This is a genomic window from Pleomorphomonas sp. T1.2MG-36 (assembly GCF_950100655.1).
In the GTDB taxonomy this organism is placed as follows: Bacteria; Pseudomonadota; Alphaproteobacteria; order Rhizobiales; family Pleomorphomonadaceae; genus Pleomorphomonas.
The window spans coordinates 1-57,439 of sequence record NZ_CATNLY010000054.1; the positions used below are offsets into that span (position 1 = coordinate 1).

General features: G+C 59.9%; 51 protein-coding genes and 2 pseudogenes (1 of these 53 cut by a window edge). 34 read left to right on the plus strand and 19 right to left on the minus strand.

Annotated features, from left to right (window positions below):
- Window positions 1-54: 54 nt before the first annotated feature.
- The 3 genes and pseudogenes from QQZ18_RS23235 to QQZ18_RS23245 form a co-directional block, all read left to right on the plus strand.
- Window positions 55-225: pseudogene (locus tag QQZ18_RS23235) on the plus strand (DUF736 domain-containing protein); the annotation flags it as partial.
- 177 nt (window positions 226-402) lie between these two features.
- Entirely contained in the window at window positions 403-675 is a 273-nt protein-coding gene (locus QQZ18_RS23240) for a type II toxin-antitoxin system prevent-host-death family antitoxin (RefSeq protein ID WP_284543496.1), read from the plus strand.
- Complete coding sequence (locus QQZ18_RS23245; protein ID WP_284543499.1) at window positions 672-1,085, plus strand: hypothetical protein; 414 nt, start codon at window positions 672-674, stop codon at window positions 1,083-1,085. Before QQZ18_RS23240 ends, QQZ18_RS23245 begins: the two co-directional genes overlap by 4 nt.
- Here the strand turns inward: QQZ18_RS23245 and QQZ18_RS23250 are convergent.
- The 4 genes from QQZ18_RS23250 to traC form a co-directional block, all read right to left on the minus strand.
- The gene (locus tag QQZ18_RS23250) at window positions 1,078-1,344 is read right to left on the minus strand and encodes a WGR domain-containing protein (protein ID WP_284543500.1); all 267 of its coding nucleotides are present in this window, start codon (window positions 1,342-1,344) and stop codon (window positions 1,078-1,080) included. The two genes, QQZ18_RS23245 and QQZ18_RS23250, sit on opposite strands and share 8 nt — an antisense overlap.
- A 131-nt stretch (window positions 1,345-1,475) precedes the next feature.
- On the minus strand, window positions 1,476-3,401 hold the full coding sequence (gene traG / locus QQZ18_RS23255; RefSeq protein WP_284543502.1) for a Ti-type conjugative transfer system protein TraG: 1,926 nt from the start codon (window positions 3,399-3,401) through the stop codon (window positions 1,476-1,478).
- Window positions 3,388-3,603 carry a type IV conjugative transfer system coupling protein TraD gene (traD, locus tag QQZ18_RS23260; protein WP_284543504.1) on the minus strand — a complete coding sequence of 72 codons (216 nt, stop codon included), beginning with the start codon at window positions 3,601-3,603 and terminating at the stop codon, window positions 3,388-3,390. The genes traG and traD overlap by 14 nt, the downstream gene beginning before the upstream one ends.
- The gene (gene traC / locus QQZ18_RS23265; RefSeq protein ID WP_284543505.1) at window positions 3,596-3,910 is read right to left on the minus strand and encodes a conjugal transfer protein TraC; all 315 of its coding nucleotides are present in this window, start codon (window positions 3,908-3,910) and stop codon (window positions 3,596-3,598) included. The genes traD and traC overlap by 8 nt, the downstream gene beginning before the upstream one ends.
- Before the next feature lie 280 nt (window positions 3,911-4,190).
- Between traC and traA the strand changes: the two genes are divergently transcribed.
- From traA to QQZ18_RS23285, 4 genes are read left to right on the plus strand one after another with little or no spacing between them, the layout of a single operon-like run.
- Window positions 4,191-7,505 carry a Ti-type conjugative transfer relaxase TraA gene (gene traA / locus QQZ18_RS23270; protein ID WP_284543639.1) on the plus strand — a complete coding sequence of 1,105 codons (3,315 nt, stop codon included), beginning with the start codon at window positions 4,191-4,193 and terminating at the stop codon, window positions 7,503-7,505.
- A 23-nt stretch (window positions 7,506-7,528) separates the two neighbouring features.
- Complete coding sequence (gene traF / locus QQZ18_RS23275) at window positions 7,529-8,167, plus strand: conjugative transfer signal peptidase TraF (RefSeq protein WP_342398943.1); 639 nt, start codon at window positions 7,529-7,531, stop codon at window positions 8,165-8,167.
- On the plus strand, window positions 8,076-9,347 hold the full coding sequence (locus tag QQZ18_RS23280) for a conjugal transfer protein TraB (protein ID WP_284543507.1): 1,272 nt from the start codon (window positions 8,076-8,078) through the stop codon (window positions 9,345-9,347). Before traF ends, QQZ18_RS23280 begins: the two co-directional genes overlap by 92 nt.
- 21 nt (window positions 9,348-9,368) lie before the next feature.
- Window positions 9,369-9,977 carry a TraH family protein gene (locus QQZ18_RS23285; protein WP_284543509.1) on the plus strand — a complete coding sequence of 203 codons (609 nt, stop codon included), beginning with the start codon at window positions 9,369-9,371 and terminating at the stop codon, window positions 9,975-9,977.
- Between the two features lie 202 nt (window positions 9,978-10,179).
- On the opposite strand, the gene QQZ18_RS23290 is transcribed toward QQZ18_RS23285, so the two are convergent.
- The 5 genes from QQZ18_RS23290 to QQZ18_RS23310 form a co-directional block, all read right to left on the minus strand.
- Window positions 10,180-11,313 carry an ABC transporter ATP-binding protein gene (locus QQZ18_RS23290; protein WP_284543510.1) on the minus strand — a complete coding sequence of 378 codons (1,134 nt, stop codon included), beginning with the start codon at window positions 11,311-11,313 and terminating at the stop codon, window positions 10,180-10,182.
- The gene (locus QQZ18_RS23295) at window positions 11,310-12,818 is read right to left on the minus strand and encodes an ABC transporter permease (RefSeq protein WP_284543642.1); all 1,509 of its coding nucleotides are present in this window, start codon (window positions 12,816-12,818) and stop codon (window positions 11,310-11,312) included. The genes QQZ18_RS23290 and QQZ18_RS23295 overlap by 4 nt, the downstream gene beginning before the upstream one ends.
- Window positions 12,819-13,141: 323 nt before the next feature.
- A complete protein-coding gene (locus tag QQZ18_RS23300) occupies window positions 13,142-14,158 on the minus strand; it encodes an iron ABC transporter substrate-binding protein (protein WP_284543511.1) in 1,017 nt (338 codons plus the stop codon).
- A gap of 222 nt (window positions 14,159-14,380) precedes the next feature.
- Complete coding sequence (locus tag QQZ18_RS23305) at window positions 14,381-15,748, minus strand: sensor histidine kinase (RefSeq protein WP_284543513.1); 1,368 nt, start codon at window positions 15,746-15,748, stop codon at window positions 14,381-14,383.
- Window positions 15,745-16,419: a response regulator transcription factor gene (locus QQZ18_RS23310; RefSeq protein ID WP_284543515.1), complete on the minus strand. Its 675-nt coding sequence runs from the start codon at window positions 16,417-16,419 to the stop codon at window positions 15,745-15,747. Before QQZ18_RS23310 ends, QQZ18_RS23305 begins: the two co-directional genes overlap by 4 nt.
- Window positions 16,420-16,703: 284 nt before the next feature.
- Between QQZ18_RS23310 and QQZ18_RS23315 the strand changes: the two genes are divergently transcribed.
- From QQZ18_RS23315 to QQZ18_RS23355, 9 genes are all read left to right on the plus strand, one after another.
- Window positions 16,704-17,321: a hypothetical protein gene (locus QQZ18_RS23315; protein ID WP_284543519.1), complete on the plus strand. Its 618-nt coding sequence runs from the start codon at window positions 16,704-16,706 to the stop codon at window positions 17,319-17,321.
- Between the two features lie 7 nt (window positions 17,322-17,328).
- Window positions 17,329-18,114 (plus strand): COG4705 family protein, encoded by a 786-nt coding sequence (locus QQZ18_RS23320; protein ID WP_284543520.1) that lies wholly within the window; start codon window positions 17,329-17,331, stop codon window positions 18,112-18,114.
- Between the two features lie 149 nt (window positions 18,115-18,263).
- A complete protein-coding gene (locus QQZ18_RS23325; protein ID WP_284543521.1) occupies window positions 18,264-19,010 on the plus strand; it encodes an ABC transporter ATP-binding protein in 747 nt (248 codons plus the stop codon).
- Window positions 19,007-19,939, plus strand: a complete 933-nt coding sequence (locus tag QQZ18_RS23330) for an ABC transporter permease (protein WP_284543522.1) — start codon at window positions 19,007-19,009, stop codon at window positions 19,937-19,939. Before QQZ18_RS23325 ends, QQZ18_RS23330 begins: the two co-directional genes overlap by 4 nt.
- Window positions 19,932-20,918 (plus strand): ABC transporter permease, encoded by a 987-nt coding sequence (locus QQZ18_RS23335; RefSeq protein ID WP_284543524.1) that lies wholly within the window; start codon window positions 19,932-19,934, stop codon window positions 20,916-20,918. The genes QQZ18_RS23330 and QQZ18_RS23335 overlap by 8 nt, the downstream gene beginning before the upstream one ends.
- A gap of 2 nt (window positions 20,919-20,920) precedes the next feature.
- Window positions 20,921-21,532: a hypothetical protein gene (locus QQZ18_RS23340; protein ID WP_284543526.1), complete on the plus strand. Its 612-nt coding sequence runs from the start codon at window positions 20,921-20,923 to the stop codon at window positions 21,530-21,532.
- A gap of 54 nt (window positions 21,533-21,586) precedes the next feature.
- Complete coding sequence (locus QQZ18_RS23345; protein WP_284543528.1) at window positions 21,587-22,138, plus strand: fused DSP-PTPase phosphatase/NAD kinase-like protein; 552 nt, start codon at window positions 21,587-21,589, stop codon at window positions 22,136-22,138.
- A 68-nt stretch (window positions 22,139-22,206) separates the two neighbouring features.
- A complete protein-coding gene (locus QQZ18_RS23350) occupies window positions 22,207-22,758 on the plus strand; it encodes a phosphatase PAP2 family protein (protein ID WP_284543530.1) in 552 nt (183 codons plus the stop codon).
- A 1,147-nt stretch (window positions 22,759-23,905) separates the two neighbouring features.
- Window positions 23,906-24,106, plus strand: coding sequence for a hypothetical protein (locus tag QQZ18_RS23355; RefSeq protein WP_284543531.1), 201 nt, complete (start codon window positions 23,906-23,908; stop codon window positions 24,104-24,106).
- A 249-nt stretch (window positions 24,107-24,355) separates the two neighbouring features.
- Here QQZ18_RS23355 and QQZ18_RS23360 read toward each other — a convergent pair whose 3' ends face one another.
- Window positions 24,356-25,276 carry a LysR family transcriptional regulator gene (locus tag QQZ18_RS23360; protein ID WP_284543534.1) on the minus strand — a complete coding sequence of 307 codons (921 nt, stop codon included), beginning with the start codon at window positions 25,274-25,276 and terminating at the stop codon, window positions 24,356-24,358.
- 158 nt (window positions 25,277-25,434) lie between these two features.
- On the opposite strand from QQZ18_RS23360, the gene QQZ18_RS23365 reads away from it, so the two are divergent.
- From QQZ18_RS23365 to QQZ18_RS23400, 8 genes are all read left to right on the plus strand, one after another.
- The gene (locus QQZ18_RS23365) at window positions 25,435-26,415 is read left to right on the plus strand and encodes an aldo/keto reductase (protein WP_284543535.1); all 981 of its coding nucleotides are present in this window, start codon (window positions 25,435-25,437) and stop codon (window positions 26,413-26,415) included.
- A 21-nt stretch (window positions 26,416-26,436) separates the two neighbouring features.
- Complete coding sequence (locus QQZ18_RS23370; protein ID WP_284543537.1) at window positions 26,437-27,333, plus strand: aldo/keto reductase; 897 nt, start codon at window positions 26,437-26,439, stop codon at window positions 27,331-27,333.
- Window positions 27,334-27,359: 26 nt separating this feature from the next.
- Window positions 27,360-28,511, plus strand: a complete 1,152-nt coding sequence (locus tag QQZ18_RS23375; protein WP_284543539.1) for an aldo/keto reductase — start codon at window positions 27,360-27,362, stop codon at window positions 28,509-28,511.
- 63 nt (window positions 28,512-28,574) lie between these two features.
- Window positions 28,575-29,312, plus strand: a complete 738-nt coding sequence (locus tag QQZ18_RS23380) for an SDR family oxidoreductase (protein ID WP_284543541.1) — start codon at window positions 28,575-28,577, stop codon at window positions 29,310-29,312.
- 9 nt (window positions 29,313-29,321) lie between these two features.
- Window positions 29,322-29,849 (plus strand): flavodoxin, encoded by a 528-nt coding sequence (locus tag QQZ18_RS23385; protein WP_284543543.1) that lies wholly within the window; start codon window positions 29,322-29,324, stop codon window positions 29,847-29,849.
- A gap of 670 nt (window positions 29,850-30,519) precedes the next feature.
- Window positions 30,520-31,092 (plus strand): PAS domain-containing protein, encoded by a 573-nt coding sequence (locus tag QQZ18_RS23390; RefSeq protein WP_284543643.1) that lies wholly within the window; start codon window positions 30,520-30,522, stop codon window positions 31,090-31,092.
- Entirely contained in the window at window positions 31,061-32,389 is a 1,329-nt protein-coding gene (locus tag QQZ18_RS23395; protein WP_284543546.1) for a methyl-accepting chemotaxis protein, read from the plus strand. Before QQZ18_RS23390 ends, QQZ18_RS23395 begins: the two co-directional genes overlap by 32 nt.
- A 183-nt stretch (window positions 32,390-32,572) precedes the next feature.
- Window positions 32,573-33,595 (plus strand): PAS domain S-box protein, encoded by a 1,023-nt coding sequence (locus tag QQZ18_RS23400; protein ID WP_284543547.1) that lies wholly within the window; start codon window positions 32,573-32,575, stop codon window positions 33,593-33,595.
- Window positions 33,596-34,075: 480 nt separating this feature from the next.
- On the opposite strand, the gene QQZ18_RS23405 is transcribed toward QQZ18_RS23400, so the two are convergent.
- Window positions 34,076-35,353 (minus strand): DUF892 family protein, encoded by a 1,278-nt coding sequence (locus tag QQZ18_RS23405; RefSeq protein ID WP_284543548.1) that lies wholly within the window; start codon window positions 35,351-35,353, stop codon window positions 34,076-34,078.
- 387 nt (window positions 35,354-35,740) lie between these two features.
- Here QQZ18_RS23405 and QQZ18_RS23410 point away from each other — a divergent pair, with 387 nt between their 5' ends.
- Together QQZ18_RS23410 and QQZ18_RS23415 are read left to right on the plus strand one after the other, a co-directional pair.
- Complete coding sequence (locus QQZ18_RS23410) at window positions 35,741-37,921, plus strand: bifunctional diguanylate cyclase/phosphodiesterase (protein ID WP_284543551.1); 2,181 nt, start codon at window positions 35,741-35,743, stop codon at window positions 37,919-37,921.
- Between the two features lie 416 nt (window positions 37,922-38,337).
- A complete protein-coding gene (locus QQZ18_RS23415; protein WP_284543552.1) occupies window positions 38,338-38,538 on the plus strand; it encodes a hypothetical protein in 201 nt (66 codons plus the stop codon).
- A 42-nt stretch (window positions 38,539-38,580) separates the two neighbouring features.
- Here QQZ18_RS23415 and QQZ18_RS23420 read toward each other — a convergent pair whose 3' ends face one another.
- From QQZ18_RS23420 to QQZ18_RS23430, 3 genes are all read right to left on the minus strand, one after another.
- Window positions 38,581-38,868: a hypothetical protein gene (locus QQZ18_RS23420; RefSeq protein WP_284543553.1), complete on the minus strand. Its 288-nt coding sequence runs from the start codon at window positions 38,866-38,868 to the stop codon at window positions 38,581-38,583.
- Between the two features lie 31 nt (window positions 38,869-38,899).
- On the minus strand, window positions 38,900-40,462 hold the full coding sequence (locus tag QQZ18_RS23425) for a diguanylate cyclase (RefSeq protein WP_284543555.1): 1,563 nt from the start codon (window positions 40,460-40,462) through the stop codon (window positions 38,900-38,902).
- 197 nt (window positions 40,463-40,659) lie between these two features.
- A complete protein-coding gene (locus tag QQZ18_RS23430; protein ID WP_284543557.1) occupies window positions 40,660-40,818 on the minus strand; it encodes a hypothetical protein in 159 nt (52 codons plus the stop codon).
- A 138-nt stretch (window positions 40,819-40,956) separates the two neighbouring features.
- Here QQZ18_RS23430 and QQZ18_RS23435 point away from each other — a divergent pair, with 138 nt between their 5' ends.
- From QQZ18_RS23435 to QQZ18_RS23455, 5 genes and pseudogenes are all read left to right on the plus strand, one after another.
- Entirely contained in the window at window positions 40,957-41,415 is a 459-nt protein-coding gene (locus QQZ18_RS23435) for a hypothetical protein (protein WP_284543560.1), read from the plus strand.
- 197 nt (window positions 41,416-41,612) lie between these two features.
- Window positions 41,613-43,286, plus strand: coding sequence for a methyl-accepting chemotaxis protein (locus tag QQZ18_RS23440; protein ID WP_284543561.1), 1,674 nt, complete (start codon window positions 41,613-41,615; stop codon window positions 43,284-43,286).
- 210 nt (window positions 43,287-43,496) lie between these two features.
- A complete protein-coding gene (locus QQZ18_RS23445) occupies window positions 43,497-43,943 on the plus strand; it encodes a hypothetical protein (protein ID WP_284543562.1) in 447 nt (148 codons plus the stop codon).
- A 154-nt stretch (window positions 43,944-44,097) separates the two neighbouring features.
- A pseudogene (locus QQZ18_RS23450) lies at window positions 44,098-44,421 on the plus strand (HD-GYP domain-containing protein); the annotation flags it as partial.
- 32 nt (window positions 44,422-44,453) lie between these two features.
- Window positions 44,454-45,533, plus strand: a complete 1,080-nt coding sequence (locus QQZ18_RS23455; protein WP_284543563.1) for an IS5 family transposase — start codon at window positions 44,454-44,456, stop codon at window positions 45,531-45,533.
- Between the two features lie 491 nt (window positions 45,534-46,024).
- On the opposite strand, the gene QQZ18_RS23460 is transcribed toward QQZ18_RS23455, so the two are convergent.
- Window positions 46,025-48,259 (minus strand): hypothetical protein, encoded by a 2,235-nt coding sequence (locus tag QQZ18_RS23460; RefSeq protein ID WP_284543564.1) that lies wholly within the window; start codon window positions 48,257-48,259, stop codon window positions 46,025-46,027.
- A 329-nt stretch (window positions 48,260-48,588) separates the two neighbouring features.
- Between QQZ18_RS23460 and QQZ18_RS23465 the strand changes: the two genes are divergently transcribed.
- Window positions 48,589-50,529, plus strand: coding sequence for a PAS domain-containing protein (locus QQZ18_RS23465; protein WP_284543565.1), 1,941 nt, complete (start codon window positions 48,589-48,591; stop codon window positions 50,527-50,529).
- Between the two features lie 111 nt (window positions 50,530-50,640).
- Here the strand turns inward: QQZ18_RS23465 and nirK are convergent, their stop codons facing one another.
- A complete protein-coding gene (gene nirK, locus QQZ18_RS23470) occupies window positions 50,641-51,771 on the minus strand; it encodes a copper-containing nitrite reductase (protein WP_284543567.1) in 1,131 nt (376 codons plus the stop codon).
- Between the two features lie 309 nt (window positions 51,772-52,080).
- Between nirK and mscL the strand changes: the two genes are divergently transcribed.
- Window positions 52,081-52,506 (plus strand): large conductance mechanosensitive channel protein MscL, encoded by a 426-nt coding sequence (gene mscL / locus QQZ18_RS23475; RefSeq protein WP_284543644.1) that lies wholly within the window; start codon window positions 52,081-52,083, stop codon window positions 52,504-52,506.
- Between the two features lie 139 nt (window positions 52,507-52,645).
- On the opposite strand, the gene QQZ18_RS23480 is transcribed toward mscL, so the two are convergent.
- Window positions 52,646-54,592 carry a methyl-accepting chemotaxis protein gene (locus QQZ18_RS23480; RefSeq protein WP_284543569.1) on the minus strand — a complete coding sequence of 649 codons (1,947 nt, stop codon included), beginning with the start codon at window positions 54,590-54,592 and terminating at the stop codon, window positions 52,646-52,648.
- Window positions 54,593-55,325: 733 nt separating this feature from the next.
- Between QQZ18_RS23480 and QQZ18_RS23485 the strand changes: the two genes are divergently transcribed.
- Window positions 55,326-55,655, plus strand: coding sequence for a transcriptional repressor TraM (locus QQZ18_RS23485; protein ID WP_284543571.1), 330 nt, complete (start codon window positions 55,326-55,328; stop codon window positions 55,653-55,655).
- Here QQZ18_RS23485 and QQZ18_RS23490 read toward each other — a convergent pair.
- Both QQZ18_RS23490 and trbI read right to left on the minus strand, forming a co-directional pair.
- Entirely contained in the window at window positions 55,648-56,493 is an 846-nt protein-coding gene (locus QQZ18_RS23490) for an autoinducer binding domain-containing protein (RefSeq protein ID WP_342398944.1), read from the minus strand. The genes QQZ18_RS23485 and QQZ18_RS23490 overlap by 8 nt on opposite strands.
- Window positions 56,494-56,681: 188 nt before the next feature.
- Window positions 56,682-57,439: the 3' portion of an IncP-type conjugal transfer protein TrbI gene (gene trbI, locus QQZ18_RS23495; RefSeq protein ID WP_284543575.1), read on the minus strand. It continues 574 nt past the right edge of the window; the window shows 758 of its 1,332 coding nt (coding positions 575-1,332); the start codon falls outside the window, past its right edge; it ends in the stop codon at window positions 56,682-56,684.

Here is a 57,439-nt window from a genome sequence, read left to right on the forward strand (position 1 = left end):
ACACTCCACATAATCCCGCTCTCCGCATAATCCACGTTATGTGGTGCACCACATAATGTTGAGCTGGGTGCTGCCTGGCAGAAGCGCTCGGACCAGACCGACCGCGACTACCTCTCGGTCAAGCTCGATGATCCGAGCTTCCCCGCTCCCATCTACGCGACGCTCTCCGAAGTCGACGGCGAGACCGGCTTCCAGCTCATCTGGTCCCGCCCCAACAGGGACTGACACCCCGGCATAAATGGCTCCGCCTTTGGTGGCGGAGCCGGCGCCCCTGGGCGAAGTCAGCTGTGTCGATCTACCCAATGGGCGCTTCCGGCAGTCGGCTTCGGTCATCTTGCTGAGGCGCTTCCAATAAATACAGAAATGCTGTATATGATGAAATACAAGATCGAGGATGCCGCCATGCAGCCCGCTGACACATCATCCTATACGACGAGCGACCTGTCGCGAAAATCCGGCGACATCATCGCCGAGGCCTTGCGCCGGCCAGTCACCATCACCCAGCGCAACAAGCCGCGCCTCGTGATCCTCAATATCGAGGATTACCAGAAGCTGCTGAAGCGCTCTGACACCCGGTCGGTCGGAACGATCGAGACCATGCCGGATGATCTCTTGAGCGAGTTCGAGACGGCGGTCGAAGCCTATGCGCGCGAAGACGAGCCCTCGCGGTCATGAGCTTCGAACAGCTCCAGACCGGTGTCGTCCTTCGCTATGCTTATCTCTGGGCGCGCCAAGCCAAGGCGGGTGAGACGGAGGGACGCAAAGACCGACCCGTCGCGGTCGGCGTTCGACTCGCCCGCAAGAGCGGTGATCTGATCCTGTTCTTTCCCATCACGTCCAAGGAGCCGGAAGCGTCCCGGTTCGCCGCCGAGATTCCGCCCATCGAAAAGCGCCGGGCAGGCCTCGATGCCGACATGCGCCTCTGGCTTATCCTCGACGAGTACAACACTGACATCATCGGCCAGTCCTTCTACCTGGAGCCGGCGCCGCCGCTCGGCAGCTTCAGCAAGGCATTCTTTCTGCCCTTGCTGCGTGCCTTCGTGGCGCGCCGCAAGATGACGACCGAGGTCAACAGGTTTAGGTGAGGCACTCGCGATAACCGCGGCTCGCCTTCTGGCGCTGGATCCTGGCAAACTGCGCCAGCGCCTCGTCCTCGTGCGAGAAGCTCATTGCCCTCATCTGGCCGCGCGTGCCGATGCGGCCCCAGCGCCGTGTCAGGCAGACATCGCCGAACAGCGTTGGCTCGATCGACAGCGCGTAGAAGCGCGCCATGTTGCGGGTGGAATCTCGGCGTTCGATGTAGAGATGGCGAGGAGCGGCGGTCATGGCGGCAAGGATCGCCAATCGACGCCATCGCGTCCAACGACAGTTTTGAATCGATGGGGTGACGTCGATTCATGGCCGTGATGGGTCGCGAGTTCCATCAGGCGGTGCTCGACCGGGAGGCATAAAAGGCTATTCCTTCGGGCTCACCGTCACTCTCTCTCGAACCTGTTCTCTCTCACGCAAGCCCGCATGTCATCGCGCCGGAACCACATGGCACGGCCGCAACGAAGCGGCGGATTGCCAGCGGTGAAGACAATCTGTTCGTCAGCTCTCATCCGCAGGACTTCGTGCGGCTGGATCAGCGGGCGGGAGCCGAGTTGTTTAGACCGCGTGCGTGACGAGCCGGAATTTTGCGACGAGCGGCTGACCTGCTCGATTTCGACGGTCGTGGTGCCACAGCGCCGCGAGATATAGTCGGCGGTCTCGGGATCGTTGACGGCGGCGAACGAGATCCAGCTGGCGCTTTCGAACCATTTGCTGGCGGCATCATGGCCGCCGTAGGTCTCGCGCATTTGCCCGATGGACTGGAAGAGCAGGGCGAGCGTGACGCCATATTTGCGGCCAGCGTCGCGGGCAGTCTCAAGAATGCGCATGAACCCGAGACGCGCCACCTCGTCGAGCAGGAACAGCGCGCGCCCCTCAATGGCGCCGTTGCGATTGTAGATCGCATTCATGAAGGCTCCGATGATGACCCGGGCGAGCCCCGCATGGGTCTCCAGCGTCTTGAGATCGAGATTGATGAAGACGTCGGTGCGTCCGCTCGCGAGATCGTCCGTACGAAAGCTCGATCCAGACACCAACGCGGCATAGTTGGGATAGGACAGCCAGTGGGTTTCCTTGACCGCGTTGGCATAGACACCGGAAAACGTCTCGGGCGTCATGTTGACGAAGGCGGCGACGTTTTCCTTGACGAAGGTGGAGCCGGAGAGATCGTAAATCTTCTGGAGCCGCTCCCGCAGTTTGGGTTCGGGCTCGGACAGATTGGCCCGCACTTGGCGCAGGGTCTGGTGCGCCGGATCGGTATGGCCGGACAGGCAGACGTCGGCGATGAGGGCCGTGAGCAACTGCAATGCCGAGGAGCGGAAGAAGTCGTCGCGAATGCCGGTCTGCCGTCCGCTGTCGCTCATGATCCAGGAGGCGACGGCGGCGATGTCTTCCTCGCGCGAGCCGCCGAACTGGCCAATCCAATCGAGCACGTTGAAGCCGGTATCTGGCGATTTTGGATCGAGAATATGGACGGCTCTTCCAGCCCGACGTCGGTGATCGACCACCATGGGCGCGACCTCGTTGGAGGGATCGAGCACGACGAGCGTGCCGCCCCATTTGAGCGCGGTCGGGATTGTCACCGAGGTCGTCTTGAAGCCGCCGGACCCGGCAAAGACGATGCCGTGCGACGAGCCAAAGGAGGCATCAAAGCAGAGGAGCGGCATGCGTCCGCCGGCTCCCCAGCTGGCGCGGTCCTTCGAGCGAAAGGGCAGGGCGGCAACGCTGTCCTTGTCGACACGGCAGCGCTCGCCGATGACGATGCCGCCGGTTTCGGGGAAGAGGCAGGCGGCCTGGTCAAGCTTCATCCAGTCGGCGTCGCCATGCAGGGCCCGCCGCCCACGAATGCGCTTCGGGGCCGATGAGGCAAAGGCGGCATTGCCCTTCACAATGACGCGCATGGAAAAGATCAACGCGATCATCAGAAGTACGATGCTGACTGCGATCGCGGGATCGACACTGGACAGCCACGCGTGTGCGGGGGGAACCGTCTGAAGCCGCAGAACTTCGCAGGTGATGGCCCATCCTGTGCCCACCAGACTGCCGGTACAAACGCTTGAGGCAACCGTTCTGATGTTCACCGATCCGGCGGCGGCAAAGAGGGTGATGATGCCGACGGCGACGACGACGCCATAGGGGAGGCCCGTCCCGATCCGCGAAAGGAGCAATTGCTGCGCTGTTGTTTTGCCCAATGCGGCCAAGATCTGGTCCAATCCAGGCGACATACCCGTCAAGCCGACGAGCGCGCCGATCATCACACCAAGTGGCAGGATGAACAGCACGAGCCTCGGGGCAACGTTATGAGGCGTCATGGCTGAAGGCCTCCGCCCCTAACACCGTCAGCCGTTCGCGCTCGACCTCGTTGCCGTTGAGACGCTTCCTTGCATCAATCAGCAGGCCGAGGAGGACGGCGCGGCTTTCATAGCGCAGGCCGGCTTTGACGATGAGGCCACCGAGCGCGATCTTCTCTCGGGTGTCCTTTTTGCGAGCCTCGGACGATTGTGCCTCAGCCATGCGCGTCAGTCTCGCCAGTTGCTGGTAGAGCCGTTTGAGATGCGAGCGCCGGGGACGACAGACTTCCCGGCGAGGGTTCATGTGCGGTCCTCTTCTTCCCGGTTGAACCTTCATTGCTCCCGCGCCGAAACGTCCCCGCCACATCCGTGAGGGCAGCGAGCAGCGCTTCCTCGTCGATTTCGACATCGCCAAGCCCGGCCTTGAGGGCGATGCGGCCGATGCGCTCGGCCTCACGGGTCTCCGCCGCTCTCAACTGCTCTTGAAGCCGGGCGATTTCCTCACGGATTTTCGATGAGGGCTTTTTCATTCCGGTTGAGCCTCCGCCTGTCGCCTGCCTGTCTGGCTGAAGCGGAGCATCTGGAAAACGGCCGCTTGCGGCCACTCATAAAAAAGCTAGTCGGCAGTGCCGACGCTTTGGACAATCATCCCGGCCGTTCCGAAGGAAAGGTCCAAGGGCGCAGTAATACGTCGCTGTCACGACGCCCTGCTTTTCCACCTTGGCCGAGGGCTCTCAGCCCGGCGGGGCCGCACCCGCCGCTTTCGAGGAACGTCTTGTGTTCCACAGTCCTCCGGAAGCCGTTGCCGCCTTGGCCATCACCCACTTCACTCCGCAACTGATCTCGCGCAGCCAGGGCCGCAGTGCCGTGCTGTCGGCCGCCTATCGCCATTGTGCTCGCATGGTGCACGAGGTGGAGGGTCGGGTGGTCGACTACTCGGCAAAGCGTGGTCTCGCCCATGAAGAATTCCTGCTGCCGCCAGACGCGCCGGAATGGTGTCGCGCGCTGATTGCCGACCGTTCCGTGGCGGAAGCGGCCGAAGCCTTCTGGAATGCGGTCGAGGCCTTCGAGAAGCGCTATGACGCGCAGCTCGCCAAGGAATTCATCATCGCCCTGCCGGTGGAGCTGACGCGCGATCAGAACATTGCCCTGATGCGAGAGTTCGTCGGAGCCCAGGTGTTGGTGCGAGGGCAGGTGGCTGATTGGGTCTATCACGACGAACCGGGCAATCCCCATGTCCATCTGATGACCACGTTGCGGCCCCTGACGGAGAATGACTTCGGATCGAAGAAAGTTCCTGTCCTCGGAGAGACAGGCGAGCCCCTGCGCAATGAAGCGGGCAAGATCGCCTATCGCCTGTGGTCGGGCGAAAAGGTGGAGTTCCTTGAACAGCGCGAGAGTTGGCTCGCTCTCCAGAACAAGCATTTGGCCCTTGCCGGTCTCGACATCCGCGTCGATGGCCGGTCCTATGCCGAGCGCGGTATCGACCTCGTGCCGACCGCCCATATTGGTGTCGGTGCCAAGGCGATCGACCGGAAAGAAAAGGCGGTCGGCTGGTCGCCCAAGCTCGAACGCGTGGCGCTGCATGAAGAAGGTCGCGCCAAGAACAAGGCCCGCATCCTGCGCCGCCCCGAGATCGTGCTGGATCTCGTCTCCCGCGAAATGAGCGTCTTCACGGTGCGCGATGTGGCGAAGGTGTTGCATCGCTATGTGGACGATGCCGGCACGTTCCAGCAACTGATGGTACGGATCCTCCAGAGCCCGGATGTCGTAAAGCTTGAGAACGAGCGGGTCGCCTTCGGTTCCGGCCAGCGCAAGCCTGCCAAGTACTCGACACGTGAGCTGATCCAGATCGAAGCGGGTATGGTGAGCCGCGCCCAATGGCTATCCGGTCGTTCGTCGCACGGCGTTCCGGACAAGATGCTCCGCTCCGTCTTCGAGCGCCATGACCGTCTGTCGGACGAGCAGCGAGCGGCGATTGCCCATGTCGCATCTGAGGGACGGCTTGCCGCCGTGGTTGGGCGCGCCGGTGCCGGCAAGACCACCATGATGAAAGCCGGCTGCGAGGCCTGGGAAGCGGCGGGCTATCGCGTGGTCGGTGCCGCCTTAGCCGGTAAGGCCGCCGAAGGCTTGGAGAAAGAGGCCGGCATTGCCTCACGCACCCTCGCCTCGTGGGAGCTGGCCTGGGGCAAGGGCCGCGACAGACTCGACGACAGGACGATCTTCGTGCTCGACGAAGCGGGCATGGTTTCATCCCGCCAGATGGCGCTCATCGTGGAAAGCGTCGTCACAACAGGTGCCAAGCTGGTGCTGGTCGGCGATCCCGATCAGCTCCAGCCGATCGAGGCGGGGGCGGCCTTCCGGGCCATTACCGAGCGCACCGGCTATGCCGAGCTTCAGACCATCTATCGCCAGCGCGAGCCGTGGATGCGGGAGGCTTCGTTCGATTTTGCAAGAGGGCGGATGGCCGAGGCGCTAAGGGCCTACGAAGCAAACAGCATGCTCTACCCGAGCCGGTTCAAGGCCGACGCTGTCGCCGCGCTGATCGAGGACTGGAATCGTGACTATGATCCCGCGAAGTCCACGCTGATCCTGGCGCATCTGCGACGTGATGTCCGCGCGCTCAACGACATGGCGCGCACCAGGCTGATCGAACGTGGATTGGTAGCAGAAGGCCAGGCCTTCCAGACCGACGACGGCGTTCGCAAGTTCGCCGCCGGCGACCAGATCGTCTTCCTGAGGAACGAGGGATCGCTCGGCGTCAAGAACGGCATGATCGGCCACGTGGTAGAAGCCCGTCCCGGCTGGTTTGCTGCCATGGTGGGGGAGAGCGAACACCGTCGCCGTGTCGAGGTTGACCAGCGTTTCTACGCCAACGTCGACCATGGCTATGCGACGACGATCCACAAGTCTCAAGGTGCGACTGTCGACCGGGTCAAGGTGCTGGCCACGCTCTCGCTAGATCGGCATCTGACCTATGTGGCGCTGACCCGCCATCGCGAGGATGTCGGCCTCTACTATGGCGCACTCTCCTTCCGGAAGGCCGGCGGGCTGACGAAGATCCTGTCGCAAGCGCGAGCGAAGGAAACGACCCTCGATTACGCGGGCTCGCGGTTCTATCGCGCTAGCCTCCGCTTTGCCGAGGTGCGCGGCCTCGACCTTCTTCGCGTCGCCCGCACTCTCGTTGCCGAGAAGCTCCGCTGGACCGTCCGGCAAACGGATCGGCTCGTCGATCTCGGCGCCCGACTCGTCGCCGCGGGCCAGCGCCTCGGTCTCGTTGTCCACCAAAAGCAAACCCCAACGGAGACGCCCAAGGAGGCAAGGCCTATGGTCGCCGGCACATCCGCGCATCCCAAATCGGTTCCCGAGGTGGTCGATGATCGGCTCATCGCCGATCCGGTCCTCTCGCGGCAATGGGAGCAGGTCTCTTCCCGTTTCCACTTCGTCTTCGCCGATCCGGAAAGTGCCTTCGCCAAGGTCGATGTCGACGCCATGATGGCGAACCGCGAGACGGCCGCGGCTACCCTGGCAAAGCTCCAGGACCAACCCAACAGCTTTGGAGCCTTGAAGGGGGGGACGGGGCTGTTTGCCGGACGGTCAGAGCGGGAGGCACGCGAGCACGCCGCGCTCAACGTCCCGGCGCTCACCCGTGACCTCGAGACCTGGTTGCGGCTTCGGGCCGAGGCGGAACATCGCTACGAGGCTGAAGAACGCGCCACCAGGCTGAAGGCCGCAGTCGATATCCCGGCACTCTCGATGGGAGCGCGCCAGACGCTCGAGCGCATTCGCGATGCCATCGACCGCAACGACCTTCCCGCCGCGCTCGGGTTCGCCCTTGAGGACAGGATGATCGCGGCCGAACTGGAGGGGTTCGCCAAGGCTGTTGACGAACGCTTCGGAGAACGGACCTTCCTGCCGCTCGCAGCAAGAGACAGCGATGGCGAGACAGCCAGGGAACTGTCGAACGGTCTGAGCCCGGATCAACGGCAAGACCTCAAAGGCGCTTGGGCCGACCTCAGAGCCATTCAACAGCTTGCCGGCGCGCAGCGGACAAAGGAGGCCGAGGGCCTCCGCGAGGCCCAGCGTCAGACCCTTTCGCAATCGAGAGGGATGAGGCTGCAATGACGGTCTTTCCAGGAAGCGGGGCAGTGGGAGTCTCCGACGACATGCCGGTGCGGCCATCTTGTCTGGCCGCCAAGCAACGCGGTGAAGCGGAGAGGCCGAACGGAGAGAAGCGTCGGCAGCAAACCCGGCGACGCGTCCTCACCATCTCTGGCGTTGGCCTGGCGCTCATGGCCGCGTTTGTCGGCGTGGGGATTTTGGCCGGTCTGCGCATCAATCTGACCCCGAGCGAGCCACTTGGCCTCTGGCAGGTTGTCACGCCTGATCGGCCTGTCGCTGTCGGCGATCTGGTCTTCATATGTCCGTCATCGGGCGCGTTGTCGGATTTCGGGCTGGCGCGGGGATATTTTTGGCAGGGGACGTGCCCCGGTGGCGCGGCCCCGCTCATCAAGGTCGTCGCGGCAATTGCCGGCGCGAACATAGCCGTTGGTGCCAACGTCAGGATCGACGGTGTTCCGCTGCCGCACTCGCGGCTCAGCTCAAGGGACGGCCAAGGTCGGACTCTCTCGCCTTGGGCCGGTGGCGTCGTCCCGCCCGGCCAGTTCTTCCTGCACTCGCAATTCAGAGGCTCCTATGACTCCCGCTATTTCGGGCCGGTTCCCGACACAGGTCTCCTCGGCTTTGCGCGGCCGATCCTCGCCTTTACCTCTATCGGCGCGCTATGATCTGAGGCCCTCCAGGCGCTGGATTCACATCCGGTCGGTCGTTCTGGTGTCTGCTGCCTGCATTGTCGGTGGAACAGCTTGGAGTGGCCAGGTGCTGGCATTGCCCGTCGCCGTTCTGTTTCCGGCGCTCTGGGCGGCGGCGCAATGCCGGATGGTCGCCGCGGCCGCTTCGGCTGGATATTTCCTGGCGGCGTCGCGAGGGCTTCCGCAGGGCGCGGCGGCGTTCTTCGGCTCATCGGTCTCGGTCGGCTTCCTGTTCTGGATCGCGGGCTCGGTCCCCTTTGTCATCATTCATGGGTTGGCTTGGACGGCGCGCAAAGGCTGGAGAAGGGCGGGGCACTATGGCGTAGCCATGGTGTTGACGGCCGTTCCGCCATTCGGCATCACCGGTTGGGCTCATCCGATCACGGCCGCCGGCATGCTACTTCCCCACTGGGGATGGTGGGGGCTATTGGCAACGGCGCTTGGCCTTTGCCTGATGGCCACGCGATTGGCCCTCGCGATTGCCCTGTCGGCCGGAGTTCTTACCGGCATAGCAGCCGAATCAGGGGATGGCTCTCCAGCGTCAGGAGAGTGGCGGGGTATCGATACCGCAGCCGGAGCGACTTTTGGGCGGGCCGACACACTCCACCAGCAGCAATCGTTGATCGCCCAAGTCCGGAACGAAGCCGAGGGCGGCTCGAAGGTCATCGTTCTTCCGGAAAGTGCCTTTGGCATCCTGACCCCGACCGCGGAGCATCTGTTGGGCGAGGCTCTGGCCAATCTCAACATCACGGTGATTGCCGGAGCCGCCGTCATCGACACTCAAGGCTACGATACCGTCATGGTCGCGCTCGACCGAGCGGGTGCAAAGGTCCTCTACCGTCAGCGGATGCCAGTGCCGGTTGCCATGTGGCAGCCTTGGCGACCGTGGCTCGGTCTCACTGGGGGTGCTCGGGCAACGCTTTTCGGCGCTCCCGTTGTGGAGGTTGCCGGTCAGCGGATCGCGCCGCTCATCTGCTACGAGCAGCTTCTCGTCTGGCCAGTTCTGCAATCGGCCTTCCATCGCCCCGACCGGATCGTTGCCATCGCCAATGGCTGGTGGGCGAAAGACACTTCCATTCCTGCGATCCAGCGGGCGAGTGTCGAGGCCTGGGCGCGGCTCTTTGATCTACCACTCGTCACCGCTTTCAACCGTTGAGGCTGAAGAGGAGTTCCTGCCATGCCCATCGATGCCGATCTCATCCACCGTTGCGCCGATCCCTCCCTCAGACCCGCCATTGTCGAGACCTTCGTCAAGACCGTCGGATCGACCGATCCACTCAGCATCACGGTCAGGAGTGGAAACCGCATCGTCTTGGTGCCCGCAGCGAAAACGCCGGATGAGGCACTGGCAACCATCCGGGCTCATGTCGGACAAGCTGTTGTCCGGGTTGGTATCACGCAGTACCCGGTCGGGATCGGTAGCAAGGATCCGTCGGGAATTTCACCCGACCTGCTCGATGCTTGTTCGAACTTACGGCTGGGAACGGCGCTCTTCGGCAAGGTCTGGCGGATCGTGCTCAAATGGTATGGCAATCCGGCCGATGAAAGCGTTCTGCCTCAGGTGTTCGACGATGCAATCGAAGCTTGGCAGACTGGGGTCTTCGAAGGGGTGGCTGTGTTCAATGCGACCGATCCAGGCCCGTCTATCGTCAGAGAGGTGAACAATAGTGGGGCGGCTGAGAGGGCGGAAGAACCTTCGGAGCGTTCTCCCGGGACGCCGCCTGCGCTGCCAAATGAAGCGGGAATTCGGGTAGATCTCTCAGCGGTTGGGGGACGAGCGCCATGAAGCGGATATTAGGAACTTATGGATCTCCCTTGCGCTCACTGCGATCGGCCGTTGAGGGCGACGTGCGAACTCGTCGATAGTGAAGGCGTTTTTTGTAGCTTGTTCGAGTTTGTTGTTTGGTGCGGCGCTGCTGAATCCATAACTTTAGGCTTGTGGCTGGCATTTGCCTGACGACATGGTGTCACGCGGACCACCGAGCGGATCACTTCGGCCCGATGCTTCGGTGCTCGCCAAGCTTTGGAGCATGCTCACAGGCAGGAGCCGGGTCGCAGAAGACGTGAGCCTGGCTAATGATCTCCGTGCGAATGGTCGAGCCGGGAGCCGGCAACTCTGCCCCTGAGCTCTTGATGCTCAAGAACTCCATGGTGCCGGGTGCAGCACCGACAAAGCCGACAGTCACCAGGGCGGTGGCGCCACCGAATTCGACGGCCGTTACGCGTCCGTGCCGGGACAGGAGGCCACCCGTCTCCACCGATCCTTCGTCGGCCGCGGCAACGAAGCGGATTTGCTCCGGACGGATCATAATCACGGCGTCTCCCCGCCGTTGGCCGGTTTCAGCCCTTACGCGTCCGAGGGCGCAATCGGCCCATCCGTTGCCCAGCCTTGCTGGCAGGATGATGGCATCGCCCATGAAGACTGCCGTTTCGGCGTCGCGTGGCGAGAGGTAGAGCTCCCGAGGCGATCCGACCTGGGCTAGGCGGCCGTTGCGCAATACCGCGACCTGATCGGCAAAGGACAGTGCTTCCGCCTGATCGTGAGTAACCAGTACCGTGGTTATATTGGCGTTGCGCAACACGTCAGTCACCATTTTGCGCGTGCTTTCCCGCAGGGCTGTGTCGAGGGCGGAAAAAGGTTCATCGAGAAGCATTAGCTTCGGTTGGCGTGCCAGTGCCCGGGCGAGCGCAACGCGCTGCTGTTGCCCGCCGGACAACTGATGTGGCCGCCTTTCCAGCATGCGAGTGTCTAGATCCACGGCGCGCATCAGGTCGAGAATGCGGCGATCACGCCCCGGCGTACCACGTTTGAGGCCGAATCCGATGTTGTCAGCTACGCTGAGATGCGGAAACAACGATCCGTCTTGCGTCACGAAACCGATCCCGCGCCGGTGGGCGGGAATTATGGTCGATCCGTTTGCCAACTCCCGGCCGTCAAGATCGATATCGCCGGTATCGGGTGCCTCAAAGCCGGCGATGATCCGTAGAAGTGTAGTCTTACCCGATCCTGAGGGGCCGACAATGGACGTGCGGCTGCCGGGCGACATGTCGAGGTTGATATCGTCGAGCACGACGACCCGTTCATATCGCTTCCCGACTCCCCGTAAGCTCAGACAGCTCATCGACGGACCTCGCGCTTGGACTGTGTGTGGACAATGACGGCGAGCGGCCACGACAGGACCACCATCATCACCGCGTAGGGCGCTGCGGCGACATAGTCGATCTCGCTCGTGAGAGACCAGAACTGGGTTGCAAGGGTACGCGTGCCATTTGGCGACAACAGCAAGGTGGCGGTCAGTTCCGTCGTGATACCGAGGCCGACAAGGGCCATGCTGGCCGCGGCGCCTGGCATCGCGAGCCGCATCGTAGTCTGCCAGATGGCTCGGAAAGGCGGTCGCCCGAGGGACATTGCCGCCTGTTCCAGTTCGGCCGGTGCCTGGGCGACGCTGGCGCGCAGACCAACCAGAGCGCGCGGCAGAAAGAGCAGGACATAAGCGAGCACGAGTGTTGCTGCGGTTTGGTAGAGTGGAAGCGCTACTCGGACGGTGACGGTAACAAGAGCAAGCGCGACGACTACGCCGGGCAGTGAACCAACATAGTAGTGGCAGGCTTCGGCAACGCGCTGTGCGCGGCTCGGGGCGCGAACTGATAGCCACGCCATGGGAACTGCGGCAAGCGTGGTGACCATCGCGCCGGTCGCGGCCAGGGCCGCTGTGGCTGCGAGCGCCGGTCCGATGCGGTCCATCTGCCAGACGTCCACACCGCCCAGCAACAGCCAGTGGCCCAAAGTGAAGAATGGCACCCCGAGCGATAAGACGGCTGTCGTGACCGGTACCAGCAGGCAGGGCGTCGTTGCCTTGCCGAGTTTGTATCGGGGCGGCACTAGCGCGGCGCCAGGGCCGAGCCGCGCGTAGCGCTCGTTGCCGCGTACGACGGATTCGGTGACCAACAGGCCTAGGCAACAGATGACCAATACGCCGGCGAGCATGTTGGCGGCCGGACCGTTATAGGTCGATTGAAACTGGTCAACGATGGCAGTGGTGAAGGTGTCGAAACGAATGAGAGCGAAAAGTCCGTATTCGGCGAGCAGATGCAGGCCGATCAGCAGCGATCCGCCGCAAATGGCGAGTCGCAATTGCGGCATTACGATGCGCAGAAAGACGCGGACGGGACCAAGGCCGAGCGAGGCGGCGACATCCTCCATCGCCGGATCGAGTCGGCGCAACTGGGCGGCAATCGGCAGATAGAGAAACGGGAAGTAGGCTAGGACGGAAATCAACGTCGCGGCGCCAAGACCATGCCAACCCGGGGCAAGGCTAACCCAGGCGTAACTGTTTACGAAGGCGGGAATCGTCAGTGGCGCGATGGCCAGCCACGCCCACATGCGGGCGCCCGGCAAGTCGCTGCGCTCCGTCATCCAGGCAAGCGCTACCGCCAGTAAAATGGACAGCGGAATGACGCAGACTTCGAGCAGCAGCGTATTGACCAGCAGTTCCGCAACGCGTGGACGGAAAATCATCGCTGAAGCAATCCGCCAACCGGTCTGGATGGCGACCCAGACGACAAAGCCGAGCGGCAGCAGAGAGAAGAGCGAGATGGCCAGCGCAGCAATGAACAGCAGGCCAATGGAACGCTTACCCCGTCGGCAGTTCGATGCTGTGGGATAAGCGCTCCACGACGAAGCAACGTCCGCTCGTTGGCTGGGGAGGGGGTGGGACGACTGCGTCACGGTGGGACTCACAAGCCTAGTGATAGAGCCGCGTCTTGCACGTCGGGCACGGCCGATCGGGCTACCCCGGCAATTGCTGACCGGAATGAGACGAGAGGCGACATGATAGCACTCACTGAACGAGAGTCTGGGGCGCCGATCCGGAAGATCGGATCGGCGCCCCAGAGTAGTTTCAGGCAAGGTGAGACCTCACCTTTACCGAAACCGAGGCGAACGACGAGCTAGAGCAGACCTGCTGCGGTCATCAGCTCGGTCACCTTCCAGCTATTGAGCTTGGAGGAGTCCACGGTCGGGATCTGCAGCTCGGCGATCGGCACCAGCTTGGAATTGGAGTCGGCTCCGGTCCCGACGGCGTACTCAAAGGAAGTGCCGTCGCGCAACACCGCCTGCCCGGCCGGTCCGGCTATCCACTTCAGGAAGGCTTGCGCCTGCTGCTGGTGCTTACTGGAAGCCAACACGCCACCGCCCGAGGTGCTGAGGAAAGCCCCGGGGTCCTGGCCCCGGAAATAGTGAAGCGCTATATTTTTACTGTTCTCACCCGTCTTGGCCTGGTCGCCAAAATAGTAATAGTGGTAGATGATCGCTCCATCTACTTCGCCGGCATTGACGCCCTTCATAGCTGCCCCGTTGCCGCGATAGGCGACGGCGCCGTCCTTCATCGCCTTCAACCAGGATGCAGTGACGTCCTCTCCCTTAAGTACCAGCATGGCACCGACGATGGCCTGGAAGTCCGCGCCTGACGGAGACGCTGCCCAACGCCCCTTCCAGTTCGCGCCTGCCAAATCCAAAATGGACTTGGGCAACTGCTCTTCCGTCAGCCTCTGCTTGTTGTAGGCGAACACGGTCGATCGCGCCGCGATACCGACCCAGTGGCCGGTAGCTGAACGAAAATTCTCCGGCACTTGGGCCAGAGTGTCCGGATTTACGGAAGCGAACAGGCCGACGCCATCCACCAGTGCCATTGCCGGGGAATTTTCCGTCAGGAATACGTCGGCCGGCGACGCCGCGCCTTCCTCGACTAGCTGGTTGCCAAGTTCCGTGTCGCCGCCGTTGCGCAGCGTCACTTTGATTCCCGTATCCTTGGTGAAACCATCGGCCCAAGCTTGGGTCAGGCTTTCATGTTGTGCGTTATAGACAACAATTTCGTCAGATTCCTGGGCTGAAGACGCGCCTGAGGTAGAAATGAAGGCTGCGCCAAGCGTCACGGCGCCGGCGAAAAGCCGAGAAATGATCTGCATAGAATCCTCGCACCAATGGTCCACGGTCAAACCGCCGATGGCCTGACGAGGCGACGCTATAATTCATGAGTTTAGAAATCAACTTTCAATGGGCCGTTCTGCCGCGTCATGCAGAGCTTTGGCTTTCCTTGGGCAGAGGACTTCGGCGGGTTGACCGGGCGGAAAGTTGATACCCGCTGGCACTCACTTTGATGACCGATCGAAGCTTCGTTCTGTCGATCCTCATTGTTCCGGTATCTCGAAGACGAGAGTGGCACGAAGTCCGGGGCTCGCATTTTCAAGTACAAAATCGGCACGATGCAGTTTCGAGATCGCTTCTACGAGAGCGAGTCCCAAACCGCTGCCGGGTGTATTGCGACTGCTGTCCAGCCGAACAAATCGCTCACGGACACGTGCCAACTCCGGTTCGGGAATGCCTGGCCCGTCGTCCAACACGGATAGTAGGATCTGCGCGCCCTGTTTCCGAACGGCAAGTGTAATTCTGATTGGTACGGGGCAATGCCGCATCGCATTGTCGGTCAAATTGACGACCGCTTGAGTCAGTAGTTCGCGGTCACCCGCTACTATCGCCTGCTCCGGCAAATCGAGCGTCAAGCTATGCCCCATATCCTCGGCGCTGGCAGTCATGACTTCATGGATATCTCGGCATAGTGAGGCGAGATCGACAGGTGCGTTGGCAATCTCGACCGTACCTGCCTGCATGCGTGACAGGCGCAGGATGGCGTCAAACGTCTCTGAGACTTGGTCCAGGTCCGCCAATGCGCTGCCGATTTCCCGCCTCGCTTCAGAAGGCAAACCTTGATTGAGTGCGATGGGCTCAAGCCGCAACCGCAGTCGGGCGAGAGGAGCCCGCAGGTCGTGCGCCACATCGGTCGACACCTGCCGGATCGCATCGATTCCCGCCTCAAGCTGGTCTAATGCCCGATCGACGCTTTGTGCCAAGCGAGCGACATCGTCCTCGCCGCCATCGTGGATACGCAACTCGTGCCGTCCGGTACCAACCGCCTCCAGCACACTCTCCATTCGGCGAATACGCACCTCGGTTCGGCGTGCGATGAAAACCGCAAAGCCGGTAGATAGGAGCAGTGCAAGACCAAGCCCCCAGCCAAAACTGTTCAGCAGGATTTCGGTCTGCTCGCGTTGCCAGGCATCGTCTCGTCCGGTCATGATCCAACCTTCCGGCAGATGCATCCCGTAGGCGACGTAACTATCGGGCAAATCATCGATGGGCGGAGTGACAAGGACGAAATCCTTGCCTGGCACGAGATGGCGCACTCCATCGAATGGGGCAGCAATTCGTGCGTTGCCTTGCGGTGTCGAACCATCTGCCGGGATGAAAGCGACAATCTGCGAGCCGTCGCGGATCACGGCGATGCGGGCGGTGATCTGGTCGATCAGATCCTGTATGTCGCCGTCCTTTACGCCCAGAGCCAAGCTTTCGGTATCGGCACGAACGTCAGCCTGTAGGCGACGCAGCATTTCCTCCGATTGCATCACGTAGGACAGACCGCCCGCGAACAAAGCGGCCAGTGCGAAAACGGCGGAAATCGCGATGGCAAAGCGCATCGACCACGTAAGAGGATTTTTCATGCCGATTCAAACACATAACCGATCCCATGAAGGGTCGTCAGATAGAGCTTCGCAAAGGGCTTATCGATCTTGGAGCGCAGCCGGCTGATGTGCGTCTCGACCACGCTGGTCTTGGGATCAAAATGCAGATCCCAGATAGCCTCAAGCAGGATAGTCTTTGTTTGCACTCGGCCGGGACGCTCCATGAAATGCTTCAGCAGCATGAATTCACGCGGTTGCAAATCAATGCGCTGTCCGTCTCGCCAAGCCTCCCGCGATAGAAGGTCGAGGCGCAGATCGCCATGGACCAGCTCAGTCACCTCCATGCGCAGTGCAGGGCGCCGAAAAATCGTGTCGATCCTTGCCAGCAATTCAACAAAGGCGAAGGGCTTGACCATGTAGTCGTCTGCTCCCGCACGGAGCCCGGTGACCCGGTCCTCGACGCTGCCCATTGCTGTCAACAGAATTGCCGGTGTGGCAATTTGAGCCGTTCTGAGCGCCTTGAGCAATACCAACCCGTCGAGCCCCGGCATCATTCGATCGAGAATGAGCAGGTCATAGGTCTGCGCGGTAGCCTGTGAAAGCGCTTCACGTCCATCGCCGATCAGATCAACGGAGTGCCCCTCTCTTATCAGGCCTTTGCATAGGTACTCGCCTGTCGCTGTATCGTCTTCGGCAATAAGAACTTTCATCGCGCCATCCCCTAGATCTCTTCAATAATGTCATGGCAGGACGATGCTTTCCTGTTTGGCTTCTGACTTTTTTGTAACGCCTGTCCAATTTAGGAAATCTCATCTCTGACGTGCATGACAGAAATTACAGTGAGCGTGACCAATAAATGCTCCGTTTCTGCTGATCACGCTCAATTGATCCAGCGGGTTCTTACGAATTTGTAAGTCCCCCGAGAGGAAAAAACGCTCCCGCTCGGTCATTCCTTCGAAGGACGCCCATCGCAGTTCATACGAAGGAACACCGCATGCGAAATCTACTCCTATCCGCCGCGCTGATCGCCATACCCGTCGCCGCCTTCACGCTGGTCGAGACGAGCCTGCTTGCCGCACCCCAGCAGGCACAAGGCGGTCCGGGTCTTGGCGATCTGTCGGCCTATAGTACCATTGTCGCCAGCACGCGAGCGATCGCCAAATCCGGCGATTTTACCGCGGCAGAACGCCGCATCACCGATCTGGAAACGCTGTGGGACGACAATGCGTCGCGTTTGCGTAAGGCTGATCCGGCCGCTTGGGGAATGGTGGACGGCGCGGCCGATCAAGCCTTCTCCGCGTTACGGGCCAGCAAGCCGGACCCGGAAAATATCAATGCGGCACTTGCCAATTTACAGCAGGTGCTGGCTGCGCCCGAACCGAAAGCCACAGGGCCGGTTCAGCAAGTCGCTGGAGTCGGCGTAACGGATGCCTCGGGGCATCCGCTGCCCTGCGAGGAGATGATCGGACAGGTTCGAGCCAAACTCGGGCAAAGCACCGCGTCACCGGCCATCGCTGATCTCCAATCGAAGGCGGTCGAGCGATGCAATGCCGACGACGATGCCCACGCCGATGCCTTTGCCGCTCAAGCTTTGGCTCAACTCAACAAGTGAGGCCCCGATGACCTATCAAGACATTCTCGAAGCTGATGCTCGCGAAATCGAGCCCAACCAGCCCAACCGCGTGCCTGAAGCGACGCCTGCATTCTGGCTTATCAAGCTGATGGCGGTAACCATGGGCGAGACGGCCGCCGATTACTTGGCGGTCAATCTCGGCCTCGGCCTGACGCTGACGACGCTGATCATGTGCATGATCCTCGTCATTGCACTGTGCTGGCAATTCGCACAGCGCCGCTATGTGCCCGGAGTCTACTGGGCAGCCGTGGTACTGATTTCGATTGTCGGCACGCTTGTGACCGACAATCTGACTGACAATCTTGGAGTGCCGCTGATCGATTCGACGGTTGTCTTCATGATGGCGTTGGCCGGCACGTTCGCGACATGGTTCGCTTCTGAGCGAACGCTTTCGATCCACGAGGTCTTCACGGCCCGGCGTGAAGGCTTTTACTGGCTGGCGATCCTGTTCACATTCGCCTTGGGCACGGCGGCCGGCGACTTGGTTTCTGAACAATTCGGGCTTGGCTATCTGGCGACGGGGACACTGTTCGGCCTGATCATAGCCTCGCTTGCCAGCGGCTATTTTACCCTGAAGCTCGACGGGCTCTGGGCCTTCTGGCTGTGCTACATCTTCACGAGGCCACTCGGTGCCTCTTTGGGCGACTTGCTGTCTCAACCGGCCGACTACGGTGGGATGGGCTTCGGCACGATTCCCACCAGCCTCGGCTTTCTGACGGTGATCGCCGTAACGGTCTGCGCGATGACGTTCTATCGCCGCCGCTCCTCGTAAATCCAACGCCTTATCCCAGGCCTTCGTCCTCTCGTACGCGGAGGGCGGAGGCCTTTGCGGTAATTCCAAATCTCACGGATTTGTATGATCCAGAAGAGGTGTTCCTCGGATGGATCTGCCAGTCTGCCTCCATTCCAACGGAGGGTTCGATGGCCGAAACGACACTGGCAATCTCCACACGCAAACTAAGTTGCCGTTATGGCGACTTCATTGCGCTGCATCCGCTCAATCTCGATATTCCCAAAGGCGAGGTCTTCGGCTTTCTGGGACATAATGGTGCGGGCAAGACCACAACGATCCAGCTCCTGACCACCCTGCTCGAACCAAGTTCAGGAGAGGCGAGCGTCGCCGGTTGTGACGCCAGGCGCAACGTTGTCCAGCTTCGCCGCCAGATCGGCTATTTGCCGGAGAATGTGCGCCTCTACGATACGCTGAGCACACGCGAAAACTTGCGCTTTTTCGCCTCGTTATCTCAGATCGAGGACGCGCATGAGCGGGTCGAGGAAGTCATGGATTTCCTGCATATCCGTGAGCTGGCCGACCGCCGATTGAGTACCTTTTCCAAAGGTATGCGACAGCGCGTAGGCCTGGCCCAGGCGATCGTACATCGCCCATCGGTGTTGTTCCTCGACGAGCCCACCTCCGGGCTCGATCCCATGGGCGTACGAATGCTGCGAGAGGTAATCGAGCGGCTCAATGCCGACGGCATGACCATTTTTATGAACACTCATGTGCTGAGCGAGGTGGCGCGCAGCTGTACCTCTATCGGAGTGCTGTCACACGGGCGATTGGTATTCCACGACCGGATCGAAGCGGTTAGCGCGCGTTACGGCGATGAAGCGGCGTTGGAAGAGCTTTATCTCAGCGTTGTGCCCGGACGGGAGGACGCGGCATGAGGCCCTCAACCATCATCGAAAGGCATGCTCTTGCCGCGCTTGCTCGCGAACGCACGATCATCATGATCGCCTTGTTGTTCGCGGCGCTTGTTCTAGCTTCGGCCTATCTCGGCTGGTCGGCTACAATCACCGTCGACGGCATCTATGCAAGCGCCAGGGGCTGGTTCGCAAGTAACGGTCAGCCAATCCCGCCCAACCCGGTTACGCAGGGTTCCGCCCTGGAGCTATTGCGAAATCTGACGATCTACATCAGCCTGATCGGGGTGTTTTCGGCCATCGTGTTCGGTTACCGCATGGTCGAGGCCGACCGCCGCGCAGGTGTTCTGCCATTGATAGGTACGCGGCCGCTCGACCGTCTCGACTATGCGCGCGGCAAAATTGGTGCCCTGGCCAAAGGCCTAGGCGGGCAGATCGGACTGGCCGCTCTTGTCGGGGCGCTGACGCTTCTGGTCCTGCCGTCGATCCATGTCAGCGTCGCCGAGTGGGTACGGTTCGCGGCCTTCTTCGGGCTCGGTTGGTTCTACATGATGACCTTCGGACTGGTCGCGATCGGTTCGAGCGCCCGGGCGCAAAGCGAAACCGCGGGACTTTTGGTCCCGGCCGTGCTGTGGCTGACGCTAACATTCGTAATGCCGGCACTGACCGGCAACATTCTGCCAACTGCTGCGATCAATCCGGTCTCTGCCCTTGCTCCAGCGCCGCAAACACTAGTTTTCGACTGGTGCGCGACACTGCTCGGGCCGATCTCGCTAGCCGAGGCCTACAAGTATTTAGGCGCCGAACTCCTCGGTTATCTGCCCGTCGGATTGCCCCCGCGGGGCGCTGTGCCGCCGCTCGTCGTTGTGATCCTTGCCGGGGCAGCAGCGTTTGCCTTTGCGCTGAACAGCTGCCTCAAGCTCGACATGACCAAGGGAGGTCCCAATGCTTAGCACCCTCTCCGCCGTCGCGATCATCTCGCTCAAGGACGCCCGCATCGCCCTGCGCGATCGTTTCCTTCTGGTGGCGACCCTGGCCCTTGGAACGGCGGCGCTGATCTCGCTGGTCACAGGGACGATCGCGATGCGCACCGACGTCGCGACATACATGATGGCAAAGGAGCAATTGCTCGCCCTTGGCAAGGAACTCGGCACAATCGCCGCGCCCGAGTTCTATCCGTTCAAGCTGATGCGCGGCACAATCGAGCAGATCGAGATCATGGGCGCCGTGATCGCCCTGATCGCCGGGTATCGTGCCGCCGTCGAGGAGCGCGGACGTCAGACGCTCGCTTTGATCCTGACCCGACCGTTGAGCAACTGGCAGTTTCTCGCCGCAAAGCTTCTGGGGGGTGCCGGATTGGTGGCCGTGGTCCTGATCGCGGTTTTTGGCGCTTCGGCCCTGGTGCTCGCAACCGGCTCAGGTGTCGGGCTCGGAATCGATGATTTGCTGCGGCTTGCGTTGATTTGGGGCGGATCCCTGCTTTACCTAACAGGCATCTTTGCCGTGGGATTTGCCCTCAGTCTCTGGCTAAAAAGCCCAGCAAGCGGCTTGCTTTACGCCTTCGCGCTCTGGCTTCTGGTCGTACTGATCGCGCCTCAGGTGGGCGATACGCTCGACCCTGACAATCAGGTCGTCGGCGGCGTCTTTGCCCAGCTCGCCATCCCGAAGGTCGAGCAGGATCGGATCAAGGGGGGCTTTGCCACCTACGAGACGGTACGCAACGGCATCGAGATCTCGTCCGTTACCAAGCATTACGAGCGGCTCACCTTCGCTGTGCTCGGGATCAAGGACACCTACACCGGCAAGACGCTGGAAGTAATCTGGGTCGACAAGCGTGGCGATGCGCTGTTCCTCCTCCTTTTCGCCTTGGGCCTGAGCGGGCTTGTCCTACTGCGGCCAATCCAACCCAATCGTCTCACCAAGGAAGACTGACAATGACCAGACACCTAACCGCGATTTCGCTCTTGATGATGTTGGCCGCGAGCACAGCCCATGCTGCCGGGAACGACAGCGACGGAGACGGCGTGCCCGACACGGCCGAGAAGCTGCTGCAAACCGATCCGCTGAACCCCGACACAGATGGCGACGGACAGAACGACCTCGCCGACAAGACGCCTGTCTTTGCGCCGAGCCCGATCCAACCGGGTGGATCCCCGGCGTCATTCCACATTGGCGAGCTTCTCGTGGAAAACAACGTTGACCAGGTCGGTCACAAGGACGCTCCTGATCATCTCGAGATTCAGGTGATCAATGACGCCGCCAAGCCACTGTCAGGTTTTACGCTTTACTATACGCTGACTGATGTCGATACAGGTGCCCAGGAGGCATATATCGCCCATCCCGCACTGACCATTCCGGCTCATGGCGACGCGCGGATTCATATCGATGACGGCAGTGTGACCGGGCACCTCCGCGCAAATCCGAACTCGATCTATGCGACGACGCAATCGGCCAAAACTGTGAGCGTTACATTGCAGTTGCCCGGAGAGGCCGCGGTCCAGCAGACAATCAAGAAGGATGCGGGCGGAGCCGAACAGGCCGATTAACCCAGCTCTTGGATCGGCGCTCTCGGTGAGGGGATGTGCAAAGCGGGAATGTTCATGAACCTTCGCAAACTTCTTCGCCTCTCAATACTCGCACTGCTGGCTGGCATTGTCGGTTTTGGTCTCTATCTCTGGCAGCTTCAGCGTAGCGGGAACTTCCACAGCGTCGTCGCAGGAGAGCTTTACCGATCCAACCAGCCAACGCCAGAACGGCTAGCCCTCTACGAGAAGGAAGAGCATATCCGATCGATCCTGAACCTGCGCGGCGCCCAGCCCGGGGCGCCGTGGTACGAAGCCGAACGCCAGGCCGCCGAGCAACTCGGTCTGACTCTGATCGACTGCCCAATGTCGGATCACGAGGTGCTGTCGCCAGATCACGTCGATGCTCTCATCCGAGCCCTGGCCGAGGCACCCAAGCCCTTACTGGTTCATTGCAAGGCCGGAGCGGACCGCTCCGGTTTGGCCTCGGCTCTCTACCTGGCGCGCATAGCGCATGTTGACCCCGAGCTTGCGGAGAAACAGCTCTCCATTTTCTACGGACATTTCTCCGTGCCATGGTTGTCCGGTGCTTGGCCGATGGACGTCACCTGGGAGGCGGCGGAGGGATAAGCCAGATACCTAGCTAGCCCCCATCTCGTGCTAACTTACCGACCGCAGAATACCAATAGGAACTGCAAATGTACGATCTGGATACCTTCCTCACTCACACCATCAACAGCCTTGCCGGAGTCTACGCCCCCGTCGATTTTGTAACGCTGTCAGTTTCAGCAATCGGTGTTCCGCTTCTGGTCTTGGCAGTTGCCGGGCAATGGTGGCGGCGGGGGGATCGGGATAACACTCGCCACGTGCTCGTTGCCACCGGCCTTTCATTTCTACTCGGCCTTGCCGTCAATCAGCTGATCCTGCTGCTGGTTCCTCGTATCCGGCCCTACGATGCTGGCGTCAGTCATCTCCTAATCGCCCCAAGCGCAGATCCATCCTTCCCGTCCGATCATGCCACCGCGACATTCGCGATCGCCGCCGCTTTTCTGATTCACCGAATGCGCCGCCTAGGAGTTTGGTTTCTCGCCGCCGCCTTCCTAGTGAGCTTCTCGCGAATTTACATCGGTACGCATTATGTAAGCGACGTGCTTGGAGGAGCGGCAACCGGCTTCATGGCTGCGATCGTGATCCGTTTCCTTTTTCGGGAGGGAACTCGACTGGACCGGCTGATCACCGGGATTTTGTAGGATGTAGGTCGGGCGAGCCGTGCCTATCAGGCCTGCATTTCGACGACCACTCCGTCCCTCACGTCCTCGGCTTCATGAGCTTCCCTATTCGGCGGTCCGCAGCCGCCCATTTCGGTCGGCTGCGGAAGTTGCCTTTTCGCCCATGCCAACGCAAACGGGTGCTGCCGCACAGGCGCAGCGAAGAAACGCCGATCACATTCCATAATCTTTATTATGCGAATCATTGCTCAAAATGAGATAGGTTCGGATTGCAGCGCGTATTGTGCGTGAAACATGAGCTGCAGCCTGTTTCGTGGACACGATCCTAAGCTAATTCGGCCTCTCGTTCGAACTCGATGGGGCAGAGATAGCCGATCGTCAAGCGGAGCCGCTTCGGATTGTTGAAGCGTTCGATTTAGTCGAACATCCGCTCCTGTCTGATCGCGGATCCGGTAGACCTCAGACAGACCCTCTCGGTTTTCAGCGACGAGAAGAAGCTCTCCATTACCGAGTTATCACAGAAATCGCCTGCTTGGTCGTTGAACATGAGAGCGGCGTTGGCGAGCAGCGTTTGGAACTGTGCTGGCTACTGGCTACCGCGATCGGGATGGTGCGGCAGCGCACCGGAAAATCATCTGATAAGTGTCAGGGCACGAAACCATCCAAAAATTCGCATGCTCAGCCGAAGGTCGGGCCATCATGCTGTGTGCCCTTGCCTGTGAGGTCACGCTCGCCGTCGACCAAGTCAGGCGCGGCGGCACCATGGCCGGGGTTTCGACCCAGACTCACTATCTTGCCCCGACCGGAGGTCGTGGCCAACCGGGGCAGTTCGGCATTGGGAAGGTGAACTGAGCCAGTTACGTGAGAATTCGGCTGGGCCGACATTACTTCCCCTTCGTCGGTGTGGTGACTTCAAAAAGTTGCGAAGCCAGGATTCAGCATCTCAGTTCCTATTTTCTGACGAAGATTCCGGACCGAGTGTTGCGATATGGTCCTTTCGGACCGTTACTTCTGGGAACGTTCGTGAAACATTGTCACCGCTCGGCGGTTTATAACGCCTGTAAATGGTGTTTCAGTCGATTAGTCGCGCAATATCCGGCGTGCTCCATGCTGTTGAATGAAATATGAGTTGGATCTCATCGGAAGCCATCAAACTTGGAAGTTACAGATGCCCAATGAGCAGGAAGAACTCGATGCAGCGATAGATGAAGCAGTGGCGCTGTGTAAGCAGCTGACCGCTTTCGATTTAGCCGAACTCAAAGTGGGGCGCATTACGCTTGCTGCCGCGCGATTTGAGGCGGCTTTTGCCGAAGTGCAGGCGATAGGCGGCATTGGCGCTGGCGGCCTCGACGAAGAAAATAAGGACTGATCAGCTCAAAATTCAGCTACAAACGCTTTAGCCAGCCCGCCAGCGATAGTAGTGTCTATAACGTTTCGCGTGACACCACGAAGATGGATCCTTTAAACACCACCAACGACCGCACGGTGCATATCGACCGCTAAAGCGGCCACCTCTCCGTATCAGAGGCACCCGGGAGGACGGGCGACATGAATGTTGATTAACGATCAAAGATCTTATTGCTAACAATGGCTTACGAAGGGCGTATTTTGCAATTCTTCAATACAGATGTGTCGGCCTTACCCGGCCCTTTTTGAATTTCAAGGCTTCGCAAAGGATTGTCAGCGCCGGCGAGGAATGGCGGCGGCTCGGATAGTAGAGGTGATAGCCGGGGAAAGGCTCGCACCAATCCTCGAGCACGCGAACCAGCCGACCGTCGGCGATGTGTCCAAGCGCCTCGTCTTCCGGCAGGTAGGCAAGGCCGGTGCCGGACAACGCCGATTTGAGCCTGAGCGCCATGTTGTTGAAGATCAACTGGCCTTCGACGCGCACCTTCAGCTCGCGGCCATCCTTCTCGAACTCCCAGGGGAACAGGCCGCCATAGGTCGGCAGACGGAAATTGATGCAGTTGTGCTGCGTCAGTTCCTGCGGCGTCACCGGCTTGGGATATCTGGCAAAATAGGCCGGCGCGCCGACGACGGCCATCCGCATCTCGGGCCCGATCGGCACGGCAATCATGTCTTTCGCCACCTGCTCGCCGAGCCGCACGCCGGCGTCATAGCCCTCGGCGGCGATGTCGGTCAGGCCGTGGTCGACGATGATCTCCACCTGAATGTCCGGATAGTCGGGCAGGAACCTGGCCAGCGCCGGCTGCAGCACGGTCACCGCCGGATGTTCGCCCGCCGTGATGCGGATCAGGCCGGCCGGCTTTTCCCTGAGGGCGCTCAGCGCCGAAATATCCCGTTCGATATCCTCAAAGCGCGGCGCCACCGATTGCAGCAGGCGCTCGCCAGCCTCGGTCGGCGAGACGGAGCGCGTGGTGCGCGTCAACAGCTGCAATCCCAGCCGCACCTCCAGCCCCTTGATGGTCTGGCTGAGGGCCGATTGCGACACGCCGAGCTTGGCCGCCGCCTTGGTGAAGCTGCGCTCCCTGGCGACCACCACGAAGGCGGAGAGGTTGTTGAAGTTCTCGCCCAGCATTCATTATCCATTCTTATAAGTACATGCCGATTATAGCGCCTAATCGCTGCGGTGGACGAGGCCTATATTGCCTTCAACACGATGGGCAGCGCTGGCGTCGATCCTCGACCACGGCGCGTGACTTTCTTCCGGTCCGCATCGCTATCGAGGACAATCACATGCAAATGCGCACATTGGGCGGCAATCTCCAGGTATCGGCCATCGGCCTCGGCTGCATGGGGCTCAGCTACGGCTACGGCCCGGCCACCGACCGGGGCGAGGCGATCAAGCTGATCCGCGCCGCCGTCGAGCGCGGCGTCACCTTCTTCGACACCGCCGAAGCCTACGGCCCCGGCCTCAACGAGGAAGTGGTCGGCGAAGCGCTCGAGCCCTTCAAGGGCCAGGTGGTGATCGCCACCAAGTTCGGCTTCAAAGACGGCAGGCCGGCCAGCGGCCTCGACAGCCGTCCGGAACGCGTCCGCCAGGTGGCCGATGAGGCGCTGTCGCGGCTGCGCGTTGAGACAATCGACCTCTACTACCAGCACCGCGTCGATCCGGCCGTTCCGATCGAAGACGTCGCCGGCACGGTGGGCGACCTGATCACCGAGGGCAAAGTCAAGCACTTCAGCCTGTCAGAAGCCGGCGCCGACACCATCCGCCGCGCCCACGCCGTCCAGCCGGTGACGGCGCTGCAAAGCGAATATTCCCTTTGGTGGCGCGAGCCCGAGAAGGAGGTCATCCCGACGCTGGAAGAACTCGGCATCGGCTTCGTGCCGTTCGCCCCGCTCGGCAAGGGCTTCTTGACCGGCAAGCTAGACACCAACATCAGCTTCGCCAAAGACGATTTCCGCAGCACGGTGCCGCGCTTCCAGCCTGAGGCGCTGAAGGCTAACCAGACGCTGGTCGATCTCGTCACGTCGATCGCCGCCGACAAGGGCGCCACCCCGGCGCAGATCGCGCTCGCCTGGCTGCTGGCACAGAAGCCCTTCATCGTGCCGATCCCCGGCACCACCAAGCTGCATCGCCTGGAAGAGAACCTCGGCGGTGCCACCGTCGAGCTGACGGCCGCCGACCTCGCCCGCATCGCCGACGCGCTCTCCGGCTTCAAGCCGCAGGGCGAGCGCTACGCCGCCTCGCATCAGCGCTTCGTCAACCGCTGAACCAACGACAGGAGGTCAGCAATGGCCCAGACCACACCCGAAACCACGCTGGCCAACGGCCTCGCCATGCCGCTTATCGGCCTCGGCGTCTATCGCAGCAGCCCGGAGGAGACGGTGACCGCCGTATCCGCCGCGCTCGCCACCGGCTACCGGCTGATAGACACCGCCGCCGCCTATCGCAACGAGGCCGAGGTGGGCAAGGCGCTGCGCCAGAGCACCGTCGGCCGAAACGAGGTGTTCCTCGTTACCAAGCTGTGGATCAGCGACTACGGCTACGACGAGGCGCTGCACGGCTTCGACCGCAGCATGAAGAAGCTCGGCGTTGATGGCGTCGATCTCTACCTGATGCACCAGCCGATGCCCAACGAGTGGGAGCGGACGGTGGCTGCCTGGAAGGCAGTCGGCCGCCTCTACGAGGAGGGGCGAACCAAGGCGATCGGCGTCTCCAACTTCTCCTCCGAATTGCTCACCGACCTGATCGAGCGCACCGGCATCGTGCCGCACGTCAATCAGGTTGAGCTGCACCCCTTCTTCACGCAGCCCGACTTGCGCGCGACGCACCAGAAGCTCGGCATCGCAACCCAGGCCTGGTCGCCGATCGGCGGCGTCATGCGCTACGTCACCGACAACCCCGATGCGGCGCCGAGCCCGCTGTCGCATCCGGTCGTCACTGGCCTCGCGGCCAAGCACGGCAAGACGGCCGCTCAAGTAATCCTGCGCTGGCACCTGCAGCATGGCTTCTGCGCCATCCCGAAGTCGGTCAATCCCAAGCGGATCGCCGAAAACTTCGCCGTCTTCGACTTCGCGCTGACCGATGCCGAGATGGCCTCCATCGACGCCCTCGACACCGGCGTTCGCAGCGGTCCGAACCCCGCCGACATCGACACCAGGAAATATCCCCTCCGCATCGAGGATTGATCCCAGCCCGACGACAGGAGTGAACCATGACTAACGAGCGTAGCCTGACGATAGCCCGCCGCGTCTTTCTCGGCGCCGCCGGAACCTTCGCCGCCGCCTCGGCCCTGGCGAGCAGCACGTCTCATGCCTCCGCCCAGGCAGCAGCTCCGGCGGCTGCCAAGCCGGATGTTGGTCGCCGCAAGCTCGGCAAGCTCGAGGTGTCGAGCCTCGGCATCGGCGTCCAGAACATGAGCCGCACCTACCAGACGACCATTCCGACGCGAACGGAGATGCACGCCATCATCCGCGCCGCCTTCGATCATGGCGTCACCTTCTTCGATGCCGCCGAGGCCTACGGCCCGCACGAGGTCGAGCGCATCCTCGGCGAAGGCATCGCCGACTTCCGTGATCAGGTGACAATCACCTCCAAGTTCGGCTGGAACATCGACCTTGAGACCGGCGAGCGCCGCCCCGGCCTCAACAGCCAGCCTGACCACATCAAGCTGGCCGTCGAAGGCATGCTGAAGCGCCTGAAGACCGACCGCATCGACCTGCTCTATCAGCATCGCGTCGATCCGGCTGTCCCCATCGAGGACGTTGCCGGCGCGGTCAAGGATCTGATGGATCAGGGCAAGGTGCTGCACTGGGGCCTTTCCGAGATGGGCCCGCAGACGCTGCGCCGCGCCCATGCCGCACTGCCCCTCAGCGCCGTCCAGAACGAATATTCGCTGCTGTGGCGCGGCCCGGAGGAGACGGTGCTACCGCTCTGCGAGGAGCTCGGCATCGGCTTTGTCTGCTGGAGCCCGCTCGGCGTCGGCTTCCTGAACGGAGCCATCGACCAGAAGACTCGCTTTGCCGAGGGCGACATTCGTGGCATCGAGACCCGCTTTTCGCCGGACAACCTGCCGCAGAACCTCAAGCTGGTGGAATTGGTGAAGAGCTGGGCCGCCCGCAAACAGGCGACGCCAGGCCAGATCGCCTTGGCCTGGTTGATGGCGCAGAAGCCATGGATCGTGCCGATCCCCGGTTCGACGCAGATGGCCCACATGCTCGACAATGTCGGCGCGGCCTCCGTTGCCTTCACCGCCGCCGAAATCGCCGAGCTGAACGCGTCGGTGGCCGACATCAAGGTGGTCGGCCAACGCCTGCCGGACCAGGTGCTGCAATATTCGGGCGTCGAAGCGGCGGCCAGATCCTGATCGATACCTACATAACAGCATCGGCCGGGCGTTCGGTCCGGCTGCCGCCATAGGAGCGAACCCATGCAGAATATTGAAAACAAGGTCGTCGTCATCACCGGTGCCAGCAGTGGCCTTGGCGAAGCGGCGGCGCGGGAATTGGCCCGCAATGGCGCCAAGCTGGTGCTCGGCGCCCGCCGGCTCGATCGCCTTGAAGCGCTGGCCAAAGAGATCGGCATCGACGCCAAGGCCGTGGTCAAGACCGACGTTACCAAGGCGGACGAGGTCAAGGCGCTGGTGAACCGCGCCGTCGAGCTGCATGGTCGGGTCGACGTGATCATCAACAACGCCGGCATCATGCCGCAGTCGCCGCTCGAGCGGCTGCGCATCGACGAATGGGATCAGATGATCGACGTCAACATCAAGGGCGTGCTCTACGGCATCGCCGCCGTGCTGCCGCACATGACCCGCCAGAAGAGCGGCCAGATCATCAACGTGTCGTCGGTGGCCGGTCACAAGGTCAGGGCCGGCGGCGCCGTCTACTCGGCCACCAAGCACGCCGTGCGGGTCATCTCCGAAGGCCTCCGCCAGGAGGTGAAGCCCTATAACATCCGCACCACGATCATCTCCCCCGGCGCTGTCGACACTGAATTGCCGAACAGCATCAGCGAGAGCGATGTCGCCGCCGGCATCAAGCAGTTCTACGAAAAGATGGCGATCCCCGCCGACTCTTTTGCCCGTTGCGTCGTCTTCGCCATGAGCCAGCCCGACGACGTCGACATCAACGAGATCCTGTTCCGGCCGACGGCGCAGGAACTCTGAGGCAGTGCCATGACTGACCGGATTACCCGCCGCACCTTGCTGGCGGCACCCGGCCTGCTGCCTCTGGCCGTTCAGGCGGCCAGTGCGCAGCCGGCCGGCGGACCAGAGAGGACGACATCGAAAATCCTCGTCGCCTACTTCTCCCGCTCGGGCAACACCCGGGTGATCGCCGGCACACTCCAGCGGGAGCTCGGGGCGGACCTGTTCGAGATCAGGCCCGAACGGCCCTACCCCGACGACTACGAGGAGACGGTGGCTGAGGCGACGCGCGAGCGCGACAGCGGCTTCGAACCGCCCCTTGAAGCGGTGGTGGCCGATATCGCCGCCTACGACACCATTTTCCTCGGCTTGCCGATCTGGGGTGAAACCGCCCCGCCGGTGATCCGCTCCTTCCTGCGGGCGCTTGATCTCATGGGAAAGACGCTGCGGCCATTCATCACCCATGGCGGCTACGGGCCGGGATCGAGCATGGCGGTGCTGGCCGACCACGCGCCGGGCGCGCGCATCCTGCCGCCCTTGGTGATGGAGGCTGAATAGGAGCGCCGAACGCCCAACCAGGTGAGAACCTGGCTGACACAAACCCGACGCTGAAGACAGTGAAAGAGTGATCCATATGCCAGCCCACTTTGTCACTTAGAGGCTGCAATTTGGGCTATCTCGCCATCATGTATCATTGGCATATCGCGGGCGGTGAAACCGTGCCGCAACCGCGCGGGATGCTCCTTTAGGTCAGCAGTAACTTTCCGCTGTTTGCTGTGAGCGCTTTGGTTGTGCTTCGGATGCGCCGCGAGGCCCCGCATAGCAGATCGCTCCGACTTAGCGCAATGTCGATGCGGGCCGTGTTGACATGCTCAGGTCATGCACAACTAGCTGACAGTTCAACATCAAGCTATTCGATTAATCATCTTGCAACACTGTCCGCTTTCTGAGTGCAGTTCATAGCTAACGGTAGTGTTCGATATGGTTCGTTGGCTACCACTAGGCACTAGATTAATGAAATAGCCGGCAATCTAGGCATCGTAAACCGAACGGCCATCGCGATATGAAACCGCTCCATTTTCGATTGCGGCCGGAATCGCCAACTAATGCTCACGGGGCGAGGCGGAACTCGGGCGCACGCTGCCGAGGTGAGCTAAGGCAATAATTACGTTTAGCAATTGTTATGAATCGACCGATAAGCTTGTGAAAAATGCCGGGGGAAGACATGATGCGAGCGCAGGCTGTCCAGCGCGGACGTGACAATTCCAAAAGAGTAACATTTTCGAAGAAAATAACAGGCGTCGAACGTACGTTTGATGACAACGATGTCATCGTTTCGAAGACTGATCTCAAAGGTACTATCACATACGCGAACGACATTTTCTTGAAAATTGCCAGTCTTTCGGAGAGTGACGCAATAGGAAAGCCGCATTCCATTATTCGTCACCCCGATATGCCACGAGCTATATTTAAGCTTCTCTGGGATACAGTTCAGCGAGGGGACGAGATTTTCGCCTACGTTGTAAACTTGGCGTCAAACGGAGACCATTATTGGGTATTCGCCCATGTGACGCCGACGTTTGGGGCGGACGGTAGCATCATTGGATACCACTCAAACCGCCGCGTCCCTTATCCCACAGCCATAGCTGCAATTAGGCCTCTGTACGCTCAACTCAAGGACCTCGAGGGCGCAGCGTCCAACCGCGTCGAAGGCCTTAGAGCGTCTTCAAACGCTCTTTCCTCTTTACTCCGAGATCGTGGCATCAATTATGACGAATTTGTCTTCTCTCTCACGCGCTGAAATCTTCGTTTTCGTTCAATGCCCCCTTCTCTCGGGCGCGTTCGTCACCGGGACTTTACTCGGCAGCGGTCTTCTATCGCTGACCCTGTGTTGTTTGGCGTTTTTGTCGGCGGGTGCGGCATGGTGGCAGCTCAGGAGGCTCAGGCGATCGTTGCGATGCATTTCAACCGTTATGGAGAAGGCGGCGCGCGGGGATCTTGAACCACGCATTGTATTGATCGCGGATCGCGGCGATGTCGCCCGGCTAGCGAACAACACGAATCGTATTCTTGACGTGTGCGATGCATTTGTCCGCGAGGCTCGTGCAACACTTGCCTGTGTTCGCGATGGCGCTCGTCACCGCCGCATCATCGAGCGCGGCATGGTAGGCTCTTTCGGAACCGCTGCGCGGACGATGAATGAGGCCGTCGATACCATCGACAAACGACTGGTGGGATTTAAGTCGGTCATGCAGACGTTCGAGGATTCGGTCGGGAACGTTGCGCACAAGCTCGGTGGCGCTGTACAGGATCTGTCCCGGTCCGCAACATCGATGCATTCATCGGCCGAAGCCACGGAGACGAGATCGACGACCATCAGCGCTGCAGCTGAGGAAACATCAGTGACGGTCGCTGCGGTCGCGGCAGCGATCGAGGAACTGACCGCTTCGGTATCTGGCATTGCGCAGCAATCGGAGCGCGCCCTCGGAATCGCCGCTCGAGCCGATGAGCAGGCGGTGAACTCCCGCACTGCCATCGACAGGCTTTCCAGCGCGGTAGGAGAAATTGCCGGGGTGGTCACGATGATCCGACAAATCGCGGATCAAACGCGCCTTCTTGCTCTCAACGCGACAATCGAGGCGGCACGGGCCGGCGAAAGCGGACGTGGATTTGCGGTGGTCGCTTCGGAAGTCAAAGCGCTTGCCGATCAAACCGCGACGGCAACCGAGACGATCAACGCTCGGTTTGGCGCCGTAGAGGATAGCTCGGCTCGGTGCCGCGGAGCTATAGAAAGCATCACGGGCATTCTCGCGGAGATAACCGACGCCGCCTCGGTCATCGCTGGCGCGGTGCAGGAACAGAGCACCGCGACGCAAGAGATCGCCAATTCGATGCAGATGGCTTCAAAGGCGACTGATGACGTATCGTCTAGCGTCGTAACCGTGGCCGACGCCGCGTGTCAGACCGGGCGCGCTGCATCGGAGGTGTCGGCGGCCTCGGCGATATTGGCAGAGCAGCACGAGCGGCTTAAGACATCAGTTGCGGGCTTCCTTCACAGGACCCGTGAAGTCATCGGTGTTAGCCGTATCGCAGCCTGACCGGTTCACGCCGCGCACTCCATTCGCTATATCGGGCGTGCCGACACAGGTGACCAACACCTGTTGGTCCGGACATTCGTTGCAGGTTGAAATCTTTGCAGGATTGGAGGAAACAGGGACGGAGGGCGTGAATTCACACAGACGGAGTTCCGTTGTGTCCACTATTGCGAGGGTAGGATAGACATGACGACGGACAGCGTCGCTCCCCTGCCTCTGGTTTTCTCAGGGACGGAGAGTGCTCCCGACCCGAGGGACTGGCTTTCGGCCATTATTGCCGGGTCGGACGACGCCATCATCAGCAAGAATCTGGAAGGGAATATTCAAAGCTGGAACGCCAGCGCGACACGGCTGTTTGGTTACACGGCGGAAGAGGTGATCGGCCGGCCGATCACCATACTTATTCCGGACGACCGTTTGGATGAGGAACCCAGGATTATAGCGGCCATCAGGGAGGGCAAGCGGGTCGAACACTTCGAGACGAAGCGTCGACGAAAGGATGGTTCACTCATTGACCTGTCCCTTACGATCTCTCCCATCCGAAATGCGAGCGGCGTCATCGTCGGCGCTTCCAAGATAGCGCGGGATATAACCGAGCGTCGTAAGGCCCAGGAAGCCCAGTCGCTGATTCTGAGCGAAATGCGGCACCGCATCAAAAACCTCTTCACGCTCACTGGTGGGATCGTCGCCCTGGGGGAGCGATCCGGCGCGGACAAGGATGAGGTCCTGCATACCGTGCGTGATAGGCTGGCCGCCCTGGCGCGAGCCCACGACCTCACCATGGCCGACCATGGCGACGACGGCCTCGGTGAGCGTGAGGTAAGCTTGGTGGACCTGTTGGAGGCCGTTCTGCGCCCATACGAGGGACAGGTCGAGGCAGAGGTCAAAGTCAATCACGTCGTATCGGGCAGGGCTTTGTCAAACATCGCTTTGTTGCTTCACGAACTTGCGACCAATGCTGCGAAATACGGGTGCTTGTCCGTTCTAGAAGGCCATCTTGAGGTACATATTGAAGAACGGGACGATGAACTCGGTCTGGTTTGGGTCGAGACGGGCGGCCCACGAATTAATCCGCCCGAGACGACCGGGTTCGGAGGTCGTCTCCAGACGGGGCTCGTCTCCGCTCTCGGCGCTACGCTCAATCGCGACTGGCGGCCCGAAGGGCTATGCGTCACGTTGACGCTGCCCAGGGCAGCTCTTGCTGGCTGATGATGTGGGCGGATGCGGCGGCGCGGTCCAGGAAGCCAACCGGGCGAGCGATCCGTCTACGCGAGGGCTAGGACTCGAACGGCGGACAGGGGCCGCTAAGTCGGCTGGGGCATGAAAGCGACGGTGGCGACTGCGGAAGCGGCAGTTACGACCGGCAACGATCACTCCGACGGGGGTAACGGAAATGGCCACGGCAACGGAAAGCCATAAGCGTCCGTGCCCGTGAATATTGTCCCAGCGTCGGCGTCGCCGCGCCTTTACCACCACTAGACCAACCGATTTCCCCTGGGCAAATCTTGTTGCCCTGGCTACGGCCTCCGATAGGCCCTAACCGGAGTCGCGCCCGTACTCGACGCTAGCGTCAGAACCGTCAAGAAAAGCGCGTGTACGTGCCGGTACGCTCACGCACCCTGCGGAGGCAAGCAGGGCACATGAGCGCCTAGTGGTCGCGCGCATCACTAAGTCCGCGCAACTGAGATGTTACCGCACGGCGGGCGGCATGCCGGCGAGCGACGTCAGCGGCTGCGACACCTGGTTCAGGAGGTAGTCGGACTTCATTTCCTCACCCAGCGACAGCGTCAGCAACTGGGCGATCTCGTTCTGATGCAGCTGGAGGGCCATGTTGCGGGCAGCAGTATAAGCGGCGATCTCATAATGCTCCACCCGCTGCGCCGCGCCGATTAGAGCGAGATCCGCGAGGAACTCGGGCATCTTGTCGCCCTTCTTCATTACCTCATCACCCTCCTCCAGAAGCCCCTGCATGCCCTTGCAAGTTTTGGCCGACGTAGCGCCGCCCAGGATCTTCAGAGCCGCGTTGAGTCGCTCGACCTGCGTGTTCGTTTCCTGCAGATGGAGTTCAAGAAGCGCGCGCAACTGCTCGGTCTTGGCCGCTTCGGCCATCTTTGGCAGTGCCTTCACCAGCTGCTTTTCGGCGCTGAGTAGGTCGCGCAGTTCCTCGATCAGGAGCTCGCTGAGAGGCTTGGGGTCAAGCGTATCACTAGTGACAGCCGCCACGCCGCTGCCGGAGGTAGGCGCGGCTCCGTCGCCCTCAAGCCCGGCGAAGGCCGTGGCCTCAACGAACTCCCAATCGCCCCCCTCGTTCCAAGGACCGCGGGCGTCGACTTCGCCGAGCTGACCCTCGCCCGTTGACTCGTTGAAGTACTGGTTGACCAGCTTGGGCGTCGGGGCGATGCGGCCGATCATGAACGGTGGCGTTCCGATGCTTTCGAGCGCCGCCGCGAAGGCCTTCATGTGGGTGATCTCGCGGGTCATCAGGAACTGCAGCGCGTCCTTGGTGCCGGGGTCGCGGCAGAAGTCGATCAGCCGCTCGTAGACGATCTTGGCGCGGGCCTCGGCGGCGATGTTGCTGCGGAGATCGACGTCGAGCTCACCGGTGATCTTGAGGTAATCGGCCGTCCAGGGATTGCCCATGGAGTTGAACAGGTTGACGCCGCCGCCGCCAGCAATGGCAATCAGTGGGTCGGCCTCGGCATCCTCGCGCACCGACTTCATCGGTTTGAGGTGCATGCGGGCAAGCGTGCCGACGATCTCAAGATGGCTGAGCTCTTCCGTGCCGATGTCCATCAGAAGGTCCTTGCGGGCGGCATCCTCGCAGTTGAGACCCTGGATGGAATACTGCATCGCCGCCGCGAGCTCGCCGTTGGCGCCGCCGAACTGTTCCAGCAGCATGTTGCCGAAGCGGGGATCGGGCTCATCGACGCGCACGGTGTACATCAGCTTCTTGATGTGGTGGTACATGGGAGTCCCCCTTGAACACGAAGCGGCTCGGTGCCGCTTGGTAATAAGCGAGACGAACCGAAAAGGTTCCCCCTGCGCCTTGGGGTATTTGCGAATGAATAGCCAAAGAAATCAGGACAAATTGCCTCATGAATTCGGGGCGATGCGACCCTTTTTGCGTTGCGGTCCGCAAATCGCATATAGCCTCCACGACACCCATCGATGTGACGAAGCCTGCTCGGACTTCCACTCGCCTATGAGTTTGGAGCCACTTGATCGCCCCTTTCGCGGCGCTCCACTCGGGCGGATGCGGCTTTCTTTGTGGGCATGATCGCGCTCGATTCCGGGTTCCTTCAGAAACGGGGAGTAACCTGAGCCCTGGAACACAGGTTGCGTAGAATGGTCAAAATGAAGTCGACTGCCGGTACCCCGCTTTTAAGATTGGTTGCACCGACCTTCGTCATGCTGATTCTGCTAACGGGCATGGGGGCGTTTCTCCTCTGGATGTCCCAGAGCGTAGATGACGAGGCAGCTCAACGGGAACGAAGGATAGCGGAGCAGGCCATATACGAGCTCCGGTACAACATCAGTCATAACCAGGAGAGCTCGACTTTTTGGAATGAGGCTGTCGAGAAGGTTTCCCGTCCGGGAAACGATGAATGGCTCGATGAAAATCTCGGCACGTGGATGCATAAATTCTACGGCTTTGATGAGCTCTATATTCTGGATGGCGGCAACCGTCCGGTATATGCGTTCGCCGCAGACGCCATCAGGGAACCGGTATACTTCGAGACGCGACGCGCGGTATCGACGCCGTTTCTGGAGGATCTCCGTTCGGATCTGCTGAAGAGGCAGCCTCCCAAGGAGGGCCAGCAGACGGTGGGGGTATCGGACTTTCTCCTGATCGACGGGCGACCCGCGGTCGTCAGCATGAAACCCATCGTATCGGACTCAGGGGAAATTGCCCTTACCCCTGAGACCACGTTTGTCCACGTAGCCGTTCAATATCTTGATGGGCCTGTCAGCGAGAGGATCTCAAAGAGTTTCGTTTTGAACGGATTGCATGTTGCCCCAATTGGATCCGGCCATCGGGACGAACAAAAGGTAACGATCCTAAATGAACGGGGCGAACCGTCGGTAAGCTTTGAATGGAGGCCGTTCCGGCCGGGGCACGGTCTGCTGGTCAGAATTCTCCCTCTGCTCCTGCTGGTTTCCGTTGTGCTTGTCGCTGGAACCGTCAGCCTGTCGGTCTTCTCGTATCTTCGGATGAGAGATAAAGCCCGGAATGAGGATCGTCTCATATATCTCTCCTCCTACGATTCCCTGACGGGATTGAGGAACAGGGCGGCGTACGAGGAGGCCGCCGACGCCATAATCGCAACTATGGAGAGCGGGGTACCTGTCGAGCCGGTCGCCATTTTGTTTATGGATCTCGATCGATTCAAGCAGGTCAACGACATCTACGGTCACCAGGCAGGCGATGCGGTCCTCAAAGAATTCGCGAAGCGAACCAAATCCGTTCTGCCGGAGGGTGCCGAGCTATTCCGCATCGGCGGTGACGAGTTCGCGGTCATTCATCCGAGGAGTTCGCCGCGAGATGCGGAGGCAATCTGCGTTGCGGTTATCGACGCGTTAAAGTCTCCGATCGAAATCGCCGGCCGCGTCACTTTCGTTGGCGTCACCGTCGGCGTGGCATTTGCGCCTACCCATGGGATGCACAGAACGGAAATCGACAGAAAGGCGGATGTCGCCCTTTATCATGCCAAAGCCGCAGGCCGCGGACGCTACTCGATCTTCGGCACGCAGATGGACGAAACGATGCAGACTGCGGCGGCAATCGAGGAGGACCTCAGGACCGCCATGGTCGACAAGTCGCAGTTTTTTCTGCATTACCAGCCGAAGTTCGCGTGCAATAGCGGGCAGTTGCAGGGCGTCGAGGCCCTTGCCCGTTGGCATCACCCCGAGAAGGGAGCCATATCGCCGGCGGCCTTTATTCCCGTTGCCGAGAGCATCGGACTGATAGGCGAGCTTGGAATATGGGTGCTCGAACGCGCATGTCGGGAATCGCTCGCTTGGCCGATCAGCCAGCTGTCGGTCAATGTATCTCCGAAACAACTGATCGAGCCCGGCTTTGCGCGTTCTGTCGAGAGCATACTGGTGACCACGGGCTTTCCCGCGAGTAAGCTGGAGCTGGAACTGACGGAGTCAGAGTTAATTGGGTCGGGGACGGAAGCCGTCGAGTGCATGAGACGTCTCTCGGACATTGGCGTCTCGATTGCCATCGATGACTTCGGTACCGGTTCATCCAATTTCACTCGCCTCAGGGACGTGGAGTTCGACAGGATAAAGATCGATCAGAGTTTCGTGAGGAACATCGATTCATCAAATAGCGACGTCGAAATCGTCCGAGCCATGATTACGCTTGCCCATGCCAGAGGCATCAAGGCAACGGCCGAGGGGGTCGAGACTTCCGGGCAGAAGGAAGTGCTGTGTTCGTTGGGTTGCGATGAGTTGCAAGGCTACCTTTTGGGGAGGCCCTGTTCGGCGGACCGAATAGAAGGTCTTCTCGGATCGCCGACAGCCAGCTGACAGACAGCTGCGCTGCGGCAGGTCACGACAGATGGGGGGATATTGCCGCGAGGGGTTTCAGCGTTCCGGCCGTACGCACTCGTCGAACCGCCGAGAGACCGCGCCCCTCCCATGAGGCCGGACATGCGTCCCAGGGGCCGAGCCATCCTCCAGAGATGCAATAGGGAAGTTGCCAGGACGAGTGAGGGTTTGCGCTCGTGACTACTTTTGGGCTGACAACTTCATCAGGATTAGTTTTCAGGGTCGGTGCAAGCTGTATTATTGGTAATACAAACGGTTGGTACTACATAATGCTTACGACGAAATAGGTCCCGAAATATAACGGTGCACCCCGTGTCTGATCAATCTAACGTATGTCAGGGGGCTCGGCGGAGGGATAAGCTCCGGTCCGTTTACGGGGATGCATGATGATCCAAATGGCAGATCGACTGGTCAAAAACCCTCGGCCGGAATACGTCGATTTCATCGAGATATGCAGCTATATGGAGATAAGGCAGGGCATCCGGCGGCAGCTTATCGTTGAAGCGTTGCTGTCCGCTGCGCTGAGCCTTTGCGGGGAGACGAAGGCTTTTTCGGAAGCAACCGAGACCGTCCGCGCTCGGTACGGCGTTGAGTAGGCCTGTCGATGCGGCCGCCGGTGACTCGTTTCCGCCCGACATTCAAGGTGCCGCTCCGCTATCGATAAACTCGTATAGGGCGCTCTCATCCTCGAAAGAGAAATACTGAGCCGCAGTCGCCAACCCGAAAGACAGGACGTCCGAACTCGGAATGCGCCCTTCAGCTAGCTCTACCATCAAACCATCCAGCAGTCCTTGGAGATCTTGCATCGAGCATGCAATGCCGCGCTTGGCTAGATATTCGCCGATCCCAATGGTGACCGCCCTTCGGAAGTACTCTCTCCTTCTATCAGTGGGGAGGACCATGGCGTCCCTGTAATAAGTGCCCATTCAAGGGTCTCCGGGTTTGTGCAGCGCGTTGTTATGCTTTCGGATCAAGCGTTGTCCCTCTGGGCGATGGCAGAGTTGCCACCGTGGCGCCACCGCGTCCGCCCTCGGCACGGTTTCGACCGTTTGCTTTTGCCAGATAGAGCCAGCCGTCTGCTCGGGAGATCAACGAAACCGCACTGTCTCCCTGAACGGCTACGGTATATCCGATGCTTACCGTCACGGTGCCGTGAGGCGAGAAGTCGTGGGGGATTCCCATCGCCTCGATGTCGCACCTCAGCTGCTCGACCAAACTTGAGAGCGACTGTCCTTCGGTTTCCCACAGAACCAACGTGAATTCCTCGCCGCCGTATCGGGCCGCCATCTCGTCCTGCTTGGATGCGAACTTGCGGATTATGGTGCCGAGCACACGTAGGACGTCATCTCCGCTGGCGTGGCCATAATGATCGTTGAACGCCTTAAATGCGTCGATGTCGATCATAACGAGCGAGAATCCGACCCCCTTGGTTTCGAGGCGTTGGAGCGAGGTCTGGAGACTCCGATCGAGTGCTCGCCTATTCGCCAGCTCGGTGAGACCGTCGCTGTGGACAGACATCTCCAGACTGTCGAGCATTATGTTGATTGCCCTTCCAAGGAGCGACAAATCCGGCAAGGGGGATAGAACGTTGACCCTTCGCGACCAGTCACCCGCCGACACACGTGCGGCAACGTCGGTCGCCTGCTTTAGCCAACGCAGGATCGACCATTCGAGCACCGCATAAGTCAAAGAGGCGATGCAGAGGATGACAAGGCCCATAACGGCAAGCCGCCGAAGCATACTGCTCACCGCCGCGTCATGCACGGATTTTGTCGAGATTCCGAATGCCACCCTATCCATTGTGCCGGGCAGAAGCGCCACGCCGATGACGTCGTCTCCCGCACCGTAGGTTCCCGGCTGAATCAGGCCGTCACCGATCTGGATCGCTCGACGGACCGCTTCCGGGGAAATTGCGTTGCCCGTTCCAAGAATTGTTCCCGAGTCCAAGCGATTGCCATTAGCATCCAGCAGCATGGCATGCGTCAGGGGAAGCTCGAACTGTTGGAGCGTCACCTGGCGGAGATAGTCAGTGTTGAGAGCAATGGCGAGAACGAAGACGATTGTGTTCTGACTTCGAACTGCTCTGGCCGACTGTGTGATGACTTTGTTGACGATTCTACTCGGAATGAAATCACTCCAGACCACACGGTCGGTTGCAAGCGCGTGCTTGAAATACTCGCGGTCCCCGACATAGACGCCGACGGCGCTTTTGTCGGAGGAACACTCTATGACGCCGTGCGGTCCGATGAGCGAAATGCGCTCGACCTTTTGCTGGATCCGGAGAATGCGGGCCAGGCTCTCATTGCAATTATTCGTCGACAGACTTCTCAACTCATGGCTTAGAGCAATGGTCTCAGACAGCCTTTCGACCTCGGCTCGCGCGTCAACGAACGCTGTCCGTGTTCTGGCCAGCGAAGCGGCCATACTCTTGTCGATGGCTTCGAGTTGCTGCGCCAGATCCGACCGAGTCCATATTATCTCATTGGCGATAAAGGGAACCAACCCTGCCAGCATCGCCATAAGGAGCACGATCCTCGCCCTGAGAAGGCCTACCATGAGAGTTTCCAGAGTTACACATAACTTACTTTATTCTTCAGTATTTTACAAAGTGCTAATAAATATTGAACAGCATATATATTGATCGGTAGATCTGTTGTTACCCGTCTAGGCAGGTATGGACAGAGGTGACATTCCCGACCGATGTGACACTATTAGCCTCAGCCCAGCGAAAAAAGCCCCTCACGGCTAGCGACCACGTCGTGAACAGAGGCGATGAGAGCTTGGAGTTCCGAGGCCTGAAGCGAGTTGTTTAAAACGTAGGCAGCAGCATTGGTCGCAGACATGTCGAACGTGGTGCAGTCAGCTTCCTCCGTCATGTCGTCTTCTTCCGCGCGGGTATTTCGGACCAGCTATAGTATCTTTAAGGAAATAAACATCGGTTGCATGGATCGGAGTTCTACGCAAACCTGTAGCGAGGCGAACCGTAACAGTTCGCCGAAGCGGAGGTTCCAGACATGCTCCAGTCCGAAAGATATAAGGCGGCCGTACACGAAGCCGGGCATGCGATCATGGCCGTCGCCTGCGAGTTCAAGGGTATCCGGATCGAGTTGTCCGAAGCCGACAACAGCCTTGGCAGGACGTTTTTCGATGACACACCCATCCTCTCCGAGCACGACCGTATCCGACACGTGCTTGTGGCACTTGCCGGAATGCTGACCGAACAACTGGTCACCGGCGAAGCCCCTCCCCTTGACCACACCTGGGGGCATTTTGAAAAAGCCAGGTCCCATGCGGCAGCTCTACCCGGGCATACGCCTGAGAGCCTCGTTGAAAGAGCATGGGACTATCTGAAGCATCACGTGCCGATGGGGCTGGTCGAGGAGGTGGCCATGGCAGCGATGCTCAACGACGGGCTCTCGGCCGAGGAGTTCACGGAATACACGGACCGGATCTTGCCGATCGACCTAGGATAGATTTATTGCCTGAGTTATCGGCATTCCCATCAGACCTGTTGAAGATTTATCTATTGCGACTGTAGATCGTTCAACGAAGCGTGAAACAAAGCCAGGGAAGGCAAAATACCTAATCGAATGAAAGGGTTTTCGGAGCGATGCGGTAACTCATTGTCAATGCACACGAGCTAGATTCGTTCTAGAAGTGAGGCTAAGCTATGCGCATCAAAACGAAAATCCTTTCACTTTCGGCGGCTTTCGCCATTGGTTTGGCGAGCCTTACCGGTTTAGGCGTTAACTCGATCCTTAGCTATGGCGAGATGGTCACAGAGCTCGACCACACGCATGTTCATGCGTTTCTAGGCGAGGAGCTCAATGGCATCGTCACCTCGGTCGTCGCCGACTCTCGGGGGATCTACGCGGCTGCCGACACCAAGACGGCCGAGAACTATGCCAAGGGCATAAGGGCAAGCCTCGACAAGTTGAACAAGCTTCTCGTGGAGTGGGACAACATCGCCGACGAGGGTGACAAGGCGGCGCTTTCCGAAGTTAAAACACAAGCGGCGGACTTTACAAAGTTCCGGACCGAGCTGGCGCGTCTTGGTGTGGAGGTCTCTCCGGTCGAAGCCAACAAGTTCGGAAACAACGATGAGAACCGGGCGAACCGAAAGGCGTTTCAGGCTCGCATTGATGCCCTTGTAGAGCAAAACATGGCTGACCTTAAGGTTCAGCAAGACCTCATGGAGGTGTTCGCCCGGCAAAGGGTCACAACGTTTGTCCTGCTGGCCGCCGGCGGCTCTTCGCTTCTCCTGATCTACTCTCTTTGGCTCAGCATTTTTGCCGTGTCGCGGCCGCTCGATCGTGTGGCCAATGTCGTTGGCAAGATTGCCGATGGTGCCTATCAGACTGAAATTCCCGCCGTCAGCGGGACGGATGAGATTGCGAACCTCTGGCGAGCGACCGGCAAGCTTCGGGATAAGGCTGTTGAGGCGGAACAGCTGAAGGCGGAGCAGGAAGTAAACGATGCGAAGGCAGCACAGGAACTCATTCTGGAACGCAATCGCATTGCCGATCGGTTCCAGTCCAGCATGGGCAGGCTCGCTGAGGATTTTGTGAGTGTGTCCAAGGAAGTGGCCTCGTCGGCGGAGAATCTCTCTGCAACAGCCGAAGAGACCTCACGCCAAGCTCAAGCCGTGACCGGCGCCGCCGAGGAAGCCGCGCTCAACGTCGAGGGTGTTGCCTCAGCGACCGAGGAAATGACCGGTTCCGTGCAGGAGATCAACAGCCAGGTTACGCGGTCAGCAGCGGTTGCGCTGACGGCGACCGAAGAAGCCTCCCGCACCGAGGCTCAAATCCGGGAACTGTCGGCTGCCGCCGCCCAGATCGGCGATGTGGTCAATCTCATCTCAGCGATCGCTGGCCAGACCAACCTTCTGGCGCTCAACGCGACGATCGAAGCCGCCCGTGCCGGCGAGGCTGGCAAGGGCTTTGCCGTTGTTGCCTCGGAGGTGAAGAACCTTGCTGGACAGACCGCCAAGGCAACCGAGGAAATTTCCAAGAAGGTCAACGAGATCCAGGCTGCGACCTCCGCCACGGTCGGATCAATCGAAACCATTGTCTCCACCATTGCCACCATCCGCGACCTCACCTCGGCGATTGCCGGATCTGTTGAGCAACAGGGCCATGCTACCTCGGAAATCGCCAACAACACCCAGCGCGCGTCGGTTGGCACCCATGAGGTCACTCAGAACATCCACGGCGTTGGCCATGCCGCCGAGCAGACGGGGGCGGCTGCCACACAGCTCATGCAGCTGTCATCCGGCCTCCAGGGGCGCGCCACGGACCTCGAAAGGGAAGTGGAGATTTTTGTGAGGACTCTACGCGCCGGCTGACGGCTGCCGAGCCATGCGGGGAATGGCTCAGGCCGTTGGCAGGCCAACAACAGGACATAACTTCATAAAAACCCTCTGCTTAAAGTTCACCTATTGGGCGAGCCTTACGACAAGTCGGATCCCTGTCGGCATGCTCTTCTGTCGCAGGGGTTTGAAGCCGACCGCTTGCCTCTCCAGCCAATGAGCATCGCGGGTGCCGGAGATGGCGACTTGTTGGTCATCACCGGCCGAACTGATCCCCGGATCCATACTCCGGAGAACCTGCTGCAGATCGTTGGCGACAGGAAGAAGCGGACCGTCCTCTACCTGACCGGCATGGCGTCCGATACCTTCATGGCATTTGAGCAGGCCGGCTTCCCGTTCATCAACATCACCACGGATGCGAGCGTGACGGGCCTCGTCAACCTCATCGCCCAGGTTGATGCGAACGCAGTCTACCGCGCTTCCAGAGCAGCTGCGATCCGCGCCTCGATGTCCAACAAGATCGCCAATTCCGTGGTCGACCTGTTCGCCCGGCTTCGTGCCAATCCGGTAGCGCCGAAGCTTGAAGAATTGTCGCGCCAGCGCAGGGCGATGAAAGAACTCATCGGCAAGTCGCCGATGTCGGCCTGGATCGACCTGATTCGAAACTATCACGATGGCACGGCTGAGCATTGATCCCTCGTGTCCGGCTATACGTTGGCCTTCGCGCGGGCTCTTGGGTTCGGCGAGATGCAGACGGGACGCCTGTTCGACGTCGCCTTCTTCCACAACGTGGGAAAAGCCAAGATACCGCTAGAGATCTTGGACAAGTCCGGTCAGACTCGAGTCTGAGGAATGGGAGATCATGAAACGTCATTTTCTCCATAGCTACGAAATCCTGCCCCGCGATGGGCACACCCGAGGCGAGATCGCCCGGGTTGCTCGCGACCATCGCGAGTACCTTGACAGGTCAGGCTACCCGAACGGGCTTCGGGGCAACGAGATAGATGACATTACCCGCTTCATCACTATCTGCGATATCTTTGCTGCCTTGACCGAAAAGCGAGCCTACAAGGCGCCTAAGCGACTCGACGAGGCCTATACCATCCTCGTTTCGATGGTGGGCACAAAGCTGGACGGTTCTAAAAACCTCGCCAAATCAGGGTTTTTGTGATTCCCTTCGTCCTATGGCGGAGGGCTCTGGAGATGTCTGGACTGCCTGGCTTTTTTGACTTTGACGACCGGCTGAAGCGCCTGAGCGATCTCGGCGATCAGTTGGAGGCGTTCGGCAAGACCGTTGATTTCGAGATGTTCCGCGGCGACCTATCGGCGGCGCTCGGCTATACCAGCGGCCCGCAGGGCGGTCGGCCACCGTTCGATCCGGTGATGATGTTCAAGGTGCTGGTGATCCAGGCGGCCAACAACCTCTCCGACGAGCGCGCCGAGTTCCTGATCAACGACCGCCTGTCGTTCATGCGCTTCCTCGGCTTGACGCTTTCGGACCGGGTGCCGGACGCGCGGACGATCTGGCTGTTCCGGGAGAAGCTCACTCGGGCCGAGGCGATCAAGCCGCTGTTCGACCGTTTCGATGCTGCGCTGCGCGCTTCCGGCTATATCGCCGTGTCCGGCCAGATCGTCGATGCGACGCTGGTGTCGGCCCCAAAGCAGCGCATGACCGACGAGGAGAGGGAGAAGGTCAAACAGGGACGGATTCCTGAAGGCTGGAAGGCTCGCCCCGCCAAACTCCGCCACAAGGACCGTGACGCTCGCTGGACGGTGAAGTTCAAGAAGGCCAAGCAGAAAGCCGACGGGACCAAGCCGCCGGTCGACATCGCCATCCCGACCTACGGCTATCAGAACCATGTGTCGATCGACGCCGGCTTTGGCTTCATCCGCAAATGGCAGGCTACCGATGCCGCCTTGTATGAAGGTGCCGTGCTGCGCAAGGGACTGCTCGACAAGACCAATACGGCAGGGAAAGTCTGGGCCGACACGGCTTACCGCAGCCAGGAGAACGAGAGGTTCATGGATGACAACGGCTTCGTCAGCTGCGTCCATCGCAAAAAGCCCAAAGGCAAACCGATGAGTGAGGCGACGCGGAGAGCCAACAATCTCAAGTCCAAGGTGCGCTCTCACGTCGAGCACGTCTTTGCCGAACAGAAGAGCCGGATGGGGCTGTTCATCCGGACCATCGGCATTGCCAGGGCGACGACCAAGATCGGGCTCGCCAACCTCGTCTACAACATCAAACGGCTGATCTGCCTGGAACGGAGAGCGGTGGCATAGGTGGGACCCATCCCGATGAGAGATGATGGCCCGCAAGGGACACCCAAAGCCCCTGCGATATTGCCCCCCTCAGGTCGCGCGTGCAATCGACGGTCCCGGCGTGTTGGCAAACCCGATTAATAGAACCGTCAAGCTCGACCCGGATCTGGTGCGCCTGTTCGGGCAAGTCGTAGATGAAGGATCCGTAAGATTTTGTTCAGACGTTGCTGCGGCTTAAGGGGCGATTGTGTGCTGAAATACCAGTAGCGTGATTTGCCGTCGCGTTACGATCGAGTCGAAATGGATCGGCTTTGTTCGCTCTGAATATTCAGAGAGCGCTTCGGTCGAAAGCCCGTCGCTCAGCATCACCGCCATGGTCATTTCCTCGACGAGTCCCATCGGTAAGCCGTGCTTGAGAAGCGGCCACGCTGTCTAAAAGTATAGCTTGGCGGCAATCTCTACTGCGCGCGAGCGAGGCAAGGCGCTGTGCGGGCCTCGCCTCGGCTCTTTGTTCAGTGCCAGCTTAGCAGATAACGACCGTTCGCAGGCACCACGAAACTCACTCGATCCGGCGTGGTTTCGTCGGCTTCGATGCTTGCTCCGGAAGCCGTCTTCAGGTCGAAGGTGCCAAGCTTCCTACGCTTCAGGCGTAGCAGAGCAATCCTCGTAACGCAGGCTTCGTCACCCTCCAGCACTATGGAAAGACTACCATCACCGGAACTCTGTATCTGCGGCCCGATATGGTCGCAGTACAGACGGAACGGCGCGCCGTCTACGTGGTGGAACGCGCGCGTTGCAAAGATGAATGCGGCACCCGCACCGTAAACCTCCTGGCCGACCTGTCCCGCAGGCTGGCCGTCGGCGTAGAGGTCCTCCAGCGGGAACGACAGCTTGCGGTCGATGTGTCCATTCGTCTCACGTTGCGTCGGCGATAGAACCTCCGGCGGCAGTGCGTCGGGATAGTAGTACCAGGCGCTATCAAGTGCGTATTTGCAGAATTCAACGATGAGCATGCGGACGGTTGGGTCAACGTCGGTGCCCGCGTCGTCGAGATAGCGCTCGAACGCGGCGAACGAGTCGAACACCTCGTATACCGCCATGTAGGGGGCATCCTGCAGGCAGGTGACGCCCAAAAAATTGCGGTAGTGTACCGCAAGCTCTATCCGGCTTTCCCAGATCTCCGTGTTGTGCAGGAAGCTCGCGAGATAGACGTAGCTTTGTTCGAGGTAGGTCCGCTCGTTGGTCAACCTCCATAGCCGCATGCAGGCTACTGCGCCCCACGCCGTAAGATTGGCCTGATAGTTGATGTTGAAGCCCAACCCGACGGCTGCGTCGATGGCGGCTCGCGCCTCGTTCAGAAATTTCTCGTCGTCGGTCAGTTCGTAAGCTTGCAGCATGACCCAGGCGTAGATGCCTCCGACGTCCGTCTGGCCGCGGCCGTCCGCTTCGGCGGTCTCGGTGATAATGCTGAAATCGGTGATCTTGTACTGGACAGGCCACTTGTACTTGAAGTGATGGGCGGCCTTGATGCCGAAGTCGATGGACTTCATGAGAAGGTCGCGCGCAGCCTCGTCACCGTCGAGGGCGAGGACGCCGAGGTTCATCATCGGGTGATAGAGATACCAGCTGTCGACCGCGTCCGCGTCCTTGTCGTCCCCGACGTTGGGGAGGTAGCGGCGCAGCGACTTCAGCTTCGGGTCGTAGAATTTTTCCAGCCCGGCCATGAACTCGGCCTTGAGCGGATGAGGTTCGCCGCACCACTTTCCCCAATCATGGACCGCCTCCACGATCGACATCTGCACCATGATGTCGGGATATTCGGCGTTCGTATATGGATGGATGTAGCGGTGGCCGTAATGCTCGCTGGTTGCCTCGGGAGCTCGATCGAGATCACGCAGCGTTCTCTCGGCCCGCTCCACCCAATCGTGGAAGTCGACCGTGGGCTTATCGATAATTCTATAAACCAGACCGAGCATCTGAAGGAAGCGGAGTGCCGAAATACGCTCGTTGGAGGGTACATCCTCGTCAAAGACCAGGAGGGCATCAGAGAGCGTGATTTCCACGCCGCCTTCCAGTGCGTCCGTCGGCGGAGTGCCGCTTTGCGGGGGTGTAGGGATCAGGTAGCCGAGCTCCGGCCACTCTCCGCCGACCGCGCCGTCGGGCTTGGTCTTCGTCGCCTGGTAGTAGTCGTTCATTGCGGTCAGGTTCTGGAAGTAAAGAACGCTGCCGAAGGACGGCTCCTTGATATGCAAATAAAGGAGCCCGCTGTTGAGTCCGCGCTGCCCGGCCTCCACGACGCCCCTTGCGCCTAGAGGATCATCCTTCGCGTCGAGGGGATATAGATCGCGCGGCATGAATGGAATGACCATCCGCGCTACCGGCGTCAAGCGCACGGTGACCCGAAGCCGCTCGAACCCTTCACTTCCGGAACTTCCTGACACGAATGAAATTGCGTGCACTCCGAGCGCACTCCGAAGCTTAAGGCGGGCCGCTTCACCTTTTTTTCCTTTCAGCTCGGTACACTCGAACTCGCCTGCAAGATAGGCGACGCGTAACGCAATTCCTCCGCGCCCTTTCCTGCGAACGAATGCCCAAAGGGAGTCACTGCTTGCGATTATCTCGACCGACAGCTTTCCAAGGGAAAAATTGATGATGGGTTTGGCGTCTCGCTTTGTGCCCTGCCGACTCAGAGATAAGACGTAGGGGCTCACTCCGACAACCTCACGGTCCAATGCTAGTGTCGACATTTCCTCTCCTTGACGTCATCAGTACTTCGCAAAAAACGAAACGGACAAATGCAGGTTCCTTCTTTTTCCTCAGCGTCATCTGATTTTGAGACGACCGGCAAGGAAATGACCCCTTGGAGCGGCCGGAACCGATCCGTTGAGCTTCAAAACCTGACATATCACCTCCAGAATGCACTTAGTGTTTCTGATGTGAGTCGTGCATATGACGCTCTCTCACCAGATCTTGACACCTGACGGATGCTTCTGCACTAAGGAGACCCCTTATCGTTATGCTTCGAGAGGGAAGATATTCTTTTTAATTAGTTCATGCCGTCGGCAACGGAGCTACCATGTTCACGAATCTCGCGACAGAAGATCTCGATTTGCGCGAACTGTTCAACGCCTCACCTAATGCGTACGTCGTATTCACGCGCGACTTGGTGATCGCCGGATGCAATGACGCTTATCTCAGGGCCGTCGGGCGCAATGCTCGTGAGGAAATAGTCGGCCGTCTCCTATTCGAGGCGTTTCCCGCCGATCCGGCGTCGGATGCCTATCGAATACTGGCGACTTCACTAACTAGGGTTTTGGAGACGAACCAACCCGATCATATCGCGCTTATTCCCTACAACACGGCAAGACCGGATGAACCTCCTCTCGTCCGTTACTGGAGCGCCACGCACACCCCCATCAGGAATAAAAACGGCGAGCTTGCCTATATTCTTCAGCACACCGTCGACGTGACCGAGCTGGAAACCTTGCGGCAACGAGACGCGCTTTCCAACATGGCGGAGTCCGGCGTGCTATCCCGCGCCCACGCCGTACAAACCACCAGCGCCAAGCTCTCGACCGAAATCGCGCTGCTGCGCGATCTATTTGCACAGGCCCCTGGCTTCATCGCCGTACTGAAGGGACCGGATCACGTCTTTGAGTTGGCTAACGATGCCTATCAAATCCTAGTCGGCCGAAGGGACCTGATCGGGCGCAGCGTGGCCGAGGCGCTGCCGGAGGTGGTGAACCAAGGCTTTGTCGATATTCTGAACGACGTGTGGAAAAGCGGCCAGCCGTTCGTGGGACGCGCGGTTCCCGTTTTTCTCCGGCCTGCCGGTGGGGGCGAGCCGGAGCTCCGGCATATCGACTTTATCTATCAACCTATCCGGCATGGGTCGGGCGCCGTCACCGGCATTTTCGTTCAGGGACATGACACGTCGGCGCAGTGGGAGGCACAGCGCGACCTGCAACGCCAGACGGAATTGCTGCGGCTCGCGCAGGAGGGCGGGGGCTTCGGCACCTACGACTGGGACCTGATGAGCAACACAGTCAGGGGCACGCGCGTGTTTCGCGAGCTCTTCGGCCTTGCCGATGCCCAGGACGATATTCCGGTCCCAGACCTCATGACGCGTATTCACCCCGAGGATGCCGCGCGAACGAACGCGATGACGTCCGGCCCAAGCGACGAGATCGAGACTTCGCACGAATTCCGATTGCTGCTCGACGGCCGTGTGAGTTGGATAGGCGCCCGCGGCACGATCATACGCGATGTCCATAACCGCCCGGAGCGGGTGCTGGGCGCCGTGCACGATCTGACGCGGCGAAAACAGATCGAGGAGCGCCTCGACATGTTGGCACGCGAGAGTGCCCACCGGGTCAAGAATATACTCACCATCATGCAGATCATCGTCGACAACACCCTACGCAGGGCACCCTCGCTAGAATCTGCGCGGGAGAGCCTCGGAGAGCGCATCGCCGCACTCAACAAGGCGCAAACCAGAATTCTTGCCGGACCTGAGGAATGTCGCCTGACGGATATCGTGCAGGACACGCTGACCGTCATAAGCAATCCGAGCGGGCGCGTGACGATCGAAGCCAAGGTCGATGCTGAGCTCAGCCCTCGCACCGGGCTTGGAGTAGCGCTTGCGCTACACGAGCTGATCACGAACGCGCTGAAGTACGGCGCACTTTCCAACGCCGAAGGCAGGGTCATCATCGGATGGCGAGTCGTCACCGACGGGGCAGCGGATTCTGCCGTCGTAACCTTGGATTGGTGCGAGGTCGGCGGCCCGCCGATCGACGGCAGCAAGAAGGGCTTCGGTTCGATATTGATCAGAAATAGTCTTGCCCACGATCCGAGAGGGCGGGCTGAATGGATGGCGACTCCGGAAGGACTTTGTTGCCAGTTTGCCTTTAGCGCAAAAGCAATAGCATTCGAAACGAAACCAAGTAACGCAAAATCAATAATTCATGGCGGAATGCCTAGTTCGCTGGTACCTGCGACGAGTCCGAAGCTGTAAGCGTTCATTGTAATTTAGCCCCGTCCGGTTCGGACGGGGCTAAAGGTTAATTGTGGCTTTTCCCGCCTGATAGGTTCGGGTCTCTAAAAACATGGACTAGCGCCTGTCAGGCTATTTGGTGATTGCGCCGGGCGCAAGGATTTGAGTCATGAGATCGTGGTTCCACTCGCCGTCGACTTTCACATGTGCCAGAGCGCCAAGCTGCTCCGCCTTGATTAGATTGTGGTCGACGTAGTTGTAGATTCCGGGCTGCAGGAAGGTGTAGACCATCGCGCCGGAACTTCCCCCGCGAATGAACCACGTCTCGAAATCTCTCTGCGGGGGATTGTTGAACTTCCCATGTTCCCAAGCCCAATCGGCATGACCGCCGATAAGATGCGGTCGGCAATCCATGATGCCGGACGAGTGGATGAACAGGACCGTGTCGCCTACCTTTGCCTTCATGGCGTTATCGCCTGTGAGCGCGCCAACCTTGCCATTAAAGACTACATGGGTGGGGATGAGCTTTTTCATGACCTCCACCGTGTCGGCGAAGGCATCTCCGGCGCTCTCATAGCTCCTGTATGCTCCCGTCTCGTCGCGCGGAACATAAAGATCGAACTCGCCGATCGTATAGACCTGATCGTAGCTAATGCGCTTGCCGTTAGCGTCCTTGAGGCCGTCGCGCGGCAACACCATGAGTGTGCCGCTCATACCGGACATGACATGCCAGGAGATCATGCCTGGAGGCGCGCAGTGATAGAGAAACACCCCGGCGCGAGTCGCCTTAAAGCGAATCGTTGCCTGCTCTCCCGGATTGATTAGTGTCAATTGCGCTCCGCCCAGCGCACCCGTCGCACCGTGGAAATCGATGTTGTGGGGCAGGGTATTGGATTCGGGGTTTATGAGATTGAGTTCCACATAGTCGCCCTCGTGCACCACGAAGGTCGGGCCAGGCATCGATCCTTCGAAGGTCAGCGCCTGGAAGGATGTGCCCTCGTCGTCGATGACGATCTCCTTCTCGTGAACCGTCATTTGGAATTCGACGATTTTCGGCCCGCCCTTAGCGACCTGATCATGCTTCATGACGTTGGGGGGCGGAACCAACTCCGCCTTGACGCGCGGCAGCTTGGCAAGTGCCTTCGGGTCGGCGACGGTGCCGCCCATGGGGTTGTCGGATTCATCCTGGGCCATAGCCGGAACGGCTGAAACGATGGCAGCCGCGGCCGCGGCTCCGAAAAGAGCGGAACGACGGGTGAGCATCAAGCACCTCCTATGCAACGAGTTATGCAACGCTAATCTGCCAAGTTTGTTCCTGACTGCGGGAATTCTGTAAGGGCGAGCCAATAAGGGGCGAAGCCGCATCAACTCGGGATTTGCGATTTGCCCGATGCCGCTTCGGCTCTTGCTCTTGGTCTCAAGGCGGATTTCAGAGCCCTGACGAAACGCGCTTATAGCAAAACCCAGCAGCGCAGGTTTTTCAGTCCCCAAAGCTGACCCAAGCCTGGAAACCGCGCCGCACGTCGGACGTTAACGAGGGGCGTCCGACCTTGAGACATGGAGACCAAATTAATGCTCAAAGAATTTGAAAAGTTCGCCTTGCGCGGCAATCTGATCGATCTTGCTATTGGCGTAATAATAGGCGGCGCCTTCGGCGGGCTCGTCAACTCTATCGTTGCCGACATTCTTATGCCGGTGATCGGCCTCATCACCGGCGGCATAGATTTTACCAATCAATATGTTCAGCTCTCTGGGCCACCCGTGCCCAGCGACCTCGCGGCTGCTCGAAAGGCAGGAGCAACGATAGCCTACGGCAATTTCGTGACGCTCACCATCAACTTCGTGATCGTTGCCTTCGTGCTGTTCCTGTTAGTTAAGTTGGTGAACCGTCTCAAGGATGCCGCCACGCCCCCCGTCGACGCCCCGCCGCAAGTACCTGCCGACGTCGCGCTTCTTACAGAAATTCGGGACCTACTCAGGAACGCTGCAGCCCGATAAGGCTACCTGCAATGGCGAAATAGAAAGGAAACAGCCCTTTTCTTGCCGGACAGATTCGTTACCAAAATGCGAACGTCCTAAGCAAAAGCCCGGCCGTTGTGCGCGGCCGGGCTTTGCGATTCTCGATGACTCGACGTTGTCAGGCGGCGTCGATCTCGGCGAGGAAGCTTTCGACCTTGCGGCCGAGGTCGACCGACGAGGCCTTCAGCGAGGTAACCGCGTCGAGCACCGTCCGGGCTTCCGAGCGGGTGGTGGCGGCGCCGTTGCTAAGTTCGATGATCGTCCGCGACAGTTCACTGTTGCCGCGCGCCGCTTCCTGCATGTTGCGGGTGATCTCGCCGGTGGCGCCGGCCTGCTGGGTGACGGCGGAGGTGATGCTGGTCGACACCGAGTTCACTTCCTCGATGATGTCACCGATCTCGGCGATGGCGTTGACGGTGTTGTCTGACACGAGCTTAATCTCGCCGATCTTGCGCGAGATGTCGTCAGTGGCCTTGGCGGTCTGGTTGGCCAGCGACTTCACCTCGGCGGCGACGACGGCAAACCCCTTGCCCGCTTCGCCGGCCCGCGCCGCCTCGATGGTGGCGTTGAGGGCGAGCAGGTTGGTCTGTTCGGCAATGGCAGTGATCAGGCTGACCACCTGAGTGATCTGGTCGGTGGCGGCCAGTAGCCGGCCGACCGTCTCGCGGGTCTCGTTGGCCGAGGCGCGCGCCTTGCCAGCCACAGTCTGGGAGGTGCCGACCTGACGGGCGATCTCGGTGGTGGAGGCTTCGAGTTCCTCGCAGGTGGCGGCGACCGAGCGAACGTTGCCGGAGGCCTGTTCGGCGGCGGAGGCAGCAACGCTGCTGCTGCGTTCGCTGCCCTCGGCGGTGGCCATCAGCTCCTGGGCGGAGGCCTCGAGGCGCTGGGCGGCGCCGACCACCACGTTGATCGTGCTGGTGGCTTCGGCACGGAAGCCCTGGATGAGCGCTTCGGCGCGGGCGGCGCGGCGTTCACGTTCCTCCACCGAGGCTCGTTGGCTCGCCTCAAGGCGATCGCGTTCCTCGGCATTGCTGCGAAACACGGCGACGGCCGCTGCCATCTGACCGATCTCGTCGCGGCGGTCGAGACCGGGGATGTCGGTCCTGAGGTTGCCGTCGGCTAGCGAGCGCATTGCGCCAGTCATGGTAGTGATAGGCTGGGCGACGACGCGCTTCAGAACCAGGCTGAGGGCCAGCAGCATCAGCGCGGTGGCGATCAGGGTCGCGACGAGAGCAGTGATCCCCAGCCGGTTGAGGCTAGCATAGGCCATGTCCCTGTCGACCGCGACGCCGACGTACCATTTGACCGGCAAGCCGTCGACCGCGACGAAGCTTGCGACCTGCGCGCGGTTGGCGAAGGAGGTATCGATCATGCCGGCGCTGGTGGGAGCCGACAGTCCGGCAAACGCGTCGGACATGGGCTTGCCGACCAGGCTGGCGTCCGGGTGCACCAGGATCCTGCCTTCCGAGGAGACCAGGAAAGCCTGGCCGATGCCGCCAAAATTGGAGGCTTTGATGCGGGCAATCAAGGCATCGAGGGCGAAATCGCCGCCAAACACGCCGATCAGCTTGCCATCCGCCGTCACGGGTACGCAGGCCGAAATGACCATCTTGTTGGTCGCCATGTCCATGTAGGGCTCAGTGAGCTGGGTCGCATTGACCTTGGCAGTGTCGATGTACCAGGGACGCTTGCGGGGGTCATAGCCCTCAGGCATCTCGGCCTTCGGCGAGATGATGAAGTCACCATTCTCCTCGCCCAGATAAACCGACAGGAACTCTGAGCTCAGCGTCTTGCCGGTCAGGATGAGATCTAGGGAATCTCTGGAGGTACCGATGGCGTCGGCGGCCTGCTTGGCCATCAGCAGGCGCCCCTGAAACCAGTTGCCGGTGCCGGAGGCAACGCTGTTTCCGGTTGTTGCCAGGGTACGGGCGACATTGTCCTGGAGATCCTGGCGCTCCAGCACGTAGATCGTGGCGGAGAAGACAGCAAAGCTTACCACTACGATAAGCGACGCGGTAAGGATGATCCGGTGTAGCAGTTTGCTGCGGACGTTGACAAAGGGCATGTCATTCCATCTCATTGAAAAGTGTACGGATTGGGTACCCCTTCGATTGTTGACGAACGGTAACTTTTGTCATTCTCGCGTAAAAATCGAGCAACAAAATTGCTTTTTAAGTAATCACACTTAATCGCTCATGGGTCGAATGCCTATAAATATTCGTACGTAAAATTATAGAATAATGAAGAATATATGTTCAACACATCGTAAAGCTGCAGATCGATAGCATCGAAACATTCGATTATCTAGAAATGTGTCCGCCGGTATGGCAGATGTTATTAACACTATAGTTCTCGCCGATCTGCCATATATCGCAAAGGCCCCATTGGTCTTGCCAATAAGCAGATGACGGCTGTCGGACGGCGTCTCGACCGACGCACCAGCACAAATGCCGGGCGATTCATGACGACGACACCGATGTTCCGCACTGTCACTTTATACCGAGCCGTTGATGTCCTGAGGGGAAACCAAGATTGTCGGCGCCCAACCCTGGAGCTATAACAGGTCTAGGACGGTACGCGCCGTCCCGAAGCGTAGAAACTTCGAACACAGCGGCTGATGTCGGCCGTTACGACATCGGATCCTCTGGCCATTTGGCCGGGGGCCTGAGACATATGTCCAGGTGCCTCGGTGCTAAAGGTCTCAGGGGCCGACTGTGTTCGGTTTTCTAACCCCCGGCTTGGGGTCAAAGGATAACGTCGGCGGGGGCGAACCGTGGACCTATCTCAGAAGCAATTCAATGGAAGAAAGCGCTGGACGTGCGAACTCGGAAAATAGAACTGAAATCAAGCCAATTGTCGGCTTAACAAAGGTGCTTCCGAAAAGCGTATTAGAGTCGATCGTAATGGAAGCGATGCTGCGTCATCGCTTCCTTCGTGATGTCGCTGAGCTCCGCTTGGCAGAACTCCGGGACGAAGCGCGTGGCCGTGACGCTTTCGATTCCGCTCGTCTGGCCTACATTAGGGCGATGATCGAGTGTCATGCCCAACAAGCATGCCTTTCCACTCTGCTCGACGTGCTTGGCTATGTGCCCGAAATTGGCAGAATAGACGATGTAGACCTCAAATGAGTCCAAGCTTGGTGGCAATGGCTGTTGCTTGTGCCAGACTGCAGGCGTCGAGCGCCTTGCGCGCGTTGTTCAGGTGAAAATTCACCGTCGCGAACGACATGTTCTCGAGCACTGCAATGTCGCGCATCGTCTTGCCCTCGGCCGACCACTTAAGACAAAGTGCCTGCTTCGGGGTAAGTTCACGGCTACCCCCAACAACGCCACTGTCCTGTTGCTCAATCTTGGCATGAAGATAGCCGACTGCCGTGACAGCGGCGATCTGATCAATGTCGTTGTCGAGGTCAAGCGAGGGTTTGTCGGAGGCAAGCGTGAGCATCGAGATGTGCTGAAATGCTGTTCTTACGGGGATACTGATCCCGGACCTTATCCCGAAATCGTAAGCCTCCTCATAAAATCCTCGAACTGCGCGAGTTTTAGCCGACCGAGGGTTGCCCAATCCCCACGTGAACGGTTGGAGGCGGGCACGTGCCGTCTTCACAATGGGATCAATGGTGGGATAGTTCCCTTCAAGATAGCGTTGTTGCCACTCGCTCGGATAATTTGAGACGGCGACTGTGCGTGAAGGCTCGACGTGCAGGAAGGCGAAGCTACCAAAGCCAAGGTCTTGGATGAGATGTGCAACCGTCTTCCGGAGCGTTTCTTCCGTCTGTATGACCGCGAGGCTGTCGATTAGTCTCTGAAACCATAACCGCAATGAACGTCGTCTCCGTCTTGCGGCCTCTGTGGACGTCAAACTCTCTTTTGAGATGACGCATCGGAACGCCGCATTGCCCAGCTCGCCAAACTGCTTGAGTGCTAGCCTTCGTCTCAGGGTGATTATAGCAAAGATGCTACTCAAGATAGAGAGAATTTAAACATGTCAAAATTATGGGTGATGCGAGGCAGCTGAGTACGCTCCATATTGGCGAACTGTTTCCGAACAGATAGCGCAGTATCTGCGCAAGTTAAGCATTAATGACGCAGTTCCATGTCAACCTAATGCATATTTCCCAATGTGGCTCATATGAATATGAGACATGCATAATTCTAGTTAGTACTTTCTCCTGGGAATACGATATCTTGATCGACAAGAACGTTGAATTGAAAGCCTGGTCTTATCGCGAGCGTAGGCTGTAGGTCGAGATTTTTCGAAATCGTTCGCTCGGTAACGCGGCCGAAGGTCTCGGTAAAGTTGCGCCGGGCTGCGTCCGATGCGGTGGTCTGATTTGCTAGCGTCGAGTTTTCCGGGACGGCCATATCCACTCCGGTGCCGATCAAGGCCAGCAGCACCGCCGATCCGAAGGTTTTGAAATAATGGTTGTCGACCTGATCGTTGAAGCCGCCATAGCCTTCGGCGTCGGTTCCGGCCATGCCGCCGATCTGCAGGGTTGAGCCGTTCGGGAAGATGATGTCGGTCCAGACAACGAGGACGCGGGATTGGCCGAAAGCGACCTTGCTGTCATAGCGGCCCATCAGCCGCGTTCCTTGCGGGATGAGGAGACGATAGCCGGTCGCACTGTCGTACACGTTCTGGCTGACCTGGGCGGTGATCCTTCCCGGCAGATCGGAATTGATGCCGGTGATGAGCGTTGCCGGGATGACTGATCCTCGCTTCAGCTCATAGGGTGACTGCTGGGCCACCACCCGGTTCGGCAGATAGCCAAGCTTGGTGAGATCGGAATTGAAGAAATCCTCCTTCTTGCCCTGTCCATTCGGATCGGCATTTTGGCCATTCAGGCCGGCCTGAAGGGCGGCACTGAAGAGGTCGGCGGCAGGCGAAGCCGCTGTTCTCCCGGAAAGAGCGG

Bases quoted from the DNA above. Each gene is read 5' to 3' on its own strand.
- QQZ18_RS23325 (WP_284543521.1), top strand. From the start codon at position 18,264: ATGGCCGAAACGACACTGGCAATCTCCACACGCAAACTAAGTTGCCGT.
- QQZ18_RS23365 (WP_284543535.1), top strand. From the start codon at position 25,435: ATGCAAATGCGCACATTGGGCGGCAATCTCCAGGTATCGGCCATCGGC.
- QQZ18_RS23420 (WP_284543553.1), bottom strand. From the start codon at position 38,868: ATGGGCACTTATTACAGGGACGCCATGGTCCTCCCCACTGATAGAAGG.
- QQZ18_RS23390 (WP_284543643.1), top strand. From the start codon at position 30,520: ATGCGAGCGCAGGCTGTCCAGCGCGGACGTGACAATTCCAAAAGAGTA.
- QQZ18_RS23280 (WP_284543507.1), top strand. From the start codon at position 8,076: ATGACTCCCGCTATTTCGGGCCGGTTCCCGACACAGGTCTCCTCGGCT.
- QQZ18_RS23440 (WP_284543561.1), top strand. From the start codon at position 41,613: ATGCGCATCAAAACGAAAATCCTTTCACTTTCGGCGGCTTTCGCCATT.
- QQZ18_RS23315 (WP_284543519.1), top strand. From the start codon at position 16,704: ATGCGAAATCTACTCCTATCCGCCGCGCTGATCGCCATACCCGTCGCC.
- QQZ18_RS23435 (WP_284543560.1), top strand. From the start codon at position 40,957: ATGCTCCAGTCCGAAAGATATAAGGCGGCCGTACACGAAGCCGGGCAT.
- QQZ18_RS23245 (WP_284543499.1), top strand. From the start codon at position 672: ATGAGCTTCGAACAGCTCCAGACCGGTGTCGTCCTTCGCTATGCTTAT.
- QQZ18_RS23370 (WP_284543537.1), top strand. From the start codon at position 26,437: ATGGCCCAGACCACACCCGAAACCACGCTGGCCAACGGCCTCGCCATG.
- QQZ18_RS23345 (WP_284543528.1), top strand. From the start codon at position 21,587: ATGAACCTTCGCAAACTTCTTCGCCTCTCAATACTCGCACTGCTGGCT.
- nirK (WP_284543567.1), bottom strand. From the start codon at position 51,771: ATGCTCACCCGTCGTTCCGCTCTTTTCGGAGCCGCGGCCGCGGCTGCC.
- QQZ18_RS23305 (WP_284543513.1), bottom strand. From the start codon at position 15,748: ATGAAAAATCCTCTTACGTGGTCGATGCGCTTTGCCATCGCGATTTCC.
- QQZ18_RS23480 (WP_284543569.1), bottom strand. From the start codon at position 54,592: ATGCCCTTTGTCAACGTCCGCAGCAAACTGCTACACCGGATCATCCTT.
- QQZ18_RS23380 (WP_284543541.1), top strand. From the start codon at position 28,575: ATGCAGAATATTGAAAACAAGGTCGTCGTCATCACCGGTGCCAGCAGT.
- QQZ18_RS23405 (WP_284543548.1), bottom strand. From the start codon at position 35,353: ATGTACCACCACATCAAGAAGCTGATGTACACCGTGCGCGTCGATGAG.
- QQZ18_RS23340 (WP_284543526.1), top strand. From the start codon at position 20,921: ATGACCAGACACCTAACCGCGATTTCGCTCTTGATGATGTTGGCCGCG.
- QQZ18_RS23385 (WP_284543543.1), top strand. From the start codon at position 29,322: ATGACTGACCGGATTACCCGCCGCACCTTGCTGGCGGCACCCGGCCTG.
- QQZ18_RS23330 (WP_284543522.1), top strand. From the start codon at position 19,007: ATGAGGCCCTCAACCATCATCGAAAGGCATGCTCTTGCCGCGCTTGCT.
- traC (WP_284543505.1), bottom strand. From the start codon at position 3,910: ATGAAAAAGCCCTCATCGAAAATCCGTGAGGAAATCGCCCGGCTTCAA.
- QQZ18_RS23360 (WP_284543534.1), bottom strand. From the start codon at position 25,276: ATGCTGGGCGAGAACTTCAACAACCTCTCCGCCTTCGTGGTGGTCGCC.
- QQZ18_RS23335 (WP_284543524.1), top strand. From the start codon at position 19,932: ATGCTTAGCACCCTCTCCGCCGTCGCGATCATCTCGCTCAAGGACGCC.
- QQZ18_RS23310 (WP_284543515.1), bottom strand. From the start codon at position 16,419: ATGAAAGTTCTTATTGCCGAAGACGATACAGCGACAGGCGAGTACCTA.
- QQZ18_RS23375 (WP_284543539.1), top strand. From the start codon at position 27,360: ATGACTAACGAGCGTAGCCTGACGATAGCCCGCCGCGTCTTTCTCGGC.
- QQZ18_RS23290 (WP_284543510.1), bottom strand. From the start codon at position 11,313: ATGAGCTGTCTGAGCTTACGGGGAGTCGGGAAGCGATATGAACGGGTC.
- QQZ18_RS23355 (WP_284543531.1), top strand. From the start codon at position 23,906: ATGCCCAATGAGCAGGAAGAACTCGATGCAGCGATAGATGAAGCAGTG.
- QQZ18_RS23425 (WP_284543555.1), bottom strand. From the start codon at position 40,462: ATGGCGATGCTGGCAGGGTTGGTTCCCTTTATCGCCAATGAGATAATA.
- QQZ18_RS23400 (WP_284543547.1), top strand. From the start codon at position 32,573: ATGACGACGGACAGCGTCGCTCCCCTGCCTCTGGTTTTCTCAGGGACG.
- traD (WP_284543504.1), bottom strand. From the start codon at position 3,603: ATGGCTGAGGCACAATCGTCCGAGGCTCGCAAAAAGGACACCCGAGAG.
- QQZ18_RS23285 (WP_284543509.1), top strand. From the start codon at position 9,369: ATGCCCATCGATGCCGATCTCATCCACCGTTGCGCCGATCCCTCCCTC.
- QQZ18_RS23320 (WP_284543520.1), top strand. From the start codon at position 17,329: ATGACCTATCAAGACATTCTCGAAGCTGATGCTCGCGAAATCGAGCCC.
- QQZ18_RS23430 (WP_284543557.1), bottom strand. From the start codon at position 40,818: ATGACGGAGGAAGCTGACTGCACCACGTTCGACATGTCTGCGACCAAT.
- QQZ18_RS23460 (WP_284543564.1), bottom strand. From the start codon at position 48,259: ATGTCGACACTAGCATTGGACCGTGAGGTTGTCGGAGTGAGCCCCTAC.
- QQZ18_RS23465 (WP_284543565.1), top strand. From the start codon at position 48,589: ATGTTCACGAATCTCGCGACAGAAGATCTCGATTTGCGCGAACTGTTC.
- mscL (WP_284543644.1), top strand. From the start codon at position 52,081: ATGCTCAAAGAATTTGAAAAGTTCGCCTTGCGCGGCAATCTGATCGAT.
- QQZ18_RS23410 (WP_284543551.1), top strand. From the start codon at position 35,741: ATGAAGTCGACTGCCGGTACCCCGCTTTTAAGATTGGTTGCACCGACC.
- QQZ18_RS23240 (WP_284543496.1), top strand. From the start codon at position 403: ATGCAGCCCGCTGACACATCATCCTATACGACGAGCGACCTGTCGCGA.
- QQZ18_RS23350 (WP_284543530.1), top strand. From the start codon at position 22,207: ATGTACGATCTGGATACCTTCCTCACTCACACCATCAACAGCCTTGCC.
- QQZ18_RS23395 (WP_284543546.1), top strand. From the start codon at position 31,061: ATGACGAATTTGTCTTCTCTCTCACGCGCTGAAATCTTCGTTTTCGTT.
- QQZ18_RS23415 (WP_284543552.1), top strand. From the start codon at position 38,338: ATGGCAGATCGACTGGTCAAAAACCCTCGGCCGGAATACGTCGATTTC.
- QQZ18_RS23485 (WP_284543571.1), top strand. From the start codon at position 55,326: ATGGAAGAAAGCGCTGGACGTGCGAACTCGGAAAATAGAACTGAAATC.
- traG (WP_284543502.1), bottom strand. From the start codon at position 3,401: ATGACGCCTCATAACGTTGCCCCGAGGCTCGTGCTGTTCATCCTGCCA.
- QQZ18_RS23455 (WP_284543563.1), top strand. From the start codon at position 44,454: ATGTCTGGACTGCCTGGCTTTTTTGACTTTGACGACCGGCTGAAGCGC.
- QQZ18_RS23300 (WP_284543511.1), bottom strand. From the start codon at position 14,158: ATGCAGATCATTTCTCGGCTTTTCGCCGGCGCCGTGACGCTTGGCGCA.